63 protein-coding genes (2 of these 63 cut by a window edge) are annotated in these 57671 nt (G+C 46.9%); 28 read left to right on the top strand and 35 right to left on the bottom strand.

The annotated features are described in order from the left end of the window. Positions 1–281, top strand: partial view of a C40 family peptidase gene (locus ASG89_RS14175; protein ID WP_063867880.1) — the 3' portion only. Its footprint begins 268 nt before the window's first position; the window shows 281 of its 549 coding nt (coding positions 269–549); its start codon lies off the left edge, out of view; the stop codon is at positions 279–281. A gap of 333 nt (positions 282–614) precedes the next feature. Next, positions 615–758, top strand: a complete 144-nt coding sequence (locus ASG89_RS36405) for a hypothetical protein (RefSeq protein ID WP_157276659.1) — start codon at positions 615–617, stop codon at positions 756–758. A gap of 69 nt (positions 759–827) precedes the next feature. On the opposite strand, the gene ASG89_RS14180 is transcribed toward ASG89_RS36405, so the two are convergent. Beyond that, entirely contained in the window at positions 828–1286 is a 459-nt protein-coding gene (locus ASG89_RS14180; RefSeq protein WP_057311365.1) for a hypothetical protein, read from the bottom strand. 129 nt (positions 1287–1415) lie between these two features. Between ASG89_RS14180 and ASG89_RS14185 the strand changes: the two genes are divergently transcribed. From ASG89_RS14185 to ASG89_RS14205, 5 genes are all read left to right on the top strand, one after another. Next, entirely contained in the window at positions 1416–1640 is a 225-nt protein-coding gene (locus ASG89_RS14185; protein WP_056610720.1) for a spore germination protein, read from the top strand. A 35-nt stretch (positions 1641–1675) separates the two neighbouring features. Further along, on the top strand, positions 1676–1885 hold the full coding sequence (locus ASG89_RS14190; RefSeq protein ID WP_057311366.1) for a spore germination protein GerPB: 210 nt from the start codon (positions 1676–1678) through the stop codon (positions 1883–1885). Positions 1886–1987: 102 nt separating this feature from the next. After that, entirely contained in the window at positions 1988–2698 is a 711-nt protein-coding gene (gerPC, locus tag ASG89_RS14195) for a spore germination protein GerPC (protein ID WP_057311367.1), read from the top strand. 46 nt (positions 2699–2744) lie between these two features. Continuing rightward, positions 2745–2927: a hypothetical protein gene (locus ASG89_RS14200; protein ID WP_057311368.1), complete on the top strand. Its 183-nt coding sequence runs from the start codon at positions 2745–2747 to the stop codon at positions 2925–2927. Between the two features lie 2 nt (positions 2928–2929). Further along, positions 2930–3442 carry a spore germination protein GerPE gene (locus ASG89_RS14205; protein WP_057311369.1) on the top strand — a complete coding sequence of 171 codons (513 nt, stop codon included), beginning with the start codon at positions 2930–2932 and terminating at the stop codon, positions 3440–3442. Between the two features lie 130 nt (positions 3443–3572). Here ASG89_RS14205 and ASG89_RS14210 read toward each other — a convergent pair whose 3' ends face one another. From ASG89_RS14210 to ASG89_RS14220, 3 genes are all read right to left on the bottom strand, one after another. Further along, positions 3573–5201, bottom strand: coding sequence for an S-layer homology domain-containing protein (locus ASG89_RS14210; RefSeq protein WP_057311370.1), 1629 nt, complete (start codon positions 5199–5201; stop codon positions 3573–3575). Between the two features lie 180 nt (positions 5202–5381). Next, entirely contained in the window at positions 5382–12218 is a 6837-nt protein-coding gene (locus ASG89_RS14215) for an S-layer homology domain-containing protein (RefSeq protein WP_057311371.1), read from the bottom strand. A 237-nt stretch (positions 12219–12455) separates the two neighbouring features. Further along, positions 12456–12665, bottom strand: coding sequence for a hypothetical protein (locus ASG89_RS14220; protein ID WP_057311372.1), 210 nt, complete (start codon positions 12663–12665; stop codon positions 12456–12458). A gap of 124 nt (positions 12666–12789) precedes the next feature. On the opposite strand from ASG89_RS14220, the gene ASG89_RS14225 reads away from it, so the two are divergent. Then, positions 12790–14235 (top strand): alpha/beta fold hydrolase, encoded by a 1446-nt coding sequence (locus ASG89_RS14225; protein ID WP_057311373.1) that lies wholly within the window; start codon positions 12790–12792, stop codon positions 14233–14235. Between the two features lie 235 nt (positions 14236–14470). Beyond that, entirely contained in the window at positions 14471–15172 is a 702-nt protein-coding gene (locus ASG89_RS14230; protein ID WP_057311374.1) for a response regulator transcription factor, read from the top strand. A 2-nt stretch (positions 15173–15174) separates the two neighbouring features. On the opposite strand, the gene ASG89_RS14235 is transcribed toward ASG89_RS14230, so the two are convergent. Further along, the gene (locus ASG89_RS14235) at positions 15175–15912 is read right to left on the bottom strand and encodes a DUF554 domain-containing protein (protein WP_057311375.1); all 738 of its coding nucleotides are present in this window, start codon (positions 15910–15912) and stop codon (positions 15175–15177) included. Between the two features lie 120 nt (positions 15913–16032). Here ASG89_RS14235 and ASG89_RS14240 point away from each other — a divergent pair, with 120 nt between their 5' ends. The 3 genes from ASG89_RS14240 (at position 16033) to ASG89_RS14250 (ending at position 17567) form a co-directional block, all read left to right on the top strand. Further along, positions 16033–16269, top strand: coding sequence for a hypothetical protein (locus tag ASG89_RS14240; RefSeq protein ID WP_057311376.1), 237 nt, complete (start codon positions 16033–16035; stop codon positions 16267–16269). Between the two features lie 241 nt (positions 16270–16510). Further along, on the top strand, positions 16511–17146 hold the full coding sequence (locus ASG89_RS14245; protein WP_057311377.1) for a thiamine diphosphokinase: 636 nt from the start codon (positions 16511–16513) through the stop codon (positions 17144–17146). A 163-nt stretch (positions 17147–17309) separates the two neighbouring features. After that, positions 17310–17567, top strand: a complete 258-nt coding sequence (locus tag ASG89_RS14250) for a response regulator transcription factor (RefSeq protein WP_200963482.1) — start codon at positions 17310–17312, stop codon at positions 17565–17567. A gap of 84 nt (positions 17568–17651) precedes the next feature. Here the strand turns inward: ASG89_RS14250 and ASG89_RS14255 are convergent, their stop codons facing one another. The 3 genes from ASG89_RS14255 to ASG89_RS14265 form a co-directional block, all read right to left on the bottom strand. Then, positions 17652–18143: a GAF domain-containing protein gene (locus ASG89_RS14255; protein WP_057311379.1), complete on the bottom strand. Its 492-nt coding sequence runs from the start codon at positions 18141–18143 to the stop codon at positions 17652–17654. Positions 18144–18429: 286 nt separating this feature from the next. After that, positions 18430–19659 (bottom strand): S-layer homology domain-containing protein, encoded by a 1230-nt coding sequence (locus ASG89_RS14260; protein ID WP_157276660.1) that lies wholly within the window; start codon positions 19657–19659, stop codon positions 18430–18432. 216 nt (positions 19660–19875) lie between these two features. Beyond that, positions 19876–20322: a hypothetical protein gene (locus ASG89_RS14265; protein WP_057311381.1), complete on the bottom strand. Its 447-nt coding sequence runs from the start codon at positions 20320–20322 to the stop codon at positions 19876–19878. Between the two features lie 291 nt (positions 20323–20613). Between ASG89_RS14265 and ASG89_RS14270 the strand changes: the two genes are divergently transcribed. Both ASG89_RS14270 and ASG89_RS14275 read left to right on the top strand, forming a co-directional pair. After that, on the top strand, positions 20614–21180 hold the full coding sequence (locus tag ASG89_RS14270) for an RNA polymerase sigma factor (protein WP_057311382.1): 567 nt from the start codon (positions 20614–20616) through the stop codon (positions 21178–21180). Beyond that, positions 21167–22483 (top strand): hypothetical protein, encoded by a 1317-nt coding sequence (locus tag ASG89_RS14275; protein ID WP_057311383.1) that lies wholly within the window; start codon positions 21167–21169, stop codon positions 22481–22483. The genes ASG89_RS14270 and ASG89_RS14275 overlap by 14 nt, the downstream gene beginning before the upstream one ends. 552 nt (positions 22484–23035) lie before the next feature. Here ASG89_RS14275 and ASG89_RS14280 read toward each other — a convergent pair. From ASG89_RS14280 to ASG89_RS14290, 3 genes are all read right to left on the bottom strand, one after another. Beyond that, entirely contained in the window at positions 23036–24526 is a 1491-nt protein-coding gene (locus tag ASG89_RS14280) for an HD domain-containing phosphohydrolase (protein ID WP_057311384.1), read from the bottom strand. 475 nt (positions 24527–25001) lie between these two features. Then, positions 25002–26495 (bottom strand): flotillin family protein, encoded by a 1494-nt coding sequence (locus ASG89_RS14285; RefSeq protein WP_157276661.1) that lies wholly within the window; start codon positions 26493–26495, stop codon positions 25002–25004. Between the two features lie 3 nt (positions 26496–26498). Beyond that, a complete protein-coding gene (locus tag ASG89_RS14290) occupies positions 26499–27197 on the bottom strand; it encodes an NfeD family protein (protein WP_157276662.1) in 699 nt (232 codons plus the stop codon). Between the two features lie 48 nt (positions 27198–27245). Between ASG89_RS14290 and ASG89_RS14295 the strand changes: the two genes are divergently transcribed. From ASG89_RS14295 to ASG89_RS35625, 4 genes are all read left to right on the top strand, one after another. Continuing rightward, a complete protein-coding gene (locus ASG89_RS14295) occupies positions 27246–28760 on the top strand; it encodes a copper amine oxidase N-terminal domain-containing protein (protein WP_057311387.1) in 1515 nt (504 codons plus the stop codon). 113 nt (positions 28761–28873) lie between these two features. Beyond that, on the top strand, positions 28874–29230 hold the full coding sequence (locus ASG89_RS14300; protein ID WP_057311388.1) for a hypothetical protein: 357 nt from the start codon (positions 28874–28876) through the stop codon (positions 29228–29230). Between the two features lie 248 nt (positions 29231–29478). Continuing rightward, entirely contained in the window at positions 29479–29679 is a 201-nt protein-coding gene (locus ASG89_RS14305; protein ID WP_028555458.1) for a cold-shock protein, read from the top strand. Positions 29680–29744: 65 nt separating this feature from the next. Further along, positions 29745–29945, top strand: a complete 201-nt coding sequence (locus tag ASG89_RS35625) for a cold-shock protein (RefSeq protein ID WP_081787428.1) — start codon at positions 29745–29747, stop codon at positions 29943–29945. Positions 29946–30015: 70 nt separating this feature from the next. On the opposite strand, the gene ASG89_RS14310 is transcribed toward ASG89_RS35625, so the two are convergent. From ASG89_RS14310 to ASG89_RS14340, 8 genes are all read right to left on the bottom strand, one after another. Beyond that, a complete protein-coding gene (locus ASG89_RS14310) occupies positions 30016–30411 on the bottom strand; it encodes a general stress protein (protein WP_057311389.1) in 396 nt (131 codons plus the stop codon). A gap of 78 nt (positions 30412–30489) precedes the next feature. Continuing rightward, positions 30490–30654 carry a DUF1328 domain-containing protein gene (locus ASG89_RS35630; RefSeq protein WP_082593200.1) on the bottom strand — a complete coding sequence of 55 codons (165 nt, stop codon included), beginning with the start codon at positions 30652–30654 and terminating at the stop codon, positions 30490–30492. 563 nt (positions 30655–31217) lie between these two features. Continuing rightward, positions 31218–32081, bottom strand: a complete 864-nt coding sequence (locus tag ASG89_RS14315) for a CheR family methyltransferase (protein ID WP_414813265.1) — start codon at positions 32079–32081, stop codon at positions 31218–31220. After that, the gene (locus ASG89_RS14320) at positions 32078–34855 is read right to left on the bottom strand and encodes a CHASE3 domain-containing protein (RefSeq protein ID WP_057311390.1); all 2778 of its coding nucleotides are present in this window, start codon (positions 34853–34855) and stop codon (positions 32078–32080) included. The genes ASG89_RS14315 and ASG89_RS14320 overlap by 4 nt, the downstream gene beginning before the upstream one ends. Before the next feature lie 97 nt (positions 34856–34952). Continuing rightward, positions 34953–35726, bottom strand: a complete 774-nt coding sequence (locus ASG89_RS14325) for a sigma-70 family RNA polymerase sigma factor (RefSeq protein ID WP_057311391.1) — start codon at positions 35724–35726, stop codon at positions 34953–34955. Beyond that, on the bottom strand, positions 35723–36169 hold the full coding sequence (rsbW, locus tag ASG89_RS14330; protein ID WP_057311392.1) for an anti-sigma B factor RsbW: 447 nt from the start codon (positions 36167–36169) through the stop codon (positions 35723–35725). The genes ASG89_RS14325 and rsbW (ASG89_RS14330) overlap by 4 nt, the downstream gene beginning before the upstream one ends. Then, a complete protein-coding gene (locus ASG89_RS14335; RefSeq protein WP_235549760.1) occupies positions 36166–36537 on the bottom strand; it encodes an STAS domain-containing protein in 372 nt (123 codons plus the stop codon). The genes rsbW (ASG89_RS14330) and ASG89_RS14335 overlap by 4 nt, the downstream gene beginning before the upstream one ends. Before the next feature lie 14 nt (positions 36538–36551). After that, a complete protein-coding gene (locus tag ASG89_RS14340) occupies positions 36552–37010 on the bottom strand; it encodes a DUF948 domain-containing protein (RefSeq protein WP_057311393.1) in 459 nt (152 codons plus the stop codon). Positions 37011–37175: 165 nt separating this feature from the next. On the opposite strand from ASG89_RS14340, the gene ASG89_RS14345 reads away from it, so the two are divergent. Beyond that, on the top strand, positions 37176–37643 hold the full coding sequence (locus ASG89_RS14345; protein WP_057311394.1) for a Dps family protein: 468 nt from the start codon (positions 37176–37178) through the stop codon (positions 37641–37643). A gap of 29 nt (positions 37644–37672) precedes the next feature. Here ASG89_RS14345 and rsbW (ASG89_RS14350) read toward each other — a convergent pair whose 3' ends face one another. From rsbW (ASG89_RS14350) to ASG89_RS14360, 3 genes are all read right to left on the bottom strand, one after another. Further along, positions 37673–38116: an anti-sigma B factor RsbW gene (gene rsbW, locus ASG89_RS14350; protein ID WP_057311395.1), complete on the bottom strand. Its 444-nt coding sequence runs from the start codon at positions 38114–38116 to the stop codon at positions 37673–37675. Next, positions 38113–38445: an STAS domain-containing protein gene (locus ASG89_RS14355; RefSeq protein WP_057311396.1), complete on the bottom strand. Its 333-nt coding sequence runs from the start codon at positions 38443–38445 to the stop codon at positions 38113–38115. Before ASG89_RS14355 ends, rsbW (ASG89_RS14350) begins: the two co-directional genes overlap by 4 nt. Before the next feature lie 79 nt (positions 38446–38524). Further along, positions 38525–39661 (bottom strand): PP2C family protein-serine/threonine phosphatase, encoded by a 1137-nt coding sequence (locus ASG89_RS14360; protein WP_057311397.1) that lies wholly within the window; start codon positions 39659–39661, stop codon positions 38525–38527. A 260-nt stretch (positions 39662–39921) separates the two neighbouring features. Between ASG89_RS14360 and ASG89_RS14365 the strand changes: the two genes are divergently transcribed. Together ASG89_RS14365 and ASG89_RS14370 are read left to right on the top strand one after the other, a co-directional pair. Next, complete coding sequence (locus ASG89_RS14365; protein ID WP_057311398.1) at positions 39922–40233, top strand: YtxH domain-containing protein; 312 nt, start codon at positions 39922–39924, stop codon at positions 40231–40233. A 44-nt stretch (positions 40234–40277) separates the two neighbouring features. Then, positions 40278–40691, top strand: a complete 414-nt coding sequence (locus ASG89_RS14370) for a hypothetical protein (RefSeq protein ID WP_057311399.1) — start codon at positions 40278–40280, stop codon at positions 40689–40691. A gap of 244 nt (positions 40692–40935) precedes the next feature. Here ASG89_RS14370 and fumC read toward each other — a convergent pair whose 3' ends face one another. Then, the gene (gene fumC, locus ASG89_RS14375; RefSeq protein ID WP_057311400.1) at positions 40936–42324 is read right to left on the bottom strand and encodes a class II fumarate hydratase; all 1389 of its coding nucleotides are present in this window, start codon (positions 42322–42324) and stop codon (positions 40936–40938) included. Between the two features lie 285 nt (positions 42325–42609). On the opposite strand from fumC, the gene ASG89_RS14380 reads away from it, so the two are divergent. Next, positions 42610–43002, top strand: a complete 393-nt coding sequence (locus ASG89_RS14380) for an acyl-CoA thioesterase (RefSeq protein WP_057311401.1) — start codon at positions 42610–42612, stop codon at positions 43000–43002. Here the strand turns inward: ASG89_RS14380 and ASG89_RS14385 are convergent. The 6 genes from ASG89_RS14385 to ASG89_RS14410 all read right to left on the bottom strand — a co-directional run bounded on the left by ASG89_RS14385 (position 42999) and on the right by ASG89_RS14410 (position 48540). Beyond that, positions 42999–43835, bottom strand: coding sequence for a DUF2935 domain-containing protein (locus tag ASG89_RS14385; RefSeq protein WP_057311402.1), 837 nt, complete (start codon positions 43833–43835; stop codon positions 42999–43001). The genes ASG89_RS14380 and ASG89_RS14385 overlap by 4 nt on opposite strands. Before the next feature lie 90 nt (positions 43836–43925). Further along, positions 43926–45023, bottom strand: a complete 1098-nt coding sequence (locus tag ASG89_RS14390) for a GerAB/ArcD/ProY family transporter (protein ID WP_057311403.1) — start codon at positions 45021–45023, stop codon at positions 43926–43928. 21 nt (positions 45024–45044) lie between these two features. Beyond that, positions 45045–45266: a hypothetical protein gene (locus tag ASG89_RS14395; RefSeq protein ID WP_057311404.1), complete on the bottom strand. Its 222-nt coding sequence runs from the start codon at positions 45264–45266 to the stop codon at positions 45045–45047. A 22-nt stretch (positions 45267–45288) separates the two neighbouring features. Beyond that, on the bottom strand, positions 45289–46458 hold the full coding sequence (locus ASG89_RS14400) for a Ger(x)C family spore germination protein (RefSeq protein ID WP_057311405.1): 1170 nt from the start codon (positions 46456–46458) through the stop codon (positions 45289–45291). Positions 46459–46477: 19 nt separating this feature from the next. Continuing rightward, positions 46478–47878, bottom strand: coding sequence for a spore germination protein (locus tag ASG89_RS14405; protein ID WP_057311406.1), 1401 nt, complete (start codon positions 47876–47878; stop codon positions 46478–46480). Between the two features lie 92 nt (positions 47879–47970). Then, complete coding sequence (locus ASG89_RS14410; protein ID WP_057311407.1) at positions 47971–48540, bottom strand: pyridoxamine 5'-phosphate oxidase family protein; 570 nt, start codon at positions 48538–48540, stop codon at positions 47971–47973. A gap of 277 nt (positions 48541–48817) precedes the next feature. Between ASG89_RS14410 and ASG89_RS36410 the strand changes: the two genes are divergently transcribed. Further along, positions 48818–48982: a hypothetical protein gene (locus ASG89_RS36410; protein WP_157276663.1), complete on the top strand. Its 165-nt coding sequence runs from the start codon at positions 48818–48820 to the stop codon at positions 48980–48982. 167 nt (positions 48983–49149) lie between these two features. Beyond that, positions 49150–49758 (top strand): DUF3298 and DUF4163 domain-containing protein, encoded by a 609-nt coding sequence (locus ASG89_RS14415; RefSeq protein ID WP_321166506.1) that lies wholly within the window; start codon positions 49150–49152, stop codon positions 49756–49758. Between the two features lie 13 nt (positions 49759–49771). Here ASG89_RS14415 and ASG89_RS14420 read toward each other — a convergent pair whose 3' ends face one another. Together ASG89_RS14420 and ASG89_RS14425 are read right to left on the bottom strand one after the other, a co-directional pair. After that, on the bottom strand, positions 49772–50713 hold the full coding sequence (locus ASG89_RS14420; protein ID WP_057311408.1) for a TRM11 family SAM-dependent methyltransferase: 942 nt from the start codon (positions 50711–50713) through the stop codon (positions 49772–49774). Positions 50714–50747: 34 nt separating this feature from the next. Further along, on the bottom strand, positions 50748–51638 hold the full coding sequence (locus ASG89_RS14425) for a LysR family transcriptional regulator (RefSeq protein WP_057311409.1): 891 nt from the start codon (positions 51636–51638) through the stop codon (positions 50748–50750). 131 nt (positions 51639–51769) lie between these two features. Here ASG89_RS14425 and ASG89_RS14430 point away from each other — a divergent pair, with 131 nt between their 5' ends. Then, positions 51770–52840 carry a branched-chain amino acid aminotransferase gene (locus ASG89_RS14430; RefSeq protein ID WP_057311410.1) on the top strand — a complete coding sequence of 357 codons (1071 nt, stop codon included), beginning with the start codon at positions 51770–51772 and terminating at the stop codon, positions 52838–52840. A gap of 378 nt (positions 52841–53218) precedes the next feature. Here ASG89_RS14430 and ASG89_RS14435 read toward each other — a convergent pair whose 3' ends face one another. Both ASG89_RS14435 and ASG89_RS14440 read right to left on the bottom strand, forming a co-directional pair. Next, positions 53219–53653: a YkvA family protein gene (locus ASG89_RS14435; protein WP_057311411.1), complete on the bottom strand. Its 435-nt coding sequence runs from the start codon at positions 53651–53653 to the stop codon at positions 53219–53221. A gap of 118 nt (positions 53654–53771) precedes the next feature. Next, positions 53772–54488: a hypothetical protein gene (locus ASG89_RS14440; protein WP_057311412.1), complete on the bottom strand. Its 717-nt coding sequence runs from the start codon at positions 54486–54488 to the stop codon at positions 53772–53774. 228 nt (positions 54489–54716) lie between these two features. On the opposite strand from ASG89_RS14440, the gene ASG89_RS14445 reads away from it, so the two are divergent. After that, entirely contained in the window at positions 54717–55943 is a 1227-nt protein-coding gene (locus tag ASG89_RS14445) for an MFS transporter (RefSeq protein WP_057311413.1), read from the top strand. A gap of 25 nt (positions 55944–55968) precedes the next feature. On the opposite strand, the gene ASG89_RS14450 is transcribed toward ASG89_RS14445, so the two are convergent. Beyond that, the gene (locus ASG89_RS14450; RefSeq protein ID WP_057311414.1) at positions 55969–56307 is read right to left on the bottom strand and encodes an EthD family reductase; all 339 of its coding nucleotides are present in this window, start codon (positions 56305–56307) and stop codon (positions 55969–55971) included. A gap of 180 nt (positions 56308–56487) precedes the next feature. Between ASG89_RS14450 and ASG89_RS14455 the strand changes: the two genes are divergently transcribed. Further along, positions 56488–56814, top strand: a complete 327-nt coding sequence (locus ASG89_RS14455) for a PadR family transcriptional regulator (protein ID WP_057311415.1) — start codon at positions 56488–56490, stop codon at positions 56812–56814. Next, a complete protein-coding gene (locus ASG89_RS14460) occupies positions 56811–57329 on the top strand; it encodes a DUF2812 domain-containing protein (protein WP_057311416.1) in 519 nt (172 codons plus the stop codon). Before ASG89_RS14455 ends, ASG89_RS14460 begins: the two co-directional genes overlap by 4 nt. Before the next feature lie 47 nt (positions 57330–57376). Here the strand turns inward: ASG89_RS14460 and ASG89_RS14465 are convergent, their stop codons facing one another. Continuing rightward, positions 57377–57671 carry the 3' portion of an ankyrin repeat domain-containing protein gene (locus tag ASG89_RS14465; RefSeq protein ID WP_057311417.1) on the bottom strand. It continues 212 nt past the right edge of the window, so only the last 295 of its 507 coding nucleotides appear in the window; its start codon lies off the right edge, out of view — the gene reads right to left on this strand; its stop codon occupies positions 57377–57379.

Genomic DNA, 57671 nt, shown 5'->3' on the forward strand with positions numbered 1-57671 from the left:
CTTCCTTCACGCAATATGTATTTAAAAAGGTAGGCGTTAACCTGCCGCGTACATCGCAGCAACAAGCTCGTGTGGGTAAGTATGTATCCCGCAGCAACCTGCGTGTCGGAGATTTGGTGTTCTTCTCCATCCCGGGTAAGCCGGGTGTCATTCACCACGTAGGGATTTATGCAGGCAATAATAAAATCCTTCAAACCTACGGCGCAGGCGGCGTTCGCGTTACCGATCTGCACAGCGGTACTTGGTCATCCCGTTATATGACAGCACGTCGCGTGCTGTAAACGAGAGATTGAGGGATTAAGGGATTGAGGGATTGAAGGATTAAGAGATTGAAGGATTGAGAGTCGAATTAGATGGAAAACCTCCATCTATTTCGGCTCTTTTTGTGTATAAAATCCAAATAGCTGGATTTTCTCCCGTTAATATTGGCTATTTTCGCGAATAGGTGGAAAAACGCTGAAATTAGCTACATAAAATCCAGTTATTTTCATTTTCCGCTTGTTTTCTGCGGGAATAACTACAGGAAATACATCTAATTTGTGGCGGAGGAGCTCGTGGAGAGTTGGGCCTGATGCGTGTGGCGGGGGGTGAATATGGAGCAGGAGTAGCTGGATTTGTGGTGGAGCTCATGGGGAGTTGGACATGCTGTGTGCTGCGTGTGGCGGGAGTTGATGGGTGTTGGCCATGCTGCCTCTGGTGAGGAGAGTGTTGAACATGCTATGTGTGGCTGGGAGTGGAAATGGCGGCGGCAGCAGTAGTTAGATTAGAATCGAAAGACCCCCCTCAGCCATTTGGCGCGAGGGGGTCTTTCGGTTACAACGCGGTGACTAGTACCGGATATACGCCTCATGGTAGTTCTCCTTCAACCCGCGCTTGCGAATCTTGATCTCCAATACTCGCTGCTTATAAGTGACATTTGCTGTTCTAGGCAGTACCAGCGTTGGCACTTTTACAATTCGATTCTTACCATTCGTAAATCCAGTCAGTTTAATTTGATTCGATTTGACGAACACTTGGAGCGCTCTTGGATCTTCTTCCTTCGCAATTTTCACCTTTACAATGACGTGCTCATGCGTTTCAAAGATTTCTGTACCAATGGCACCAGAGGATGAAATACTGGCATCCATGCCTGGCATCGCTTTTTTCAGCATGTCCTGTACATATCCTTCAGCCCACGTCATATTATCTAGAAAGGTCTGCCCTTTTTCGGCGAACGGCAGCTTTTGTCCAAGAAACTTCTCAACCTGTTCCCACTTCAGCCAAGGATGGCGATTAAATCCGCTCAAGCCCATCACCTCATTTTGCTAACAGTATATGTGCCTACGCCCGGATATGACACCCTCCCGAAAATTCAGAGCACCTCTAGGCGGATACCTCATATACTGTAGGTGTGATAACGCAAGGGGGATCGGATTATGCCTGCTATCGTCGGGAATGTAAAAATCATTAGTGTCGGCTCCAGTTCTGTCGTTCATTTCGGCGATTCCTTTATTATTTCACCCACTAGCTCCTCCAAGACTTTTGCCGGGGCAGGTTCATTTAACACAGGGGATTTCCCGCGTGTCTATAATACGTACAGCACGACAGTCACCAATGATTCGGACTTTATTGATGCGAACGCGAGCGGCAATATCCTCTGACAATCGTCAGCCTAGAGCGAGGTGTTCCACGAATTATGAACTGGACCATCCATCAAACCATCATGATTCAGCAGCTAAAAGTAAACTCTGTCGCCAACTCATCCGTTCTCCAAATTGGCACAGCGGGATCGATTCGTTCCTTGTCTAACCTATACAATACGGGCGGCTTCGTAGAGCCTGCTCCTGAGCTCGGAACGAGCGAGGTTAACCCTGTATCGCTTGTTCCTTTACCACCTGCGACATGATACTAACGAGGCTTATTATGACGCGCCTCAAGATTAGCCAGACTAAGAAGCTGTCCTGTTCCCTTAGCCGATCTGAGCAATCCGAAAGGAGGGCTATGCCAAATGACTAACACGATCACGTGGCAGCAATGGGCCCAACAACTGTGCACCTATGTCGAAATGCAAAAACAGCGCATCGACAAGTTAGAACAAACTGTCAATAAGCTGCAGGCGGATCTGAAAACAATGAAGGATGAGAAGCGCATCCATATTGATAAAATAGAATATAATTTTGACCAGCTCAAGGTCGAAAAGTTAGACGGGACGCTCACCATCGGAATCAGTCCTAGCGCAATAGATCAAATTGAGGATCTCAGCGTGAACGGTAATTCCTTGAACAAAGAGAATACAGGCGGCGGCATGGGAGCTATGGATATGAATCCTTTTTACCAAGGCGGGCAATATCAGGGGACAGGGCCAAACGGCGGGATCGGAGCGGATCAAGAGGCAGTGCGTGGAGAAGCTGCAAAGCAAGGCAGGGACATTCAAGCAGATGTTGCTAGCGGCATTGAACAGTATTTACGGTTTGGCGTACAGGGCGATATTAACAACCTTGAACATAAATATCAGCATCCGCTCGATGAAGATTACAAAGATTTGATTATCGAAGATATTCGCAAGCAACTGGATACTCGGATTCAGCATTATGTAAATCAATACCGCGGCGTTGGGTTCAAAGAACCCTTGGAAGCTGTAACCAATAATATTATGGACAAAACAAAGCAAGACATCCTTACCGCGATTGAGACTTACATATCCAGTCTGCCGAAATAAATACTTGCACCTAGATCACCTATCTTAACGGAGAGAAGGGTTAAAGATGTTTAATTTACATGTACAAAACAAACAAATCTGCGTTGGCGATATCCGTATCGTTGGGGTATCCAGTGCGTCTGTTTTCCTGATTGGGGATACAGAGGTTATCTCCTTATCTTCGATGTTCGACACACCTCCGGAATCGGTCATCATAGCCCCTTTCGTTCCACTTCCTTCGGAGGAATAACGATGGTACGACTATCGATTGTTGGCAACATCTATATCAATAGCATAGCCTCATCAAGCACGATGCATGCGGGGGATAATGTGTATACAGCGCTGCAGAACCGAGTTTTTGCTGTCCAGCGTGAAGTGCCTATCTATTATGGGAATGAGGGCAGCTTTGCGGCTTACCCTTTCTACCAACGGCCTTTTCCGATCCCGCAGCCTCCCGAACCCTTCACAATGTGTGTGGATAACTTAGGGAGTTATATAACGGTTCGTAACATCCGCCTTCTCGGAGTCGCGGCATCTTCTCTTTTTCAAATTGGCAGCAATCGTGTTACGACCGCCGAAACCCGCATCAAAAACATTCGTCAATTCGTGACGAATAAACCCGGTCCTAAGGGACAAACGACGTACGTGCATACAGGGACAGATGATACGCTTGGCGATATCCCACCGATGCCGACAGAAAATGCTGAGAACAAACCGCCAAGTATGGTGTTCGTCACCCAACAGCAGCAATCTAAACCAACGTAACTCGGGAGCACTTTTGCATACTCACGACACGACACGACACGACACGACATGATGCGATCAAGCTGATTCGTCGTCCACTATTGCACAAAGAGGGTCCCTCGCCACACACATGGCTTGGGACCCTCTTCTACTACTGCGTGAGCAGCGGCTGCGCGCGGCTCAGCAGCGCAGCCATCTGCGCTCGCGTCAAGGACGCGAGCGGGCGGAACGTGCCGCCCTCGAAGCCATCGACAAGGCCCCTGCTGCTCATCGCAGCAATGGCCTCTGCCGACCAGCTGTCCGCTGGCACGTCCGTGAACTTCTTCACCACGCCGCTAGCGGTCGTGGTCAGCTTGAGAGCGCGGGAGAGCAGCACACTCATCTGCTCCCGCGTCATGCTCTGATCGGGCGCGAAGCGATTGTCGCTGATGCCTTGCATCAGCCCGTTCTGCTGCGCGATCCCGATCTCCTGCGACGCCCAGTGGGTCGCAGGTACATCCTTGAACGCGGCGCCAGCGGCCGCCGCGCGCTCTAATCCAAGCGCGCGCACGATAATCGTCGCGGCTTCTGCTCTTGTGAGCGCCGCGTCAGGCGCGAACTGGTCTGCGGCTACGCCGAGCATCCAGCCGCGATTCGCGGCGTTCAGAACATCGGCCTGCGCCCAGTGCTTTTGCACATCCGTGAAGTAAAAGCCATCCGCCCATAATTGATAATAGCTCCACGTATTATCAGCTTCTTGATTTAAGCTCCAGCTGCCAGTCCCTTTCAGCTGATATTTCCCTACTAGCTTCAGCTTAGCTTTCATAGATTGCTCGTTATCGAACCAAACCGTGTAAGTACCGGCTGCTAGTTCTTTACCGTTCACCGTTGCTTTCACATCCGTTGATTGAATCGTGAAGGTTGCTACAGGCGACTGGCTTGCTGCATCATAACGAATTGTCCCTTTATATTGATCTACCAACTTCTGAACGCTTCTGGCAGCGATTCCTGCCCCATTGGATGCAGGGTCTTGGTTCCAATAGCGGCCATATAACGGGAGGCCCAGTACGATTTTATTCGCAGGCGCTTGAGACAGCGCATATTGAATCGATTTTTCGACAAAGGGCAAACTAGCAACAGGACCCGGCGTAGGATCGCCAGGATAGCTCTCATCATAGGTCATAACCATCAGATAATCACTGACCGCTGCCAATGCTTTATAGTCATACAGACCAATCCAGTTCGTCGTAGAACCTGTTGGATTCGCGGCGACTGCAACAGAAACTTCCATTGTACCTGGCAGCTCCGCGCGAAGCCTTTTAACAAAATCGGTATACTTATCGCGGTATGCTGCACCGACATTCTCAATATCCAACTGGATGCCATCCAGCTGATTGGCCTTGATACTTGCAACAAGCTCTCTAACCAGCGTTTCTCGTTCATCAATCGCTTTTTCACCAATCGTCTTGTCGAAATCGTTACTTAGAAATGGGACAACTCTCTTCCCTTGCCTGTGCATCTCTGTTATGAAGGAAGCCTGCAGATCTGTGACTTCTAAACGACCATCTTCTTTTATATGATAATAACTCGGCGACACTACGTCTAAGGTATCTCCGCTCTTATTCACTTGTGACGTATAGGTGCTAGGAGCTCCACTGAATAAGTAGGACATATTGAACTTCCCCTGCGCCGCTGCAGACCCTGCATAAACCTCATTCTTGTACACGAAACTTACTTGACACATCGCACCGACGACGACTAGGGCCACAACAAGCCTTCGCCATCCACGTTTGGATTTCATCTTGTCTCATCCCCTATTCGATTCGTTTGGATCCATCTATCATCCTAGAAAACTACCAAAATCGCTACGAGTAAATACTGGGGATACGCCAAAAAACCTTTACAGCCGCGTGATTCCACGCTGCCGTAAAGGTCGATAAAACTGGTCTTCTAACGGTTACTCACCGCCAGTTCTTCCTATTTACTCTTTGTCTAAAGCTTGAATTAAACGATGAATCATAGCTGCTGCCTCTGCGCGGGTTGCATTAGCTTGCGGCAGGAACTTGCCTGCTTCATCCCCTTGGATAATACCCAACTTAACAGCAGCGTTCACTCCTGCGGTTGCCCAATCGGCAATCTGAGCTTGATCCGCGAATGATTTATTTACCGCCTGATCGGCCTGTTTCACCAAACGTGAAATCACAACAGCCAGCTCTTGTCGGCTGATTGCCGCATCAGGACGGAATTGTCCATCTGCGCCTTGGAAGATACCTGCTTTCTCTACAGCAGCTACGGCATCCGCGTACCAAGCATCTGCTGACACATCTGCGAAGGAAGACGCTGTATCTGAATTCTTTAATTGCAGCATTTGTGCAAACAATTTGGCAATTTGCCCACGTGTCGTTGTACCTGCAGGATCAAATTCCGTATCCGTGATACCATCTACGATGTGATGAGACACTAAATATCGAATATCTTGAATTGCCCAGTGACTAGCCACATCTGTAAATTTGCGTTCGAATGCAGCCAATCCAAATGTTCCAGATGCAGAGATGGATACATTGATTTCTCTACCAAGGTAATTTGGCGTACCATTAACAAATTCGTATGCGCCTAGTAACTCAGGTTCATTCGTAGGCGTTGCTGAAGGCCTCAAGATCAATGGCTCAGCAGCTGTAAGCTCTTCTTTTTTACCGTTCTTCTTCTTACCCACGCTAACTTGAAGCGTTTGGCTTGAAGCTGTATACCCGACAGGATACGTCACTTTGCTCGGTTGCAATACAAGTTCCAAAGTCTCGTCGTCTTTTAAAGCAAACGCATTGGCTGGAATCTTAACCTCAGCATCTTTATGCTGCAGCTTCACAATGTAGCCTTTGGATTGAATCGCTTTCCATACATTCCCTTTAACGAGAAGCGTGTCTTGTTTGTCAGTTAGAGTTACCTTCACTTCATTATTCGCCATGGATTTGGATAACGTAACGAAATCCAAGTCCAGTTCATTCGAAGCAGCAGAGCTGCCACCGCCGCCGCCACCACCGCTAGTTATAATCGGTGTTTTGGAAGTTTCTGTCTTAAAAATATAGCTTGTGTCAGCCACAAGTACGTTGCTGCCGCTATAGTCAAGCAAATTGCCTTTTATTATAACTTTATACGTCGAACCTGCTGCAAGAGCAGTCCGCGGTTTCAGCGTCAGCTTCTTGCTTAATTTCTTGGAGTCATCTTCGATAAACCAACCACTCTGGTTGTTGCCATCCAGCAGCTGGGCATCTCGCAATGATAGGTCTTCTTTGTACCCCTTCATGTGCTGGTACTCAAATGTAACATCAACCGCTGTCTCTTGCTCTCCCTCAACCTTCACAAGCTGAATAACATCCCCGTTCATGCTTGTTTCATCCATTGGGCGGTCAAAGACGATATCCACATTCGAGCTTACATTGACATCTTGCGCATTGTTCGCAGGTGTGATGGATGCAATCTCTGGCGTTGTTGTACGAACGAGCGGTACATTCAACTGTGTTTCCGCTGGAGGCACAACTACTGTACGGGAAGTATAGTCTTCGTAGCCTTCTTTGCTAAATAACACACGCCAATTGCCTTGCATGACATCCCAACCGTAGCGACCTTCCACATCCGTGGTTTGCGGGTTGATTTGACCATAATTGTCAGCATCCCAGCTGCTCCATTGCGTGTTATTTTGCTGTTGTACGACAGCTGTCACACCAGACACGCGGTTATCCATACTGCCTTCAAATACATAACCAGATGGATCGATGAGAACGATAACTTCCATCAGTGGTACAGTAACACTTATCCCATCCTTTTCATAAGTGAGCGTAAGCATTTGCTCACCATATGAGCTCCATCCATAAGGTACTTCGCCTGTAAAGGTTTTCCCGTCACTGGCTTTAGTCAACGGATACGTGCTTCCAATAAAGGAAATGGACGCCTCTTTGACAGCTTCTTTAAATACAACTTTTGTTGAAATCGGCGTTTTCTCCGTAATTGCAAATGTAGCTACCGAAACTTTCGGATTCAACTTCACATCTACGTTCCAACCAGCTGTAATTCTAGCTTCATCAATCCCCGGTACGCCAGACTTATACTTCACGTTCACAGCTTCCGAAGATTGGCTTTGATTATTTTCTACAACTTGCGCAGTCAGTCGAAGCTCAGCTTCATCCGCACCAGCGGCTACTGGCAATACTACATCCGCATACCACCAGCGACCTTCTGCAGTCACACGTCCCAAACTTATGGAACCTGCAAAAATTTCCACTGTGGAACCTGGCTTCGTCGACCCATAGACTTTGATCTTCTTATCCCCGGTTACTGCCGGTGCATTCAAAGTCACATACAAGACATTCGAAGTAGCGATCTGTGTTGGCGCTTCTTTGTTCCCGTTAACGACTGGGTAAGCAGTTGTCCGAATCGCAGCTTCATCCGCTTGCTCGACGAGAGCCTTAAATTTAATTTCACCGCTTCCTCCTGCAACAACATCTCCCACTGGAACTTGAAGGAGGTCGTTTACAGCCGTTGCATTTACTGTTTTGCCATTCAATTCAACAGAACCATTGACCAACTTCACTTTGGATGGCAGTTCAATATGCCATACTGTGCTGTTGGATGGAGTCGTACTATTATTTTTATATTTCAAACTGTAGCTAAAATCTTTCCCTAAAACAACGGTAGCCACAGAGGGAGCGAAGCTATTCCCTTCTCCGAAGAAGTGTCCACCTTGAGACTGTAGAACGATGGTTCGTTGATCTGCGCTAGTTGTGAGACTATTCTCATAGCTTGGATAACCATACAAAGACGCATTAAAGTTATAGGTTCCTGCAGACAATCCACGGATTTTGAAATAACCATCGGCATCTGTTCTTGCCCATCCGCTGTTCTTGCTGTTGCTTGCATATACACTCACATATTTCAACGGATGATTGTCTTTATCAACAACTTTGCCGTGTATGAATTGATCATTTTCCAGCGTAATCACCGGAATTTGATGATCAGTAACCTGTTGCATTGCCATATTATCCGTAAAACCAACAGCATGCACCGTGATCTGAATTTGATTCGTTTCACCCAATCGATCTAATCTGTAGGCGCCATCTGCATCCGTACGCGCATACGCGTAGGAAGATCCTGCATACGCAGAGACATCTGCCCCTCCTACTGGACGGCCAGCTTCATCTACGATCCGGCCGGTATACACAACCGAAGGCTGAAGCGCGACTTCTAACGTCGAATTCCCTGTAGTAACAGTTACTTGCGACTTGTTCACAGGTTGCAGACCAGGTACGGATACGTTAAGTGTGTAGTCATTTGCAGCCGCAATCCCTGGAAGCGTTAGCGTGCCATAATATCCGTATACTTTTTGAGTAACCGTTGGATCTGCACCACCCAGCACAAGCACCGGATTCGGTATATAGACACGTTCGGATACAGTCATCGATTGATTGTAGCCGTAGAGATAGCCTGACTCCCAACCGAATGACTGCGCTGCTGTGTAACTGGACAGATAATAAGATTCCAACTGACTCGTTTCAGCTCCCTCTGGCATGAAGAGCTTTAACGTCACATTGGCTATTTCTTTAATTTTTTTGGCAACTGAGATCGTTACCGGATTCGTCATGTAATTGGAAACATCATCTACGTTAAATGTTGTTTCCTTTTTTTCATATAAACTATCGCCTGTAATGGAAATGTTGTAGCTACCTGGCTTTAATCGCTTAAGCTCCGACTCACCAGAGTAGGTCACGAAATAACCATCTTGTCCGATATACCCTTCTTTGTTAACAGAACCTGTGATCGAAACGTGCAGCGCTCTCGCTACAGGCACCTGCGTTCCTTGTTCTACCAAACGAAGCTTCACGTTCTGCAGCACTGGTAATTTAACAATAAGACCTGTCTGTTTAACACCAAGCTCTGTTGTAATTCCCTGAACCACATCTAAGTAGCGATCTTGATCTATGCCAATCACATTGATTTTAACAGAACCACCCGGCACACCCTCTGCCGTAAAGTTCCCGCTATCATCCGCTTTTACTCTCAAGTACTGGCCACCAATGATAAATTCTATGGCTGGTTTGTTTGTGACGGCTACATCGCGCTGCTTAATGGTACCTGCCAGCGTTGCGCCAACTTTCTTGTTTAACTCTACTTTCTTCTCATCCGAGTTCGTTCCGTCTCTCGTCAAATAAGCTTTAACCGAAACAACCTCGGTTACACCCTCTTTAATCTCAAATGTTCCTATATACTTGCCTTGCCCAGGAGTCAGAACGACCTCCTCCGTGTAAGTTTCCGTACCGGTTTTCTTGAACGAAACCACCGCTTTCGCGCTAATTCCTTCTCCGATAGATCCGGTCAGTTCGATAGGCAATTGGCTGCCAATTTTGAGAAGTCCTGCTGAACTTTGAACTGTGGATGCTTTCACATCCAGCTGTGACACAGCAAATGCTGGAACAGTGAAATGAATAATGCTGGATTCCGTGCTGATGCCCTTACCATTTACTGCAACAACCTTAAGATCATAGATCTTGCCAGGTTGAGCCTCTGCATACGTGAAGGTTGTGCCCGTAACATTGCCTTTTATTTTGATCAAAGCTTGCCCTTGCTCTGCCGCATAAATATCGTAATACGATGCTCCAGAAACAGCTTCCCAAGTCAACTTAAGTCCTTGACCCGCGAAAGTTGCTTTCGGTTCCGGCTTGCCTGGAGGAGCATTCGGATCTCCTGTCGTGTAAGACTGAGAAAATGAAATTTCTTGCCCAGGTCCAATTGGTAATTGGTAGGTTAATAGATAATTGCCGTTTTTGTCAGGAACTTCTGCATAAACCGAATCTGAATTAGAAGAATCCGATTTCATCACAACATTGCCGCTCTCATCTTTGACGGTAAGCGTCCCAGGGACGGAATTATAGTAAGCGTACCCTCCATCATCATAAGGACCTTTCCCCACAATTGCGTTGCTAAACGTTTGATCTTTCTTGCCTTGCTTCACGAATACTTGATTAAGACTCAAGTCGCCACCTTTGATGATGGCCGATGTGTAAAGCAACGTCCGATCAGGATTCGTATAGTCATACGCCTGGATTGGACCGAAAACGCCTTGAATATCATCATTAAAGCTCAAGCTAGTAGCTTGTGAATAAACTTTCCGTTCCGCACTCCATATATAGCGCCACGGCGTTTCATAGTCCGCTTTTTTAATCTGGGAAAACTGAAAGCGAAATTCCCCTGGTGTCGTATACAATTTCGTTAACTTGTTCTCTTCCGTTATACTGCTGGATGGCACGCTAGATGTATAAGAATAATTGGATTTCAACACACTGACCATTTCGAAAGGGACAGTTGTTTGACCATTCTTCAATTCCACTGGAATGAGGCTGTTTGCCAACTCTGCAAAACTTACGACATTCTCCACTTGTGCCGGAATGGTAACCGACTTATTGTAGTGATACGCATTTGTTGAACCATCTGTACCAACAAGCGATACATCCAACGTAATTGGCGGACTTAACAATGTACCTGGAACTGAGAAGGATACTTCGTCATTCGAGGTTGGTATAGGTAGAGATACTACCACATTTGCATTTGCCATTTTAGTAATCGATGTTCCGTCCAGAGGGAATACCGTCCGAACAAGTCCGCTTTGCAGCGGCAGCGTTTGTAGACTCTGCATTTGTTCGCCTGAGAAAGTTTGGTCTACCAGATAACTGGCAGTTGGACTCCCTGTCGTACTCGAAATTAGAAATGCAGCCATTATTCGGTATTGACGTGTAGGAGTAAATTCTTTGTAAAATTCAAGACTGCCGCCAGACATTGTGTTAGTAGCTGTCACACGAGTACCGTCGAGTTCAAAAATTGCCGCTCTACTTAAAATACTGCTTGAATAACCAGAAGGTAATTGAACACCAATCGACTTTGCGCTGACGTTTTGTCCAATCTGAATGGTCTGATCCAAGGATAAAGACACGACATTGACAGGAAACACCTGCCTATTCAACTTAAGACGATATGCGCCTTGTGAAACATTATTGATTTGAATCTGATTAAAGTTTTGACTTATCGCTGAGATGGTTTTCACAATTGTGTTATTCTGAAATAGCTGATACTCCAATACGGGGTCATTCCAAGCAAGCGCTTGTACGCCGCCATTTGGATCGATACCAGTCCCTGCGCTGTTGAGCGAAGACCTGACTGGTGTTCCGTTCGCACCTAACGTCTCATTCCATAGTCCGTTATCTTGCAGAGATATGCTGGAAGCACCTGTTGATACGGTATCTACGAATTGCAATTGGTTATTGTATTTGTCCAAGTAATAAGCATATGTATAGTAATTGTTATTTCCATTGCTGTTTACATAGGATACCGTCCCTTTAAATGTTCTATCTAGTTGTAGCGTCATGTCTTCAGTAAAAGACATCTCGCCTCTTGAAAAAATATATCTCGTATTATCTTTTACTACACTGAAATTTACGCTGCCTAACATGCCTTTGCTAACATAGCCTACTTGAGCCTGAAAGTTTGATCCAATGTTTTGCAATCCAAGTGATACCCCTGAGTTATCATAACCTGTCGGTGGTGTAACCTTGGCCGTCTCACCGCCGAAAGAGAAGGATTGCCCGCTTTGCACATCGGCAGGAATGCTTGTCTCTAACAAATACGTTTCTGCATAACCTTGTGTCACAAGAGAAGCATATGCCTTAAATGCTACGTTGGAAGCTACCCATGCTGTCGCTTTACCTTCCCCATTGAATGAACTGTTGTACATCGGGTAGGATACTTTATCTGACTTGCCATAAATATCTGTAGGCATCAGTATCAAATTACCTGTTGCTACCTTACTATGTGTAAATGTTAGTTTCTTTAATTGGTCTTTGCCGAAAGTGAGGTTGCTTATATCTCCACCTATAAAGCTATAGTGGTAAACAATACTTTCACCAGTGGAAGATGTTCCTCTTACTTGAAGATCATATTGCTTCCCTTGTAAAATGAACGTATTGGGAATGAAGAACTCCCCGTTACGAACCTTGGTTGTAAACGCCTCTTTCGTTTAATACTGCTGTTCCCCATTTGAAGAATAGTGCACGTATGCATAGAGATTCACCTCTCCAGCTTGCATAGGTGCTCCCGTGTCAGTCTCGACCTGGGCAATCACACCATTGACTTCCTGAACCTCTGCGAACGCTGGTATACTTGCGCCAAACAACAATATAATGGCAAGTGCAAGCTGTAACCAACGCAATGACGCCTTTTTACTCATTTCCCGCCAACCCTTCCCTATACATAATTTAACAAAATTTCTAGTATTTCGACTTCCATCTTACTAAACAAGGAATTACAATAACATTACACGTTAGCACTTTAGACACATTAAGGAGTTTGTCATGCGTCTTATTCATGATTTTTTCGATCCCGATTCCACTTCTAATAGACTAGAAAGACCTAAACAAACTATCATACTTATTCATGGATTAGGGCTGAATAGCGCACTATGGGCGACATTAACGCCTTATTTGTATGATTCATATTACGTCATTACCTACGACTTGCCGGGCCACAGGGATGAGCATGAACTTCCACTCCCATTCACTTGGCCTGTTGTATGCGACCACTTTGTCGCTTTTATGGATAAAAACCACTTAGACAACGTTCATCTCATCGGTCATGGTCTTGGGGCTAATCTCGCTGTTAAAGTAGCATTACACATCCCATTACGCATACAATCGCTCAGTTTACTCTCCTTGCCGGGATTTATCCCCTCCGAGTATTTGAGACAAGGGCTTGAAGACAGAATTAAGCTTATGCTAAGCAGTGACCGTACGGGTTTTATTACGCATATCTTGCCTTCATTGACGGTTCAGCACGAATCCGATGAGATCAGTTCGCGCATTTCTCATGCCTATCAAGGTATCACTACAGCTAACTACCTCAAACTTTTGCAGTTGTTCGGTGATAACGATACGATTGCTGATTTAAAGAGGTTGAGTACACCCACTATCCTTTTGGGAGGAGAACAGGACCCCGTTTATACGCCTGTGCTTTCTGCTATAAGTGCCAGTTATATTCCACAAGGACGTTTCCAGGTCATTCCTGGCGCTGCGAACCTCATTTTCTTAGATCAACCCAAGTGGACAGCTTATTGGGTTTCTAAACATATCGACACATCGTCATCCATCGTGATTAATACTGCAAACACAATACCAGATACCACTATTTCCTTGCATAAAGTCATTCAATCAGGACAACACCTCTTACAGAACAGACAAGAATTGGACATCCAATTTCTGCATTCGTTCCGGATTTGTGTGAATGGCATTGAGCTTCCTACAGGCTGGAACAAACGGTTTGCCAAACAACTGCTGCTCTATTTGCTGCTCTTCCCCAATGCAACTCGGCAGCAAATGTACGACGATTTATGGCCCAATTACGAACTGAAGAAAGCACAAAATTATTTGCGTGTCTGCTTGAGTCATTTGAAATCCTTGCTTGAGCAGCATTCCGAAGGGAGTGAGTTTCTGCGTATTGACCGGGAACATGTCACTCTTCAAGGAAATATACGCTGCGATTTGCTCGATTTGATTCATAACTTGAAAGAAGCCATGGGTGAACAGCATGAGGAAGTGAAGGCTGCTCGTATCCTTCAGGTGTGGGAGAACCTCCCACGTAATCTTCTATCAGGCTACGTTGACGACTGGATCTTGGGGACAAGAGACAAAATAGAATGGCAACTCACCACTTTGGCACACTGGATGAATGAATATGGAGATGACTCTAGCATCCCTATTCATTTCAATCATGCACTACGAAATTTCTTGCTTGAGAATGATTAAGATCAAAGTCGAAAAATAGCGATTGTTGTCGACTTTCTCCCCATTTTCGAAGACCCGAAGCCTACTTTGTACCTAAAAGTTATCTTTTTGTATGCGAGAACCCTCTCATTGGCAATAAAAGGATAGAATTTATTAGGAGAATCGTTCTATAATGTAGGTAATATATGTAACATTCGAGAGAGGGAAACACCCTTCTTACATTAGGAGTTGTTTCATCACTGAGGGGGATTCAAGCATGGCAGGAGAAACCATTTTAATCGTTGATGACGAGCAAGAAATTGTCCAGTTAATTCAACTTTACTTGGTGCGTGAAGGCTACAAAGTCATCAGTGCCAATAACGGACATGATGTGTTTGACATTGTTAAGGAACATAGGCCTGATCTCATTATTCTGGATATTTTGCTGCCGGGACTTGATGGTATAGAGGTGTGTCGTCAGCTCCGCAAAACAATTCATACGCCAATCCTATTTATTTCATGCAAAAGTGAGGATATCGACATCATTCTCGGTCTAAGCATGGGTGGTGACGATTATATGACGAAGCCGTTCAGCCCAAGTCAACTTGTGGCCCGGGTCAAAGCACATCTTCGCCGGAACTCGATTCGCGAGCAGCATCAGGATGATCCCCAATTGGTTAAATTCCCTGGATTAGAAATCGATCTCGTGAGTCACCTCGTGCGTGCCAATGGGCGGACGATCTCACTTTCAGCCAAAGAATTTGACCTGCTCTCCCTCATGGCCAAGACACCTAACCGTGTGTATAAAATCGAACACCTCTTCGAACTCATCTGGAGCTTGGACAGCATGGGCGATCCACGCACACTCATTGTACATATTAGCAATTTACGCAAAAAAATTGAACTTAATCCAGCTGAGCCCCGCTACATCATTACGGTGCGTGGCGTAGGCTACAAATTTAACGGCTCCGCCTTATAATTCTAGTGATGCAACCACTCCGTTATGAACTGCTGAAGAGGCACCGCTATCGCGGCAATGACAAGTGCAGGTAACATGTTGGCCACGTTGATTTTCCTTATTTGCAAAATATTCATTCCCACACCAATCACCAACACACCACCCACCGCGGTAATCTGAACAATCATGGCATCCAGCGACGCTTGGCTGAACGCCATGGCGATCACGGTTGCCAACAGCGCAATGGTTCCTTGCATCACAAACACGGAAGCAGCAGAGAAAATAACGCCAATCCCCAAAGTTGACGCGAAAATGATGGATAAGAACCCGTCCAGCAGCGACTTGGTGTATAGGATATCGTGATTATGCCGCAGCCCGCCATCCAAAGGGCCTAATATTGCCATAGCGCCGATACAATAGACGAGTGTACAGGTGACGAAGCCTTCCGATATGCTGGTTGGCGCTGCTGGATGAGAGGTCGGTTGCTTGCTCATCTTGGTCTGCAGCCAATCGCCAAGCTTAGTGAGATTCGCTTCTATCCCCATGAGCTCTCCGAGAATACCACCAATGACAATGCTCATGATGACAATCACAATTTGATCTGATTTAAGTGCCATTGTAATACCTAACACAGTAATTGCGAGTCCTAGGCCCTGTAGAACTGTGCTTTTTATACTTTCTGAGATGCGGGGCAGCAGCATGCCTAATAATCCGCCGATAATAATGGCAACTGCATTCACGATCGTCCCCCATAAAACCATGCCTTTCATTCCTCTCTACGTGCAAACTATGATGACCTTCTCATTCTACATGATTCTCCTCATAATTTCCTGCTACCTTGGAAATGGTAAGGATAAGCAACAGGAAAGGAGGCATGTTGAATGTCGAAGAAGAACAAATCCATGGATCCCATGACTGGTGATACGGTCGAAACCGACGGTATTTATGCCAATGAGGCTGGGCAAGAGGTCACACTTAAACGAGGTGATGAGTTCCCCGCCGATCTTGTACTTGGCCGCAGTACGTATGAGCTGCAGGGCTTTGCCGATGAGGCTGAGATTGATCATGATCAGTCGGAGCTTAACCCCATGCGTAAGCGTGTAGATGCAAGAACCTAAGCTTCACTAAGCGTTGCGTCCTGCATGAGAAAAACTTCTATCGAAGTCCTTCGAGGATGCGCGACCGCGTTTTACATGTAGTTTTTATCGCCAATTAGAATTTGTTCTTCCGTGAATCGGAAACTTATAAATTCTTATGTGGTAAAGAAACCGAGCGGCCTCTAGGGCTTCTCGGTTTTTTACTCTTCTGTGCTATACTAAAGGGAAAACATTGGTTTATTTTTCCCTGGGGGATTCCTATATGACACGCATAATGATAATTACTGGCGGCACACTTGGCGATTGGGTGCTAGAAGAGATTCGCGCGGATGATATCCTGGTTGGTTCCGATCGTGGGGCCCTCTTTCTCATTCAAAATGGCCACCTCCCTCATATTTCGATGGGAGATTTCGACTCTGTCACAACCGAGGAGCTTGACCTTATTCGAGCTTCTAGCCAAGAATTCATAGACTGTGATCCGATTTATAAGGATCTAACAGATACCGAGATGGCCTTTAATTGGGCGCTAGATCAAAATCCGAGCCAAATTCTGCTCGTCGGTGCATTAGGCACACGGTTCGATCATTCCCTGGCCAATGTGCACTTGCTTCGCAAAGGCATCGCGAATGGCATTCCTTGCGCAATTATGGATGCCAATAATCTCATTATGGTGATCGATCAACCTACTCGCGTGAGGAAGGGTCCGTACACGCACATTTCCCTGCTTCCACTAAGTCTAGAAGTTAAGGGAATCACGCTGCATGGCTTCCAATATCCCCTTCATCAAGCAACACTTGAAATTGGGATGTCCCTTGGCATCAGTAATATTCTCCTTGAGCCAGAAGGTCTCATCGAACTTTCGTCAGGCTTATTGCTTGTGATTCAGAGCAAGGATTAGGGAGCGCACCGCTTTGCAATCCGGCATAGTGACACAAAAATTTGGAAATTCGACACGCCCTTTCATGCTATTGCCTAGCTGACTCTGTTACAATAAAAGATACGCTAGACATTTATTGAGATATTGAGGTCGTTTAAGCATGCCCCCTGTTCAAGAGAATCTTGTGAGAAATCTACTTCCTACCAAACTTCCAACTGTTATTACACATTTTGCATCTCGACATGTCCTTACAACCCGTGAAGCCGAAATTATTAGCCTTATCGCTTTGCGAGGGTATAGCAACAAAGAAATCGCAGATTATTGCTTTATTAGTGAGAAAACAGTCAAAGTACACATCGAGAAAATCATGGATAAAGTCGGAACGCGATCAATGCGCAAGCTTCTATCGGCTATTATCAGCACCGACGCCTACCCTTCATAATGATCGAAAAGAACCGCCAGTTGCTTGAGCAGCTGGCGGTTCTTTCTTCGTCGTTCATGCTCTATGCCGACATTGAACTATTTGCTACATCGCAGCGGCGAGTTTGAGCACAAACTGCTCCAGATAGCGCTGGTCGATGTCATCGAACCGATTGAGGCTCGGGCTGTCGATATCCAGCACCCCGACCAGTTCAGCACCCACCATGATCGGAATCACGATCTCCGATTGCGAAGCCGCATCACAAGCGATATGCCCTGGGAAAGCGTGGACATCAGGAACAAGCACAGTTTCCATGCGCTCAGCAGACGTGCCGCACACCCCTTTACCGAAAGGAATCCGCACGCAAGCCGGCAATCCCTGGAAAGGTCCGAGCACAAGCTCCTTCTTCTCAAGCTGTTCATCTACCAAGTAGAATCCTACCCAGTTAATATCCTCAAGGAACTGCCCCAGTAACGCAGATGCATTGGCCAGATTAGCAATGCGGTTCGGTTCATCCTGTATCAATGCATGGACTTGCCCAATCAGCAAGGTATATTGTTCTTCTCTTGTTCCACTGTAAGTTGATTTCGCAAACATCTGTTATCATCCTCTTCTACCTAGTCTACTTGTCATCATACCAAATGAACGGCCTCTCGCCAAAAGGTGTGAGAGCGCAACTTCGACTTGCAAGACTGTAGTGAGAAAAACTTCTATCGAAGTCCTTCGAGGATGCGCGACTGCGTTTTAAATGTAGTTTTTATCGCCAATAAGAATTTGTTCTTCCGTGAATCGGAAACTTATAAATTCTTGGTAAAAAAGAACAATCAGCTGATTCAGCCGATTGCCCTAAGGTTACTATGCAGATTTACAACAACGAAGTCTTTTATGAATGGATAATAGAGAAAACAATCGTCTTCCCATCTGACTCCAGTCGTGTTTCCACCGAATAGTTACCGATTTGCGTTGTCGTTGTTTCAAGTACACCTTTCGCTGCAGCACGTGTGCATGCATCCGTAAATTGGCGGTTGAAAATATCTGCATCATATCCGAATAGGAAATCCGTAAACGTGCGGATGCTTTCCGTATTACGAGCCAGCACTCCATCCTCCAATCGTACCGTGACCCCGTAGGTCGCAAACTGTGGATCCAGCCAGAGAGAAGCCTCATTGCTGCCCCGTACTTCTGCCGTAGCTCCGCTCAGGGATTGCGCTTTGGCCTCTGCATTCCGAAATAGACGCAGTGTCGTCTCTTGCAAATCGTAATTCGTCCCACGCAGCTTACCTGCCCCTTCCATCACTTCGTATGCTTGCAGCATGCGCTCATCTGGAAAAACGAGCTTCTTGTAGCTGCCATCCTTGGTTGGCACGACTTTGATGAAAGCTTCGTTATCGGTTTTCACGCTGACGCGCTTCGATTTCGTCTGCAACCGCGTAATAATTTGCAACGCTTCGGCACGTGTCACATATTGCCCTACCCCGAAGTAGCCATTCGGATAGCCTTCCATGATCCCTTTCGTCATCGACTCTCCAATAAACTTCTGCTGCCTGCTCGTTGCGCTCTGTAAATCTCCGAAATGAGCTGCCGCGCTAAGACTATACGTTTCGTCCTCCAAATACTCCGTTTCCTTCAGCAAATAGTACAAAATCTCCGCGACATCTTCCCGCTTGAGCGAAGCCTTATAATCACTGAATTGCCCTTTACTAATAAAATGAAGGTCACTTGCCAGATCCAAGTATGGTTTCGCCCAGTATCCGACCGTGTTCGGCTTAAACGTGAAATCTCGGTAGTCCTGCCCTAATATATTTTGATTACTCGCACTCAGCGTTTGCAAAAAGCTTGTCTTCCACTTCCGCTCCCCATTCGGGAACTTATCTGTAAAAGCTAGCAGTACAATTTTCACAAATTGATCTGCAGTAACGGTCTCATTCGGTCGGAAAGTCCCGTCTGGAAAGCCGTCCAATAAGCCCTGCTGTACCATTTGATCGATCGTCTGCTCTGCCCAATGTCCCCCAATATCCTTAAACCCCGCTGCCTCGCTTCTACCTTGCAGACCACCTATTGTTAATAGGCAACCGATCGTCGCGATTGTCAGCCATTTATTCCATCGTATCATCGCCAATTTCTCCGCTTCTCTCCTAATTTTCGGCACCAACTTCTGCCATTCTCTAGAATAAGCCTTCTACTAGCCTTTGAGAACATGCTAAAAAGCCCATTCATTAAGACAGGGTAAGCCCCACCCTAACTGGGTCTATAGCCATATAAAAGGCCAAAAAGACCCTGCCGTCTACTAGGTAGAAAGCAAGATCCGCTATCATGAACATCATTATACTTACTTTTTCGCCCCTGCTACTACCGCTTTGGCAGAATTGTAATAGCGCATCCAGTCGACAATGTACATCATTTTTGCGAGGTAATCAGGTGCACTCCCCTGTAAATGGCTGTACTGCTCTTCTTGCAGCAATTGGTGCAGCTCGTGCCCCTTCGTGTAGAGAGTCTTAGTGAACGCTTCTTCCGTCTGCGGCTTGTAGAGATCCGTTCCTCGGGAAAGCTCAATTTCCTCGATAATTGTACCCCGATAGTACGGGTAAACATTCACCTGCAGGCCCATATCGATGTAAGCCAAACCTGTATATTCATAAGGAAGCCAAATTAAATTCGTCTTCTTATCTTCAAGCTTCACGGTGTATACTAAACCTAAGTTCAGGGCAATCGGCTGCGGATAATTGCTTATTAGTCCGGATCGCAAATGATCTGCTATATGCTCAACGAAATTCATGTTGCTCTTCCTCTCCGAAGGATCTAGTCCTTCCTTCATATTGCGTGCTAAAGCGCTCCGCTGTCAAGCAAGTCCGCATACATTCCAGTTTCTACCCATATATTGTTCTCTTTTCTAGGCACACTTTCCTGCCGATCACGATCTAGCAATTTGACATGAACAGATTCACACAAGAATACGCTCTGATGAGGCACAAAGGGGCAGCAGCTTACGAATGATGTAACTAAAGTTTTTGTTTCGAATGATGAACTTTTTAGGATTATATGCGTCTATATAGGAGAGGTGAGAGAATTGGAAACGACCGGTGTCCATGTATTTGATTATTTGAAGTACATTGCAGAAACAACAGATCAGAAGGTGATCCTTCGTAATTTGATGGAAACCTACGGGAATGATGTGTGGAATTATGCCTTCAGTATTTGTCGTAATAAAGATGCAGCCGACGATATTGCACAGGATGCTTTCTTAAAAGTATATCGCAATCTGACGACTTTCCGTGGCGAAGCTGCGGTTAAAACCTGGTTGCTTACGATAACCCGCAATACCGCTTATGATTATATGCGCAAGGCATTCTGGCGCAAGGTGACTCTGGTTGGCTTCGTGCAATCGGGAGGTACGGCAAACTCGGCAGAAACAGAAGCGGTTGAGAATTTATATGCAAGTGAAATATGGCAGAAGGTCATGTCTTTATCCGCAAAATATAGAGAAATTTTAATTCTTCACGCGCATTATCAGATGACCACCAAGGAAATGGCAGCTATTCTGGATATTTCGGAAGGAACGGTTAAATCCAGGCTTCACCACGCCAGACTTAAGGTTCTTAGTCTGAAGGAGCGTGAAGCGCTTGAACACTCCTGAGCCGGATGACTTCCAGAAGCAATTGGAAGAAGGCCCCCTCGCGCAGAAGGGGTTTACCTCCAAGCTTCAACATGACATCGAGCAAACGATTCGACAGAAGGAGCGCAGCAAGTCCAAGGTAAAGCTTCTTCTCTGCGTCGCTGGTTTAGGTACTGTCTTGGGTGTTGTATTTCTTTTCCCATGGCATACGATGCACACGCAGAGTGAGGCTGCTGCTCTCGAAGGGAAAATGATGCCGGCGGCAGTCACTGTCTCCACACCCCCTCCTGCTCCCATCAATACAGCTTTGCTTATTGGATTACGGACAGAGCATGAGTCTGCCTCAAGCGGCGGTCAAGGGCGTACATTGTCTCCACTTCGTTACAGCACCTATCGGACGATGCTCATTGCGCCCGTTCGCGGGCAATTAGAGAAAACCTCCGAAGGCACTGGCATTTTGATGCCGTATAAGCAAAATTTCTGGAAAATTGACTCCTTTACACATATCACGAACAAAGGTGAGTCTCACTATTTATCTGCTCATTTGGCTGATCAGCCCGTCAAGATAGAACGCTTCACAGAGCCAGAGGATCAAGAATTCAATCGCGTAGAAACACTGTTGTTTGCAGGCAACCAGTACGTCTCCATTGCCGAGTCGGAGGCAGCCTGGAATGGCAATGCACCTTATAATGCGGAACGTATCTGGGTACGCACACTCCCGCAATTGAAGGAAGCGCACACCATGCAGTTCTACAAAAAGCCAGTGGACAAGAATCATGTGTCCTTAATGGATCTCTTTGGCACAAGTATAAGTACGGATCTTGCGAGGATATCGAGCATGGGAGACAATGCGATGAGCGAGGTCTCGGGGCAGAGCTGGACCGTGCAGCGTGAGCCAGGACAGTGGGTTGGCAAAGTCGCTGAAACGCTGAAAGCTAGTTCATCGAGACCTGATTCTTACGTACTGCGTGATTTCCCACGTCAACTGCCCGATAAAGTCGTCAATCACGACGATATCTGTTGCTCGTGGAGTAATATCAAGTCCTCGTGGCCGAAAGCTACGGATGCGCTAACCTCCCCCTTAGACGATATGCTCGTCATCTTCGAGGGAGATACGCTCAAATTCTACTCCTATGGGCAAGCACCCGGCAGCATTCCCCAGCTTACATTGGACTTAGAGCCTGGTGAACAGCTCGTCATGGCGCAATGGGCTACAGATCACTACGTCCAAGAGTGGATCGACAAAGTCGGGCGCTACCTGTCCGATGAGACGGAGTCTCGTTCCGTTGGTTTGCAAATGGAAGCACATCCGAAACCTCACTAGATCACAAAACCCGCTGGTCCTCTTGGACGGAGCGGGTTTATTATAGTTTCTGCTGCGCTGGTGCGCACCAAGTGATCGTTACTTCTACCTCTACCTCTACTTCTACTTCTACTTCTACTTCTACTTCTACTTCTACTTCTACTTCTACTTCTACTTCTACTTCTACTTCTACTTCTACTTCTACTTCTACTACTTCTACTTCTACTTCTACTTCTACTTCTACCTCTACCTCTACCTCTACCTCTACCTCTACCTCTACGCCACAAACGTCTACCCCGTCGCTCCCGTCGCTGCCATTTAATTTAACTGGATTTTATGTAGCTATATTTGCTGATATTCACTCAAACGTGAGAATAGCTGGATTTTCTACAGTTAATTTCCGCGTAAATCGCAGTTATCACCTGTTATCGTTATATTAGCTGTACTTTTTCCATCTATTCGTCTGATTCCAATACATACAGCTGAATTAACTGTATGTTTTCCATTTAGTGAAGACGCAGGCCACTTAGTTACGTTCTACCCTGTGGACCTCTTAACAACCACTCTCAGCAATTAGGCTTTATACGTGTCCATAAACCCCTGAACAAAACGGGGATCCCACTGGCTCCCCTTCCCGTCCGCGAGAATGTCCATCGCCTTCTGGGCAGGCATTCCCTTCCGATACGGACGATCGGACGTCATCGCATCGAACGCATCAGCCACCGCAATGATGCGGCCAAACACCGGGATATCCTGGCCCTTCAGGCCATCCGGATATCCCGCCCCATCGTAGCGCTCGTGATGCGAGCGCACACCTGGAAGCAAGGGAGCCATCGCCTCAGCGGGCTCAATCTGCTTCAAGATCGATTCACCTAGATCCGGGTGACGCTTGATTTGCTCGAACTCCTCATCGGTTAATCGGCCATCCTTTAACAGCACAGCATCGCGCACACCGATTTTGCCGATATCGTGCAGCAACGCTGTTTTGTACAACCAGTCGAGCTCCTGGTCACTCAGGTTCACCGCTTGTCCGATCAATAAGGAGTACTTGGCGACGCGCGTTGAATGCCCTGCCGTGTACGCATCTCGCGCATCGAGAGCTGCCGCAAGCGTAGCGTAATAGCTCTGCAGGAGCTGATTATTCATTTTTTCACGGGCATCGAGGCCCTTCACCATATGGTTAAAACCCGCAATCAACCGCGAGAACTCATCCGAGTATAAGTCAGAGGCTCTTACTTTGAGATCACCGGACTGCACCTGCTTCATCACCCGATGCAAATCCTCAATCGGCTGTTGAATATCATTGGCCAACAGACGTGCTCCCAAAGACGAGAAGCCGACGCCCAGCAAAAGAATAATCGCCGCCCATTTCCAATAATCCGCGATCAGCTGGGAGGAATCCACGCTTGTGCTCAACCGGATTTGCGTAGCTAAGCTAAAAAGAAATAGCGGCATCGTACCGATGAGAAACGCACTCAACTGGAACTTCCGCTGAATCGATACGATGACGCGACCATCCAATGAAACGTCTTCACCATGTATTCGCTGCCCTAACTCACGTATATGTATCAGCATGGGCCGAATGGCTTGCGCCGTCATGAAAAACTCAAGCAACGCATGCATACTGGCAATTAGTATGGCGCCGATTCCGGCAAGGCCGATGTAAAAAGCAGGCATCGTCAACCACCCCCACATGATCCCTAAGCTTGCCATTGTCATTGCTGGAATCGATAGCCCCAAAAAGTGCGGCCCCATGATCCGCATCACCGATAAAGCAGGAAAGCGATGTGTCTGTAGGTAGGCTGCACGAATAGTGTCCAGCGAAGGTTCTTCTTGGCCCATCATTTCGCGAATAGGACTAATGTGCCTCCGAAATACTAGAAACTCTGCAAACATCATGACACATAACGATGAAATCATAATAATAAACACACGGAGCATTTCGACCCCCGAAATCGTAAGTGTTGTCGAAATAATAACCCCGCCAACAACAAGAACAGCAATACCCGAACCCATCATATAATTTCGTAATAAATCACGTAGGAATTTCCTATATATCCCCATACGTCTCCCCGCCTCTATCCAAACTATGCAAACTGCGAAGTAGACTCGCATCCCCTCTATTGTAGCGTAATCTAGCGAAATCCGCTCATTATCTCTAATAGAACCAACTAGTTGGCTAGCCGTTCTGGCAAAAGGAAAAAGCCACACTCTATTGCTAAGAGTCTGGCTTTGTTGTTTGGTCCGGGTGCGCGGCTTTAGCGCCCTTTTCGGGCCTTATTCAGGCGAAAAGCACGCCGGGGCCTCGTCCGCCAAGACTTTAAGGCCCTTTCCGGGCCTTATTGGCAGTCGCGGGGCAGCACCACGCGGCTTTAGCGCCCTTTTCGGGCCTTATTCAGGCGAAAAGCACGCCTGGGGCCTCGTCCGCCAAGGTTTTAAGGCCCTTTCCGGGCCTTATTGGCAGTCGCGGGCAACTCCACGCGGCTTTAGCGCCCTTTTTGGGCCTTATCGGGCCTTACCGCACCCGCGCGCACCCTCCCTAGCCCTCCTGCTTCAACGTCGGGTCAGCATCCGTGCCTAAGAACGCGCGTGCCAAGTCGGTCACGCTTTTGCCTGTGAGCGTCTGGGTGATCTCCGGCACCTGGGCGATCATTTTGGCAATATCACCGGTGATCCGGTTCACCCCAGACGCCGAGCCGTCCTGCGAGATCACGGTGATCTTATCCACGTTGCTCAGCGGTGCCGCAATTTTCTCCGCCAGCTCCGGCAGGATGCGGAGAATTTCCACCGTCACAGCCGCCTGCGTGTACTGCTTGTAGGCCTCGGCCTTCTTCTCCAGCGCCTCCGCTTCCGCAAGCCCCGCTAGGCGCACGACCTCCGCGTTCGCCTTCCCTTTGGCGAGCTCGGCTTCGGCCGTGGCTTCGCCGCGCTTTCTCGTCGACTCTGCATCTGCCTCGGCTTCAAGGATTTGCCGCTGCTTGCTCACCTCGGCGCGCATGATAGCCGCCAGCTTCTCCGCTTCAGCTGGCTTAATAACAGAAGCCTCGAGCTCCTTCTGCTTCAGCTCGACCTCAATCTGGCGAACTGTTTTGTTCGCCTCTGCCTCCATCTGACGAATCCGTACCTGTTCCGTCACGAGTTGCTGTTGAATTTGCTTTTGCTTCAATTCATAAGCCAAATCCGCTTCAGCCTGACGACTCGTCGTCTCCTGCTTGAACTCCGCTTCCTTCATGCTGAGCTCCTTGCGGTACTGGGCTTCCTTCGCCGATGCGGCACTCTCCGCTTCAATCATTAATTGATGAGCTTCCGCTTTGCGAATGGCCGACTCCTTCTCCGTATCTGCTTGCCGGATTTGAATATCTCGCTCGACTTCCGCTTTGGCAATGCTCGCGCTTTTACGAATCCGCTCCACCTCAGGTACACCCAGGTTCTCGATGTAACCTTGATCGTCCGCTACTCGTTTCAGCACGAAGGAAATGAGGTTGAGCCCCATTTTATCCAAATCCTCGGAACACGTTTCCCTCATCTTGCTATTGAGCTCATCTGGGTTCTTGAGAATCGATTCTACCGTCAATTGCCCGACTAACCCCCGCAGATGCCCTTCTACAGAGTGCAAAATCATCGCTTCCCGCTCCGCCATCGAATGATCGAGGAACTGCTCGGAAGCCGTTGCGATCGCGATGGGATCACTTTGGATTTTGATTTGAGCGACAGCTTCGATTTTGAGACGAATACCTTGTAGAGAAAACATCGGTTGGTCCGGTTTCACATCAAAGCTGGTGAGCATCATCGAGATCGTTTTATAGCTCTGAAAGCCGGGAATGACGAAGGTCCCGCCGCCTTGCACCACCCTTTTGCCACCTAAACCAAATACGATCATCGCTTCATTCGGCGGTACTTTCTTATACGCTTTCACAATCGAGGCCAGTAAAATAAAAACAACAACCACAATGGCAACTACCATAATAAGCACTGAATACATCATATCTGCCCTACCTCCCTGTCGTACCTCACTATTGGTTGAAGCAAGCACTGATTATTCAAAGTCACTGAATTCCGTCACCGTAGCAACACCTTTGCCCATGTTCAAAATAACAACTTTCGTCCCTTTCGCCAGGGACTCACCGTTCTCGGAACGCACACTAATAGTACGTGTGGTTCCATGGAGCACATACACCATTTCACCCATGCCCTTCCCATTAATCGGGACCGTAAGCTTTCCTAACTGACCACTTAGCTCAAAATCGCTCTCTTTCATACTGTCATCATGCTTATAAATAACCTTAGCGTACAAAAGGAAGAAGAGCCACGCCATCACAAGGCCAGCAGCAACGGCAAAGAGAAGAATGAATAAGCCGTTTGTCATGCCAACTTTGTTAAGGATGTACCCCACGCCGCCGAATACCGTCAACCCCGCGAGTAATGAGGACATATTGAACCAAGAGGGCCCGCTATGCCCGTGTCCATGACCATGTGCACCATGTGCACCGCCTGCATCGCCATGCAATTCAAAACTGTCCACACCGAAAATTGTGATGAGCAGCGTAAGTGCGAGACCTACAAAAAAACAAACAATAAACAACGTCATCATCAGCTTTACCTCCCACATAAAATTAGACGAAACTGGGAATAAAAGGTTTCGCCGCAACCCAATTTTGTTGCTTCGTTCATTTAATTGCTGAGCAATTACTTGCACATACAGCGCATCCTTCTCGTAGTACTTGCGTATAATCATTCGATGACTTATCGTTAATTCTATTAAAACAAAGGAGTAGATTATCCCATGCAAACAAAAAAATGGACTTGGTTAATTTCGGCAGCACTGGTAATCATGATGTTGACACTAACGGGTTGTCAATCAATACAAGGACTGGAACTGGCGAAAGCCGTTCAGAATGATGCGAATGTGAAGTCTTCTGAGTCCAAAGGTACTTTGCAGCTCGAGCTCATCCCTGGCGATACGTCGAAGCTAACCGCAGAGGAGAAAGCCGCACTTACAGCTTTGCAGGATGTGAAGGTTGAGCTTGCCGTCAAAACGCAGGATAGCCAACATCTGTCTGCTGAAGGCAAGATTATTTACAGTAAAGGTACTATTCCTTTCAACGTTGCCCTGGAGGGAACGAAGATCAACCTTAACATTGAAGGTTCCAAACAACCGATTGTACTTGATCTGTTAGGCGGCGCTAACATTTCATTCTTAAGTTTCTTGCCTAAAGCCATTCAAGAGCAATTCGGTAATAAAATACTTGAAATTAAACCAGCACTTATCGGACTTATTTTAGGAAATAGCCCTGATCCTAGTAATCTAGCGATTACTTCAGTAACGGATAAAGTTAATGGTGAATCTCTTTCACTACGTAAAGCCCATGTAGAACTTAGTGGCGCTGAACTAGCTTCCCTTCTGCAAGAGATGCTTGCTAACGTTCTTGCCGACGAGGATGGCCTCAAAGAAGTTCTTAGCCAGTTGTATGATGCACTTGCTCCTGTGATTCAAGAACAAATTGATGCTGGAGATAAAAGCATTACACTGAGTCTTCTAACGAATAAAGATCTGACACTTGGCTTTGTGTACTCACCGATCCACGATTACCTTGCGGGATTGGCAGATTCCATTGATCCAACGAAAGATATGTTTAGCAGCAAGGCATCACTTCAAGCAGATGTTTACATCGATAGTGACAAACAAATTCGTAAGCAGAACATCGCAATTCATATGCCACTTACAGAATCCAACAATGGCGCTTCCGCGATTAAGATTTCCTATGTGAGCGAATCTTGGAATTTGAATAAACCAGTTACGGCTAGCACGATTAATACATCTGGTGCTCTTCAACTTAATCCAGATGCTACGGCAATCTTCAAGGTGCTTGCTGCCTTAGATAAGCAATCCACACTTTATAAGATGCTTAAAAACGATCTGCAAGTAACGAAAAAAGATATCAATATGGTTACTGACGGGTCTGGAGCTAAGGACGACGCACCTCAACCATTTATTAATGCAAATGGCACGACGATGGTACCGGTTCGCTTTGTTTCCGAGCAGCTAGGTGCTGAGGTTGGCTGGAATGGTGAGCTCAAACAAGTTACCATTACCGATTTCATTCATGGTAAGAAGCTCCTCTTGACGTTGAATAGCACAAACGCGACTGTCAACGGCGCAGCTGCTCCTGAGCTGGAAAGTGCTGCTACATTGTCCGACAACTCAACTTTTGTTCCTATTCGCTTCATTGCTGAGCAGCTTGGCTGCGTAGTTTCGTTTAACAATGAGACGCGTGTCGTCACGATCCACCGCGACTAAGTAAAAATTCTAGATAGGCGATCACCCTTTTCGCACGGCTGAATAGTCTAGTAATGAACCTAGGCAGAAAGCCTACTGCGAAAGCGCAGTTGTACGAGAAGGAGTGAACGTTTATGTATACGAACCCGATGCATCCGCAAGGGCCGCAAGGTCATCATGGGCACCAAGGACCTCATGTGGTGTACCAATCTGAGCCCAACTGGCAGCACATGATGAAGCACAAAAGAGATGCCGTGATGCATGCACTGCATCCGCACATGGGCCGTAAGATTCGTGTAACGACAATTGATGGGCACACCCATGAAGGTGTTCTTATTAATGCGGATGGTCATCATGTGTATCTAAATATGGACCCCCATCATGGACATCATCAAGGTCAGCATCACAGACCCATCTATACACCAGCACAATATAATCAAATTATCACGCTTGTGCTTTTTGAACTTTTGGTTATTCTCCTGCTCGCCTAAAACAGAAAGCTCGCTCCTTAAGTCCGTAGGCTAAGGGAGCGAGCTTTTTGCTGTTCAATCGAACGCAATCTTCAAGAAATGATGCTGTCTGAAAATAACTTTGATGTTTTTTCAGAAAAGTGGAATAAGCTTCCTGATTAATGGATATATTATCAAAGCTGCGTTAATAACTTACAAGCTCTTCGGAACGAGTTGATTCCGCCGATGAGAATCGCAGGCACAAATTATTGTTGGAGGTTTATGAACACATGGAAACTGGTACAGTAAAATGGTTTAACGCAGAAAAAGGATTTGGTTTTATCGAAATGGAAGGCGGCAATGACGTATTCGTTCATTTCAGCGCCATTACAGGTGAAGGTTTTAAAAGCTTGGATGAAGGCCAACGAGTTCAATTCGAAGTTGTTCAAGGTAACCGCGGACCGCAAGCTGAAAATGTAGTCAAGCTGTAGTCCTTCATCACATATTGCTTTAACTGCTTGCGCGTCAGAGTCAATTATGACAAGGAGGAGTTCGATTGTACTTTTCAAAAAAATCATTGGAACCAGTACCGGAGGAACAAACCAGCATCTGGACCTGCAGCACTGATCAGTGCTCTTGCTGGATGAGAGATAACTTTTCATTCGCGGATAGTCCCGCATGTCCGATTTGCAATTCATCCATGGTCAAGGATTTAAAGATGCTCCCAACCTTATCGAACACAAGCAGCAGGCGATGAATCCGGCATAAAAGCCCCTGTCTCCCATGGAGACAAGGGCTTTTTCTTATTACGATCAGCGTGATCCTTCTTATAAGAACGGTGGCTGATATCCATTGCTTTGGTACATCAATAGTGTTTCGTCCTCTTCCAAGGCAGGTGTGGCTAACACGAGGATTTTCCCCCACTCCAGTTCCGTTATGAGCCTGTCCGCCTCCGCTTCTGGCACGCCGAGTGCCATAATCTTCGCTTTCAGCTCTTCACCACGTGATCGGAAAAGATTGGCGATCGCCGTGAACAATCCTTCTTCGGCCATCGAAATCTGCTCTGCACCCGTAAACTCCGCGACGTAATCTGTACCTTCAGCACTGTGTGTCAGAACATAAATATGATCTTTTTTGAAGCCTTCGTTATGCAGTTGATGCACTTTGTTCTGCGTATCTTCAAGACTTGATGTCACACTTACTCTGGTATACGAAGTACTCATGGTAATTCCTCCTCGTCAATGGGTTTTATAGGGTTTATTCGTGTTACCTCGAGTTAGCTGCTTCCAGTTACATGCTTCCTAGAGGCGTTGACGTCTGCCGAAAATCAGCGATACGACGAACATAATAAGGAAGACGAAGAACAAGATTTTGGCGATACCTACTGCTGTTGAGACAATCCCAAAGAATCCAAAAACACCTGCAACTAGCGCAATTATGAGAAACATTATAGCCCATCCTAGCATATCCAACACCTCTCTTTTCCTTTGCAATAGTGTTCATCTTGCTATGCTTTCTATTACCCATACCACCTAGGGTTGAAACAGGTTTTAAACGAATCTGGGCAAAACCCGATAATCCCGTCCTCTAAGGGAGCTTACGTTTATCTGACATATTAGCATTTATCTATTTCCGGTCTTGGGAAAAGCGAAGCTTACACCTTATTCAATAAGGCCTGATTTGTGACGTGCTGGTTAAAGAAGGATTGGGGTGCGGAGGCGGGGGCGGAAGTAGCTGTAGAGTAGTTACAGTTATATGGGGTGCTGAGTCAAAAAGGTGAATATGTCGGATGGAAGCTTCGTATAATCTCCTGTGTGACAAGTGAATAGATGGATATTGTACAGCTAAATCGAATTTCCGAGGAAATATCGCGTAAATAGCTGTACTTTTTCCAGTTAATACAAGTTATGTAGTGTATTTCACCTCGATTGGATGCACCTGCAAAAACCAGTTATTATCGACCGCTCATCCTCGAAGAACAAAAAAGGCGCCCCCGCCACATACATCGGGGACACCCTCTCCAATAACACTATTTCTTACGGTATATACGCTCATGAGGCACAAAATCATCATAGTGCACACCATCGGGTACGTGGAGAATGTACTCTTTCTTCCCAAGACCCAAGTAACCTTGCGGGGTTAAGCTGCTGTAGAACAAACTGTGCACCTGCTGCTGCAGCTTCGCATCGAAGTAGATCATTACATTCCTGCAAAGGATAACGTGGAACTCGTTAAAAGAGCCGTCTGTCACCAGATTATGTTGGGCAAACATCATGTTCTCCTTCAGCTGCGGTTTAAAATAGGCATACTGATGATCTGTCATGTAATATTCTGAGAACGCTTTGGTGCCGCCAGACTCCAAATAATTGGTGGTGTACAGCTGCATCTGCTTCAGTGGGAAAGCCCCTCTTTGCGCCGACTCAATGGCGTGTTCATTCATGTCAGTGGCATAGATGCGTGTCTTCTCCGCCAGGCCCTCTTCCTGCATGAGAATCGCCATGGCATAGGCTTCTTCGCCTGTAGCGCAACCTGCGTGCCAGATACGAATCTCCGGATGGTCCCGAAGCTCTGGCACGACTTGGGTGCGGAAGGCGCTGAAGAAGCTTGGATCACGGAACATTTCCGTTACGCGAATCGACATGTCGGCTAGCAGTTTATCTACGAATAACGGCTCATGTAGTACTTTTTCCAGAAGTGCTGAAATCGTTCGCAGCTTTTCCATTTTCATTCGGTTCAGAATACGCCTGCGTAAAGAGGATCGCACGTAATGGCGGAAATCAAATCCATACATCTGGTATAAGCCCTCTAGGAGCAGATTGATCTCAATATTTTCCCTCTCGCTGTCAGGCGGCTCCTCGGGCTCATTCCATCCATCCTGAGGTTCACGTGTCAATGCTTCTTCACCTGCTTCGTAAGCCACACACGCATCAGCGAGAAGAGTTGCTCCATCTGCAGCGGCTTCGTAATATAGTCCGATGCTCCCGCTTCAAGACATTTCTCTTTCTCACTCTTCATCGCCTTCGCTGTCAATGCAATGATCGGTAAATGGCGCAATTCCAGCCCTTCCCGTATCTCCTTCATGGCGTCGTAACCACCCATAACTGGCATCATGATATCCATTAATACCAAATCGTAATCTGGCTTCACAGTTAAAAGATCAATTGCTTCCTTGCCATTCTCAGCGACAACGACCGTTACACCTTTTAATTCCAAGGCGCTAACGAGCGCGAATACGTTACGGGCGTCATCATCGACAAGCAGCACCATCTTTCCTTCGAACAGTTGCGCATCCGTGTGGATAGGCTCATTCAGAGATAGCTCAGCTTCCCTAAAGAAGCTCTTCGGATAAGCAGCTCCCCCCCTATGCGAAATCTCTTGCTCACTTGAAGCCGCAATCTGCTCTTGTCCGTAGGTAATGTCAGGACGTGCAAGCCCTTCTTGTCCGTTAGGAATATACAGGGTGAACGTAGAACCCACCTGAAGCTCACTCTTCACAACGATCGTGCCCCCAAGCAATCGAGTAAACTCGCGGCAAATAGATAATCCCAGTCCAGTCCCGCCATACTGACGATTCGTTGTACCATCCACTTGTTGGAATGCCTCGAAAATAATATGCTGCTTATCGATTGGAATCCCAATACCCGTATCCTTAATTGAGATCGCAAGAATCGTTTCTTCTGGATCTCGATGGAGAAGTTCTTTAATCCGCGCCGATTCGGCCAGCGCTATTCGCATGGAGACTGAGCCTGTTTCGGTAAATTTAAACGCATTCGATAACAGATTCTTCAGAATTTGCTGCAGTCGTTGACCATCCGTCACAATGACAGACGGCACATCAGGCTCAAGTATAATATGGAAATCAAGCGCCTTCTTAGCAGCCACTGGTGCGAACATAAGCTCCATAGACTGCGGTAACTCCGTCACATTAACTTCTTCCTGCATAATCTCTATTTTCCCAGCTTCGACTTTGGATAAATCCAGAATATCGTCGATAAGCGATAGCAAGTCATGACCAGCCGCATTCACAACACGCGAATACTCCACGACCTCTGACATTGGCATGTCTTCCTTACTCTCCGCTAGCATTTGCGAAAGTATCATGATGCTATTCAGCGGTGTTCGCAATTCATGGGACATGTTCGCCAAGAAGTCGGATTTATACTGTGAACTTGTCTTTAACTTCAATGCATAGTCTTCGAGTTCGTCTTTGGCCTTCTCGAGCTCCATCGCTTTCTGCTCGGCAAAATTGTTCTGCTCCTCCAGAAACTCATTCGTCATTCGCAGCTGCTCCTGTTGCATCTGCAACTCTTCTGACTGTGTCTGAAGCTCCTCGGATTGCGCTTGCAGCTCCTCCGTCAGCATTTGCGACTCGGAAAGGAGACGCTCTACTTCCATACGGCTGCGTACACTTGTAATCGCCGTACCGAACTTCTCTTGCAGTGAGTCAATCAACGTCAGATGCTTCGACTCAAACTGATGAAGAGAAGCTAACTCAATAACAGCTTCTGTATTGCCATCTACAAGAATTGGTGCGACTAGCAAGCTCCTCGGCGTTGAAATTCCAAGACCTGACGTTATTTTCACATGATTATCAGGCAAGTTATCCATGAGGAAAATTCGCTTATCGACGGCGCACTGTCCAACTAAGCCTTCACCTAATTGAAAGGTTGAAATCGCATGATTTTGTCCAAAAGCGGCGTATCCTGCTATTTTGACATAAGAAAGCTGCCCCCCCTCATGCTGCTTCAGGTAGATAACGCCATAACTGGCCTCTAACATAGGAGCAAGCTTCTGAATAAAAGCTTCACTCAGCACAGTTATATCGCGTATACCTTGATACAGGGTGGACACCTCAGTAATACTGGATTGAATCCAGCTGTTTTTCTCCAAACTCGCCAATAGCTCATTCGTGGCTTCAGCCAGTTCACGGATTTCATCATTCGATCTCACTTCAATCCGTGAGGCCAGATTGCCCTCCATCGAGGTAATCTCACGAATTTTTCGCGTAACTTGTCTAATTGTGTTCGTTATCAAATTCGATAGAATCATAGCTACAACTACGGCAACAATCGAAATTAGGCCTAAAATAGTAAAAAGAACAACTTTAAGATTATAGTTGCTTTTAGCGATTTGCTCGACTCGTTTGGAAGTAAGCACCTTCTCTGTGACGAGAAAGGTATCCATTTGCGTCCGCAGCTGATCCATCAATTTCTTACCCGAATTCTGCTTATAAAATTCATTGATCGCCGCCGTATTGTTTTCCTTTTTCATACGAATGACGTAATCCCCGCCGGTTTTCAACCAAGTCTCAATCGTCTCTTCGATCGCTTCCAAGCTCTGCACTTGGGGGGGATTATCACTGATAAGTTGATGAATATGATTATACGTCTCCTGCCAGTTGCGACTGCCTTCATTGTAAGGTTCCAGATACTGCTCATTACCTGTTATGACATAGCCGCGCATGCCTGTTTCCATATCAAGAATATTTTTCAGCAAGCTGTGCAACTGATCGTGCACATCCATGTCATGTGACGAAACATAGCTAACTTCTTTCTGCAGATCGGTCACGCGACTGCTTACGACCAAGAGTGCTAGTCCAAGGCAAATAAGAATTAATACATAGCCCAACATTATTTTCGGTTTAATTTTGAGAAGGGAAGTAAACATATGAAAGTGCCTCCTGGTACAATTGGTAGCAAATGCAAGATCACATTATACTAATCTACTATACCACATTTCTAGCTTCTAACAGGTAGCTGTGCTTCTATACGTTCGGCGTTAAGGCTGTTTTCAGCTTCGACATCGCCCTCTTCTGAATACGAGATACACTCATCTGAGAGATGCCCAGCTGATCGGCGATATGACGTTGGGACTGCCCTTCTTGGTAGATCATTCCAATGACAATACGCTCTTCTTCCTTCAAGCAATCCATGGCTTCTGCAAGATCCATACGCCGCTCTATCGCTTGATAGTCATCGGACGTACCTGCGATCATATCCCCAATCGTGGCCCCATCCCCCTCACTGGTGAGCGGGGTATCTAGGGAGGTGTAGTGATAATAATCACGACCGGCTAAGATTTCAATGGTTTCTTCAGCACTCAGTTCTAGATGAGCTGCAATTTCCTCCACATTCGGCGAGCGCTCTAGCCGAGCCGTCAGTTCGTCCAACGCACGCTGAATCTGCGCCCCCTTTTCCTTAATGCGTCTAGGAACTTGTATGTACCATGATTTGTCACGCAAATAGTTTTTGAGATGACCGATGAGGCTTTTCATCGCATAGCCTTCGAAAGGAACTTCCATCGCATGGTCATAGTGCGTAAATAACTTGAGCATCGACATCTGACCAACTTGAAAGAGATCCTCATAAAGGTCAGGGCGGCTTCGAGACATTTTACCTACGGCCATTCGCACGATCGGTTCATAGTGCAGGAGCAAAGCGGTAGCTGCCTCTTGGCAACCGGTTTCCTTATAAATCTTTTTCTTTTCATAGATATCATATAAAGGATCGGAGGAAGAGACAGTTCCCTTCGCATTCATACAATCTCCTCTTTTCTATACACCTGCTTGGTCAGAATGACTTCAGTTCCTTGGCCTCCGCGCGCAAACACCTGGACATCATCCATTAATGCTTGCATGAGAAAGAGACCTAGTCCCCCGACCGTAGCTTCTTGAATCGATTTATGGTGCAGCGTTACCTCTTCTGGGGCCGTTTGAACATAATGAAAGCTATCGCCTTCATCCTTCACCATTATTTTCATATAGCCCTCGCTAGGCTCAAATTGAATCTCTACGATGCCTGGCTCCCCCTCTGCATAAGCATGAAGAATGGCATTGTTGCAAGCTTCCGCAACAGCGACTTTCATATCTTCAATATCTTCAAAGGAGAAGCCAGCTTTGGTTGCAACGCCGTATAAGGTGAGTCGAACAATATCCAAATATTCCGCTTGGGCAGGTATGGTCAGACCGATGTATGGGCTCATATGATTTCTTCTTTCCTTTCAGTTACACCTTGATTTTCTCTTAAGCTGCCATTGTTATGCAAATAGTTGGAAACGCCTGTAATATCGAATAATCGCCTAACTTTAGCCGGAATATGGTCGATCTGGAACACTGCCTGCATTGCAGCCCTTACTTTAATGGCGGAGACGATGAGCCCGATGCCCGTGCTATCTATATATTTCAATTCCTTCAAATCTAGGATAAGCGTTTCTTCCGCTTTCCTAACTACGGAGTCAAGTACGTTAGCTAGTGAAGACGCCGCTGAGAGATCTAGCTCCCCACTTAGATAAATCCTATTTTCTTTCCCATTCGACTGTTTATAAACCATAAATTTACGTATAGCGTTCACGTGATGACCCCTCTCTATTTCATCGTACCGGCTTGCGGTGATGACTTTTTCACTTTGATTTTATCCCAAATCTCGAGCGTCATGGTCGCTCCTTGCAGAATTGCCTTTAACTTCCCACTAAGCGGGGATGTTTTCCCGGACAGTTCTGTTGGTTTGACAGAAGCGAGCAGGCTTGAAGCTGATTGTTTAACGGAAGAAGATAGCTCATGAAGTACTTGACCAACATCCTGCACGGAGCTGAATAGATGATTAAGTTTGGAAAGTTTCATTCGCATATCGATCGCAACCTCATTCGTATTGAGAATGACATCCTTCACATCGGAACTGATCTCCGTCACTTCATTTTTCATCTGTCCCATCGTTGACGTTATCTCATCCAGGGAATGTTTCAGTGATTTTAAGGTTTGAATCAAATAAAAAACCAGAAACACAAACGCAATTGCTACAACACTTACGCTAATTTGAAGCAACATGGGAATCCCTCCTATTGTGCCTTGTTATTACGTAGTTACCCAAGTTAGAGAAAGTTGAAACACATGAGGTACACATAGTTTTATCTTAACTTAATGTTTCACTTAGTCCCCGTAAGGGTACTTATCTTGTAGACACAACTAAATCAATGAAGTGGAGGAATGATCATGGTTAATACGACTACTATTACGAAGGCTAGCCCGCTAACAGACATGCTTGATAAACAGGTCGCCAACTTCTCGGTACTCTATATGAAACTGCATAATTATCATTGGTATGTGAAAGGTGAGAACTTCTTCACCCTACATATCAAATTCGAGGAATTGTATACGGAAGCTACCCTCCATTTGGATACAATAGCAGAGCGAATGCTTTCCCTGCGTGCGATTCCAACTGCCACTCTGAAAGAGCATCTGCAAATGGCTTCAATTAAAGAAGCCAAGAAGACTGAAAGTGATGCGAATCTCATGGTTGAACAGCTCGTTGATGACTTCACTTTGATATGCTCCGAACTAACCGAGGGCATCGAGCTGGCTGAGGACCAAAAGGATCAGCCTACAGCAGATATGCTGATTGCCATTCGTTCCTCCTTGGAGAAACACAGCTGGATGCTGGCCGCCTATCTCGGCAAATAGAGCATGAAAGAAAAACCACGGTTTGGCGGTTATTCCGTCATTCCGTGGTTTTTGCTGTGAATATATTTAACTAAAGTAACCTCAGTCCCATCCGTTGTATCGACCAGGACTTCATCCATCAACGCTTCCATTAGATAAATACCCAGACCTCCAGTGGTAAGCTCGCTCGGCGTCATTCCTACGAGAGGAGTCGTTTGCCGACTTTCGCTAGACGCCTCGTAACCAGTACCGTTATCCTTCACTTTCACCCGAAGTGCATCTTCACTAAGTTCATAGCTAATGTCGATGTGGCCGCTGCCGTCTACGGGCTTCGCATGCAGAATGGCATTATTACAAGCTTCAGATACAGCTACCTTCATATCTTCAATATCTTCATACGAGAAGCCCAGTTTCGTGGCTACCCCATATAAGCTAAGTCTCACGATCTCCAAATGCTCCGCTGCTGCTGGAATATGTAAGCGAATGACCTTCATACGCTATCTTCGATCCCTTCATTCAGAAATCCGGTAATCCCCGTCAGATCAAACAGCTTCCGTATTCCTGGCGGAATATCATGAACGGCGAACGGCGCTTTGATTTCATCGCGAATTTTCAAAGTAGATACCACGATGCCAATCCCCGTACTATCGATATAGCGTAAATGCTTCAAATTAAGAATTAATGCTTTATCTTCACGATGAACAACGTCCTCCAGTGCCTGGCGGAAGGCTTGGGCTGCTGCCAAATCAAGCTCGCCATGGATAATGAGCTGAATTGACTTCTCCGATTCTTCAAGATCAATTTGAAATCTTTCTGAGGACATAAGCCACACTCCCTAGTCATTATTGTCTAAATCGTACCAAGACCATTGCACGAATTCAAGTTTCATTGACTTACTCAAGCTAGGAGGCAGAGATCATCACTAAGCACATGTCATCCTGCGAAGAGCTATTCATCGTTGTAGGCGTAAGGTTGTCGACTAGTCCCTCCGGATCGTGCCCGTTCATGTTCTTGAGGCTGCCCTTGATTTGAGCCAAACCATCCTTCTCCTCATCTGCGATCCATTCCGTCAACCCATCCGTATATAAGACAATCTGAGCTTGTTTCTCGTAAGTCGCGTACCCTTTGGTAATCTCAATCCCTTCAAAAAAGCCAATTGCACAGCACCCTTCGGCGAGCAGCTGCACATCGCCATCGAGCACAGCAACGCCAGCTGGATGGCCTGCATTCACATATTCAATGGTGCGCTGCTCGGTATCAAGAACTAGATAAATCGCGGTAAAGTAATAATTAATAAGACTATCCGTAACATGGAGCTGATTCATTCGCCGATTAAGCTCCTGCATCACCAGCTCTGGATCGCCGATCCCCGTAATGGTATCCTTCAAAGCCGAGTAGATGTACATACATACTAAGGATGAAGAAATACCATGCCCCATCATGTCGAGCAAAATTATACCATACCGATGCGGTCCAATCGGATACCACGCATAAAAGTCACCAGCCAGTTCTGACGAAGGCCGGTACACAGCTGAAATCTCGATGTGTTCATTCTTCAGCGGATGGCTAAGTACACTAAGTTGGACTTGTTTAGCTAAATTAAGCTCATACTTAATCCTCTTATCGCGCTCTTTATGCCAATCCTTCTCATATTTCAAGCGAAGTGTTGAACGAATCCGCGCCAGAAGCTCCACCTTGTTAATCGGTTTCATCACATAATCCAGCGCTCCTGCATCCAGTGCCTCCGCCAACTTATTGGAATCCCCCATCGCCGTTACGAAAATGATCGGAATATCCCTAAGCCGCTCATCAGCTTGTACCGTACGACATGCTTCTACCCCATCGATTTCTGGCATCATCATATCCATCAGGATCAAATCAACCGTTACCTCCACATGATCCGGTGTATCCATACCAAGCAAGTGATAGAGCTCTTTAGCCGAAGATAGCGCTATTAAATCGGTGTAGCCCGCTTTCTCCAGAATTTTTTCAATAATTAATAAATTCGTCTTATTATCATCCACAATAGCAATACTCATCGCGCTAACCCCTTTCGGGTAAATAGGAACAGAGTCCCATATGTATAATCTATCATATATCCTATAACCCTATCGCAGACATTTCAATCAGGTAATGAAGAAACTTCATGAATTTAACCAAGTACTCCTATTGCTCAAGGTATAAATAAACTCTGCAGCTTATTATTTATTGTCCTCCTCTGTTTCAATATGCCTCTACACGGGTACATCTTAGTATGGACGTGTAACAACTAAACCCCAAACTGAAGGAGAGATGACGTATGAGTGAAGCAGTCGAGACGAACAAAGGTGGATTATTCTTAGGACTAGTAATTGGTGGTGCTGTCGGAGCGATAACCTCATTGTTAATTGCCCCTAAAGCGGGGTCGAAGCTGCGCAAAGATCTCTGGAACACCTACCGGACTTGGCAGGATAAAACGAAAGCGATCGCCTCCTCCGTAAGCGAAAGCTCAAAAGCACTTGCGGACACCGTTAGCCAAAAAACGGAGGAACTTGTAGATACGGCTAAAGAAAGTCAGCATCGTGTCACAGACTCCATCCAGGCAGCTAAAACAACCTTTCAAAATAATTAACACGAGTAGTAACGGGGTCACCCCCGCTAAAGGAGCGATTTCCGATGGACAAACATACCTTGCATCAACAATTAACTGACCTAGGACTAGAACGTTTGGAATACATTGAAAAGTCCGTTTACCGCTTTGAGATCTATAACGATGCCACTTCAGCAGCTTATCCGTTGACATTAACCACCGTAACCTCAGAGCTCGGGAACACAACCGTGCATTTCCAAGAGGCCGATTTCACAGAGAATCAATTCGTTCCTCTGCAGGTTCGCCGGGCTGCGCTGGATAAATTAATTGAGCTGGAGCAGATCTGTAACGGATCGGCTGGTAAATCCATTGCAGAAGCCAATAACGGCTCTATGGCACAAGATATGGATGAAATGAAGAAGCTCGGGAATGAAATGAAGCATATGAAAACCAATAGTGAGCTCATTGAGAAAGATATGGTTCCGGATCCGATGCCGTAAGGGATTGGTGAGGAACAGACCCGCATGGAAGATGCAGAATTGTTGCGCGTACGCACAACTAGGCAAAGATGCAAAAGATCACCTATTCGAGGAAAACGACGTACCTACGGTAAATACGTGCAAAAGTGCAATCTTTCGGACCGAAAAGGCTCCAAATGGACGCATGTTGCTGAAACAGTTACATCTACCAAGAAGAGGGTATCCCGCCACATACATGGCTTTGGGATACCCTCTTCTTCTGGCCTTAGGCCTTCGGATGTACCATATCCTCCGGCTTCACGTAACTATCGAATTGCTCCGCTGTTAAGTATCCGCTGCGCACCGCTGACTCCTTCAGCGTCAGCCCCTCCTTGTGCGCTTGCTTCGCAATGCTGGCCGCCTTCTCATACCCGATATACGGGCCCAGCGCCGTGACCAGCATAAGCGACTGCTCGAGATTGCGCTGAATCACCGAGCGATTCGGTTCCATGCCTGCGAGGCAGTGCTCGTTAAACGAGCGCATGCTATCCGCCAGCAGTCGCACAGACTGCAAGAAGCCGTGGATGATGACGGGCTTGAACACGTTCAGCTCGAAATTGCCCTGACTGGCGGCGAAGCCGATGGCCGCATCGTTGCCCATCACCTGGCACACGACCATCGTCATCGCTTCGCTCTGCGTAGGGTTGACCTTGCCTGGCATAATCGAGCTGCCGGGCTCGTTCTCTGGAATCGTGATTTCACCGATTCCGCAGCGGGGGCCGCTCGATAGCCAGCGAACATCGTTGGCTATCTTCATTAAGTTCGCCGCCAGCGCCTTGAGCGCGCCGTGGGCGTAAACAATCTGATCATGGCTGGTCAGCGCATGATACTTGTTCTCAGCCGAGACGAAGCGCGTGCCCGTCTCGCGAGTCAGGGCTTCGGCGACACGGGCGCCGAATTCTGGATGCGCGTTCAGCCCCGTGCCGACGGCGGTACCGCCGATCGCGAGCTCGCGCATCGTATCCACGGCGCTGCGCACCATGCGCGCCGTCATGTCCAGCATCGCCCACCACCCGCTGATCTCCTGACCCAGCGTCAGCGGGGTGGCGTCCTGCAGGTGGGTGCGGCCGATCTTAACGATGTCGGCGAAGGCCGACATCTTGGTGTGCAGCGTCGCCTGCAGCCCCTCCAGCGCAGGCAGCAGCTCTTGCTCTACCGCGATGACTCCGGCAACGTGCATCGCGGTGGGGAACGTGTCGTTCGAGCTCTGCGAACGATTCACATCATCATTGGGATGGATGCGCGAAGCGCCATCCCCGAGCAGTTCGCTGCCGCGGTGGGCGATCACCTCGTTGACGTTCATGTTCGACTGGGTTCCGCTGCCAGTCTGCCAGACGACAAGCGGGAACTCGTCGTCCCAACGGCCTTGTACGATTTCATCCGCCGCTTGCGAGATCGCTTCTGCTTTATCTGTCGGCAATCCGCCGAGATCGCGGTTAACGTGGGCTGCTGCTTTTTTGAGCAGCGCGAAGGCGCTTATTAAGCGAGGCGGCATTCGCTCCGTGCCGATTTTGAAATTCTCGAAGCTGCGCTGCGTCTGTGCCCCCCACAACTTATCCACAGGCACTCTGATTTCGCCCATGGTATCACGTTCTATGCGATAGTCTTGCGTCATAATTTCCCTCCTTGGTCCTGCCAATCTACTTCAATGTTACTTAGTACCGTACCCACTACTACCCACACTTGGATACATATAAACACGCATCGCATAGTTTCCCCAAATGTTGGAGCCTTATGAGTCGCTACTGGTTATCCCACCAGCGGGAAAGCTATAATAGTTAATACCAACGTACTCATTCCTCCGTTTTTCATCGATTTTCCTACGATAATGTTGCATGGCATGCAACATGTGTGGAAATAGGAGGATGGAGCAACATTCAAAACTAAGGAGATCACACATATGGAAACGAAGTTAGCCATCATCGTCCGCTCCACAGAAATCGATGTGAATGGGCATGTGAATAATGCCAAATATTTGGAATACCTCGAATGGGGACGTGAAGAGTGGTACGAAGCCTGCTCGCTATCTTACGAAGTTTTTGGTGATCTGGGTATTCAAACGGTGACCGTGAATATCAACATTAACTACCGAAAAGAATGCAAGCAGGGGGAGCATCTGACAGTGAGCTGTCGCCCCGAGAGGATGGGTAATACCAGCTATGTGCTGCACCAAGAGATCCGCAATGGGCAAGGTGACCTATGCGCTGATGCCCTTGTAACCAGCGTGACGATGGACAGCCTAACGCGCAAAAGCCGGGAAGCCCCGGCGGCATTAAGGAAGTATTTTGCTTAATCAGCTTGCCGCAGCGATGGACGTGTGAGCGGACAATTCCCCAAAGGCGGCGCATTCGGTATAAATGCAGTCAGTTTCCGCATGAAATAGCACGACTCTGGAAAATGATGTTCCAGAAATCGCAGCGTTGCTTTCGATAGCAGTTGGTCGTTGCAGTACTGAACGACGATTCGCTGCACGAAATCATAGAAGGCTTTCACAGTTCCTAATACTTCCTTAGCAAATTGAATCTCCGCCGGGAAGCCTGGCTGTGTGAAACGTAAATAACCTTGCATCGCACGATTTTTCGTCATATAGGACGAGAAAACCGATGCGAATTTATCTGTCTCTAGGCCTAGTATGCGCTCGACAGGATCCAGCAGTCCATTGAGGAGCACGGCATGCCCCAATTGATCTTCCAGCCATAGATCCAACAATTGCGTCAGTGTTAGAGGCGCAGCGGGAACCCCTTGCATCCAGTAGGAGAGCTGTCGTAAGTACTCTTTATTTTCGTTAATGGTCCCATTAAAGTACGATGGAGTTAGATTCAGATTGACGCGATTCCACAGCCGTAAATGCTGCATGTGCCCTTCTAACCTGCAATAGGCATCCGCTAGGGGGTACACATATCTTGCGAAGGCTTGCATGCTTGGAGAATCCGCTGTATCTGTTGGTGATAGCCCTTTTGCCTGTCGAATAGCCTCTCGAAATGGCGGGATGAACTTCTCCGCTTCCTGCCACCACTGGGTCTCCACGGGAGATAAATAATCCCTTAGAAAATGCGCGTGGTCTTCCAACACTTCGAGCCAAAATAAATGCTCCTCTTGCAATGATATTCGCGCTTCTTGTGTCATGCAGGTCCGCCCCTCCTCCGCACGCCTTTCTTTCATAGAAATGTATGAGAGGAATTGGACCCATAGACCGCATTCCGATTTAGAAAGCAGTTAATTACTGCGGGTTCTTCGGCTTTTGACCCAGGAGACGATTGGATAGATGAAGAAAAGACTCTCTACGAATAGGGCAAAGGTCGCCCAGCTGCTATTAAAATATTCCGCCAGCTCTACGGGATTCTTAGCTATAATAAGTGAAAGAATGACAACAATAGCCGCCAGCGAGAATGTAATTGGTTTGTAATTGCTTAGCGACAGGGCTTGCGAGAATAGCAGCGTTCCTATTGTAAAAATAATACTTAGCTTAATGAAATAGCCCGTGAACCAGACCGAGACGATGAGCGCATCTGTGTTGCGTAGAAAGTCACCTAAATGCAGGAATCCCGTAAGTTCTAACGCCGGATATATTAACGTAGCCGCAAGCTTCGGCCCGAAGAAAAACATGATCAACAGAAATTCTACAAGGAGTATGTACGTGCCCGCCATGGATGCTATCCAAATGATTTTGCGGGTTTTTTGCTTCGGACTTAGCTCCGGGACGATATACGAGAACATAATTAATTCGCCATACCATGGGATAATCGCATACGTTTGAGCCCATAGTGCCTTCCAATCATGAATACGCGTAAACTCAAGCCACATGGGTGTATTCATAGCCGTAAGAAAAAATAATGGTTTGAACACGAACAGCACGCCTATAAATAAAAAGCAGCCCTGTGCGAATCTGAACACAGTTGAAACACCGGATTGTGTCAAAGACGCAACGGTAGCCATAACCAGCACAGCAACAGCGGCGGGCGGGGTTTCCCTTAGATAAGTCGGTATGAAGAAGTCGGTAAATTCTCGCAAAATATAAGAGGCTAGGTGCAGAAAAAAAAATGACATCACAAACATAATTCCTTTATGAAGGTACTTGTTTATGAGGGTACCACCATACTCACCAAGAAAGTTCGAGGGTTGGCGCAGAGCAAACCGAAGGCTGAGAGTCGCAATCCCTGTACCACAGATCGAGGCAAGTACTATGCATAATCCGCCATCAAAGGAAGCCGCACCCGCAAGAGGACTGATGAGAAAGGCTATCGTGGTAGAAAATATGAACACGAAGGTCACGGCTCCTAACTGCAGTCCTGTCACTGTTCCTTCCTTCTTCACCCTTGCCGCCTCCCTGCATGCTTATCCTTGAGTTATGAAGCTTTGAATGGGCTCAAATAGCAAACGAATCGCATGACTGGGATTCACCCACTCCGGCCAGAAAATACTGATGGTGCCAAAAACAAACGCGACACCAGTAACCGACAGCGCAAGCCTCCTTTCTTTCGGGCTTGCCGATTGTCGGCGCAGCAACGATATTTGATAGAACAGGATACAAGCAATACCCATGGTTAAATACAACAAGGACTGTAATCTCCTTTCAAATTCAAAGTTTAGCTGAGCGGCTTATGCCCGTGCTTCGCAAGGCCACTTGAATATGAAATTCGGGATTTGTATGTGTAAACATCATCTCGCGAGGACTTTCCGCCCATTCCTGCCATATCCTGGGGTATTTATATTTCACTAACTCACTCCACTGAAATACATCGGCCTGATGCTCTTGCGCTTTATCGGCAGCAGATTGAACCATTTGTTTAACACGATCATTCACTGCGGCCTCCACCAATTTAATATTTACTGTGGAGCTTAAGTTCATATTGGATTCAATGGAAATGAGATCTGCCCTCGCCTGAATAGATACCTGAATCGTGACCTTGCTCCCATTGCGAATCGCGTGCGTCCGATGCTTCACATCAATGAGCCTGGCACTGAAAATACCCTTCTTATCTGGGAGTTTCCCCGTAATGATCATTTCAGGAATCCGGTTCTTCATGATTAGAATGCCCATCGCTTCATCGTTTGTAAATCTACCTGTAACAGCGCCATTTTTCATGATGGCTGCGCCTCCAACCCCCGACCACTTCACATTCTTGGCTTCTGTCAGCAGTTTAAGGTCACGTAACGTTAACTCAGGAATATAGGAGTCCCCTAAGTTATTCCATTGGGCATATAATAATTCTCGGATTCTGATTGGAGGAACTCGCTTTGTATGCGCTGATTCTCGCCAAATTTCAGTTGGGAAACGTTCAAACACCGATTCTAACTTCGCTAGATTCCTGGCGAGACCATTGAAATAAAACATGTAGATCGGCAACCTGAAGTCCGTTGCACGAACCAAATGATCAAACAGGGGGGTCAACCCTGCACGTGCGAAACGATCACCAATCACGATGACTTGCATCTGTCCCCACGTAACCGATCTAGGCAACTCCGCCTGAATATGTTGGAGAGCCTCAGCGACATCCGAGCCTTTGCCCGAAATCGATACGAACGGTTTTTGATTAACACTATTCGAATTTAATCCATTCGATATGCGATTGGGCAACATGAACAGCGTAGAAACTTCCGTCTGCCCATCTTCATTCAAATCAACGAGCATGGTCGATACGAAGGTACGGTCGTTAAGCTCTTGTTTGGACCAGCATCCAGTTAATCCTGTGGGGACTGCCGTGATAAGCCCCAGCATAACAACGAAACGCTTTATATTTCGCAACATTGTAGCCCTCCCTGATTGATCAAGGTCGTTTCTTGCTAATCCAATTCGTCCAAGGAAATCGGCCAGCAGCATCCCTCATCTGCTCAGACTTATAAGGAATGAACGGAGAAAGATAGGGTGTGCCATAAGACTCCAAGGATAACAAATGAATATAAATAAAAAAGACCCCAATCAATAATCCGAGAAGCCCAAATATAGCCGAGATGATTAATAGTGCGAATCTTAGCATTCGAATCGTTAAGGTAAGTGAAAAATGCGGTACAACAAAGGAAGAAATTCCAGTGAGGGCAACAATAATGACCATCGGCGCACTCACGATGCCAGCCTGAACAGCTGCCTCCCCTATGACGATGGCTCCGACAATGGAGATCGTCTGTCCCATCGTTGTGGGGATGCGCTGCCCGGCTTCTCGCATTACTTCAAAGGTTACCTCCATAATTAAGGCCTCCAAAATCGCTGGGAACGGTACAATATCCCTGCTTGCGGCTAATGAAATTAGCATATTGTAGGGGAGCATTTCTGGATGATAGGTCGTAATAGCCACATATGCGGATGGGAGAATAAGACTCACAAAGAAAAATACATAGCGAAGGACTCGAATCCAACTACTATAGAAATACCGCTGATAATAATCCTCTGCCGACTGCATAAACGACAATAAGGTCGCGGGGGCTACCAAATTACTTGCCGTTCCATCTGTCAGCAGCGTCAATCTTCCTTCAAATAAAGACGAAACCACAACGTCAGGTCTCTCTGTATTCAGCATTTTCGGAAATGGAGATATCAGACGTTCGTCGAGCAGCTCTTCCAGAAAGCTGCTGCCTGGAACACGGTCCGTGCGAATCTCCCGAAGCTTGGATGAGAATTTCTGCGCCAGTTCTGAATCACATCGTCCATTCATATAGAGCAGAAGGACAACTGTACGGGATTCACTCCCGATAATAAATTGCTCAACGACAAGATTTTCGCTTTTGATTCGCTGACGGATGAGTGACAAGTTCGTCCATACATCTTCAACGAAGGATTCCTTCGGACCTCGAATCGTCTTCTCATTCTCAGAAATACTAATTGCTCGCTTCGCTTTTTGAGAAAATGGAAATAAGACGCCCGCTGTCTCACCAGAAATGCATAGTAAGACATACCCGTCCAACAAGCCTTCTAACGCTTTCTCTGGCGTATGTGCAACGGAATAAGTAGTCGGAAAAAACGTGTAACTCTGAAATATGCTTTGGAGACGCTCGTCACTACGTCCCGAATATGGCTGCAGCAGCTTACCCAGTACATGCGTTTGCAGCATCTCCAATTCGATCGCATCCATCATATAGTAAATTGTGCAGATGAAGTCATCCTGCTCAATCCTTTGCGAGACCATATCTAGGCGATCTTGCAGCCTCTCTCGGATCCATTGCGTTAAATCCATATGCGGGACTTCCTTTTTGGCAGTAGTTTCCTCCAGAATGGATATAATTATGCATCCCACGGCGAAACAATTGGTTATATATGCATAAGTAATTACACACTATCTGTGGATAACTTTTGCCCGATCGGTGTAGGTAGTCCGTCCATGCTCGTCATATTTTTCTTCTGCCAATAAGCGTGCAAGCCTTCGTCCCCTTGCTTCGTTGCCCAATTTTGCAGTGTATTCCGCTCACCCTCATAGGTGTAAAATGGAACGCTGAAGCCGCAGGATGACTTCACTTCGTGAATGTCCACGACCATAATTTGCCGAGCCCCCGGCAGTAACTCGAACTTCGGCGCCAACTGCTCCCACTCCTCCGAGCCAAGCAGAATCACGCGTCCTTTGCCATATAGTCTTACGATTTGTGGAGGTCCTCCGACCGCCATGAACATGATCGTGATGCGGCCATTTTCTGTTAGATGCGCGCTGGTTTCATTGCCACTCCCTGTTAAATCCAGATAGGCCACTTGATTGGCAGATAGAATCCTCAGCACATCGTGCCCCTTCGGCGAAATATTGACATGCCCTTCCGCTGATAGCGGAGCTGACCCCACGAAAAAGATGTGTTGCTTGGCTATGAACGCCTCGTGTTCCGGCAGTAGTGCCTCGAATGATTTCCCCATTTTGCACTCACTCACTTCCCATTTTCTTCTATTATGTGCTCCCTAACTCTATTTGTGAAATACATAAATTATACACACTTTATAGGAAATACCTATAGTCTTGAGATGAATAAGGGGAATTGATGATCGTCGCTCTTCCCGTCTTTCTGTTCATCCTAAAATTTTGTATGGTGTTTGCATATTTTTCCTCCATCCGAAGAATACTTAGTTGGTTGAATCTAAGCTTATGCTTACGATGCCAGTTTTCTGGCGAAAACTTGAAGGAGGTGATCTTACCATGTCAACGACGAACAGCAATGACGACGTAGTCAGTCACGCGATTAATGCTGCTGAGGCTAATGCCCAAGACAGCCAATCGAAGCAACAGGTAGAGGAATTGTCTTCTCTGCTGCAAAGTGCAACAACCAATGCTAGTGATGAGGAAAACACCTCACAGGAATAATTCGCTTCAGTTCTGCACCAAATAAAGAGCTTTCCCTCTCGCCTAACGCGACGAAGGGAAAGCTCTTTGTCTTTGCAATGGCATGAATTCCTCTCCTGCATTGAACCAAACGCCCAGTTTTTGAATATAGTGTAGCAAAAACGTTGGGATGATGAAATTTGAACGACTTGGAATTGGAACACCAGCCTGTCAGTATACAAACCTATAAGGTGCTGAAAAGCAAATTAAATCTGCTGTATCCCGCTGTGATTCATTTGAATCCGCCTAAGGTGCAACATACCATCAACACAACGATCGTCGATGCCGTGAACAAACAGTTGCATGACCAGGGGTATCCGCACAACCCGTCAACCGATGTGACGGCCTACTACGAAATTAAAACAAACGAACGACGCGTACTTAGTTTATCTTTGATCAATTATGCTTTCTCAGGCGGAGCCCACGGGATGACCATCCAACATTCGTTAACCTTCAGCACGGAAACTGGAAAAAGCTATAAGTTGAGCGAGTTATTTAAACCTGGAAGCGATTATGTTGCCGTACTTAGTGCAATGATTGCTGCCGAAATTAAGCAACGTGAGATTCCTTTATTAGTGGAATTTAAGAGCATTCGCCCTGATCAAGATTTCTATATTGCCGATAAATCACTTGTGATCTATTTCCAACTTTACGAACTGGCTGCTTATGTGTATGGATTTCTGTACTTCCCGATCTCGGTTTATGCGCTCCAGGATATCATTGCTGAAGACGGCCCGCTCGGGAAAATGATGTACTGATTACTGATTACATCTAGACGCAGACGATAATCTGTCGGCTGAAATTACCTTTGTGCACGGTGCAGCGCGAGTCGATATGGAAGCCAGCTTCGGTCAAAAGCGGATCGATCTCCTCGGTTGTAATAATAACCGCGCGCCGCGCTAATCGGCGGGCGGTTTGCAGCATGTCCAGCTTCTCTGCCTCGGGCAGAACAGAGCACAGATTGTAGGGCATGTCCAGAATCAGCGCATCATAGCTGGGCTGATTCTGCCCATGCGGAACGAGCGTCCGCATGTCAGCGATCTGAACCACATCCGGCATGCCGAAGTGGTCCAGGTTCACCCGCGCGCCGCGCACGGCCAGCGGGTTGATGTCGCAGCCCACGATGTCGATCCCCATCGACATCGCCTCCACCAGCACCGTGCCGATGCCGCAGCACGGGTCAATGAGCCGCGTGCCCGCCACCTCGGGCACGGCGATGTTCACCACCGCCCGCGCGAGGCGCGTTCCGAGGGCGGTGGAGTAGTTCTGTGGCTTCTGCTGATGCTGAAGCCACACGGCTTCGCCGTAGCTGCCCTCGCCGAACAACCACCGGCCTCCCAGCTCCGTCACGGCGAAATATTGCTCCGGCCTGCGCATCTCGGCCTTGCCGCGCAGCCCCAGCCCTAGTTCGCGCTCGACGCTTCGTTGGCGGTCATAAGTGACCGCCGTGTCCGTCTCCGCGAACACGACTTTGAACGTTGACCCGCGTACGGTCAACGTCTCCAGTTCAGAGGCCAGCTCCGCCAAGCTCTCGGCCTCATAGGCAACATCCATCCGCAGCTTCAGAAACGGGCTGCGGCTCGGCTCCACTCTGCGCGCGCTGACCGCGTAGCGCGCACCTATCACTGCGTCTGCGCCCAGCAATGTGCGCAGCTCTAATTGACACAACGCCTGCTCATCCTCATGGCAGGCGAATACATAAACATACTTCATACCCGCTATTCCTCGCTCTCATTCCTGCTGTGCACTAAGCAAATTCCTGAATAACCTGCTTCACGAACGTATCCATCGTTTTACACAAAAACATATCCTTCCGATACACGATACCCACTTCCTTCTGTGGAACGGGATCAATAATCGGGATTGCGCACAGCTTCTGCTCACGCATCTGATCAACCATGCCCTCCACATAGGATTGAGGCAGAATCGCCCCACACACATGATTTTTCGCCATTTGCAGCAAGGATTCGAGCGTGGAGAGCTCCACAATTGGCTTCCAAGAGAGTCCGTTCTGCGCACAGCAATCATCCATCATTTGTCGAACGTAGAACTTCTGCTGCAACATCGCAACCGGAATCTCGGTCAACTCCGCCAACCTGATCACCCTTATCTGATCTCGGGCAAATCCATGTTTGGCTGACACAACAAGCTGTAGCTTCTCTTGATACAACGGTAAACACCACAGCTGCTCGTCCTCCTCAGGCAAAAAAACAACGCCGACATCCAACTCGTTGCTCAGCAGTTTCTCTTTCGTCTCTTCCGTTGCCAGCTCCATCACCGATAGCTCGATTTTGGGATATTTGGCATGAAATGTCATGATCGTCGCCGTCAGCAAATGATTGCCCGAACAGCCGATTCGCAATCGTCCGCGCTGCATGCCTTGGAGCTCATTCATCGCCGTCTGCGCTTGCTCCAGCTCATGAAAAATATTTCGGCTATGCTTGCGCAAAATCTCGCCAGCTTCGGTTATATACACTTTTTTGCCCATGCGCTGAAAAAGTGGAGAGCCCACTCGATCCTCCAGCAATCTGATCTGTTGACTAAGTGTAGGCTGGCTAATGCCCAGCTTCTCTGCTGCTTTGGTGAAGTGCAGTTCCTCACACACCGCCAAAAAATACACCAATAACCGATAATCCACCTGACGCCCCCCGATCATAGTTATTAACTATGATAGTAATTGATAAATCGCAATTGATCAATGATAGCGAATATTCTACAGTTAAGAGTAAAAGATTGTGAGAACCCTCAATGGGAAAGGTGGCACAACGTATGTACGGAAGCATTCGCATCGAACAAAATATTAACAACAAGCCCATGCCCAATTTAGATCAGAATCTGGGGTTTGGAAAGCATTTCACATCTCATATGTTTATGATGGATTACGAAGAAGGGCAAGGCTGGCATGATCCGCGCATCATTCCCTACGGCCCGATCTCCCATGATCCCGCAGCGATGGTTTTTCACTATGGGCAAGCGGTTTTCGAAGGTATGAAGGCGTTTCGCACCGAGAACGATGAGATTATGTTGTTCCGACCTGATCAAAACGCGAAGCGCTTAAACCGCTCCAGTGAACGTCTCAGCATCCCTCAAATGGATGAGGCATTCGTTGTCAGCGCGATTCAGGAGCTGGTTCGTATTGATGCTGCTTGGGTGCCGAAGAAGAAAGGCTCATCCTTGTACATCCGTCCTTTCGTCATTGCAACAGAAGCCGCTTTAGGCGTACGTCCAGCTACGCATTATTCCTTCCTCATCATTATGTCGCCGGTGGATGCGTACTATGAAGAAGGCTTGCAGCCGGTTAACATCTTGGTGGAGAGTTACTATGCGCGATCTGTTCAAGGTGGAACGGGTGTTGCCAAAGCGGCCGGGAATTACGCGGGCAGTCTGAAGGCGCAAACGCTAGCCAAGGAGCATAACTGTGCGCAGGTGCTTTGGCTGGATGCGATCGAGAAGAAGTATTTAGAAGAAGTCGGCAGTATGAATGTTTTTTTCAAAATAGGCGGAGAAGTCGTCACGCCTAGCCTTAGCGGCAGCATTCTGGAGGGTATCACGCGTGGAAGCATCATCCACCTGCTGAAAGAATGGGGTATTCCCGTATCTGAGCGGAAGATTTCAATCGATGATATCGTTCGGGCTCACGCGGATGGGACGCTGGAAGAGGCTTTCGGCACTGGCACCGCTGCGGTTGTATCGCCAATTGGCAGCCTGCTGTGGAACGGTACACCGATGGTCGTAAACCATGGAGAGATCGGCGAGCTTGTGGAGCGACTGTATACAACGATCACAGGTATTCAAAGCGGTAAGCTGCCGGACACGTTCGGTTGGTTGGTAAAAGTTTAACTCAATTGGTTCGTGAACATACCTTGCTTTATTGTTGACCATTTTACCTCGGCCACGATTACCCGATTAGACGAATAGTCGATTAGACGATTAGATGGAAAAAGTACAGTTAAATCCGCCCTATTCCTCGACTTTATTCAAATAACTGGAAAATATGTAGTTAATTCCGCTTGTTTTCAGCGAAACTGGCGGATATGCGGAAAATAACTACATATTTTCCATTTAATCGTGATTTTCACCCTTGGATCGTGAAAATAGCTGTAGATTTTCCAGTTAAACGAGGGGCAAAGCCTTACAAATCGCTACATCTAGCTACAAATCGCTAGAACCACTACGGCCTGCTACAACAGCGCTCTACATATGCCGCGGTACCCGCAACTACTTCTCCACACGCACGTCATCGTCCTTCGCCTTCCCCTGCTCCTCCACCACGTGACCGTCAATATCGATAATATCCTTGCTGCTCACAACATCGTCGCCTAGGAAATCCCTCAGCTTGCTCTTCGCTTTCCGCCTAACCTCGTCATCGATGCTCTTCGACACAGCTGCCAAAGCAAATCCCAGCGCACTTAAATCATCCACATATCCCACAATCGGCAGTAAATCTGGCATGAGATCTAACGGCAAGATGAGATACCCTAGCGCACCATAGATTTGAACCTTTGCGCGGAGCGGTGTTTTCGGGCTATCCAATGCGTAAAAAAGCAGCAATCCACTATAAATCACTTTACTGCCGGCTTGCTTAGCACCTTTCTTCAACTTGGACCAGAAGCCATCAATAGAGAAGTATTTTTCATATTTGGAAGGATTCATTTCGCGTTCACTCCATTCATTGGCATTTACCCTGTATATACCACTATTCTACACTTATCTAACGCAGGAGTCTCGGGTTCGGGGTCGGGGTCGTTGTGAATTCCCATCCGCAGCTTTGTCAGTTGCTTTGTCGCCCAATCGAACCATTTTCCCGCTCCGTTGTTATTGTCAGCATGGCACGTAATTCATTCTGATCGGTGTACGCTTGCAAGTCGAATGGCACACTGACTGAAGCAGGCAAAACCATATACCAAACGACATAACCTTCGTCCGTTTTTACAATTTCCGCCTCATATTCCCTCGTTCCTCTTTCATCACCCTTAACAACGATATGTGTGATAGACGTATCTCCTATTTCTCCGAATATGAGGAAGTCACCCTTAGGCTTTTCCAAACGCATTGGCATCATCATATAGGACAGGGCAGAATCTGATGAAGCATCCATTTTATCCCCACCAATAGAATACCCACCGCCAGAAGTCCACTTCCACCCTAGCCATAATTTCTTTGCGATATCTACTCTCAAATCTGTCCCGCTATGATTTTGCAGCCGTTTGCTGAATTGTAGAATACCTCCGTGAAGAGGCTCTTGAAGAATGGTCTTAAATATTTGCTCAAAGGAAGAACCCCTAAATTGTCGTATGGCCTCCTCAGGTGTGTCTCCAAGCGGAACGCGTAAGGTCTCTGTTAATCCCATCCCTTTGGAGATCCGCCAATCTGCTATACCCCCAGGCTTTTCTATCACATAAATCGTGGAGTAGGCTAGGATAATCACGACTACGAGCATCCCTGCCATCAAAGCGGATCTGGGCATTCGCCGAACTAGGTTTAGCATGTGCATTCTACCTCCGTTCGATGATAGTCAGGCACTGTGAGCCGAACACACCACTCGCTCATTTTACCATTCGTTGGAAGTTTCTGTCACGGTGTTAGCCTCATCTTAGGTACAAGGAGCCTCATCTAACTTTTACCCAAGTCCATCCAAAGAAAGCCCTATACAACGCAATGCTTATCCTGTATGGTGTTGAAATCGACATCTTACAGCATGAAAGGAGGCCATCCTGTGATTTCTGCCCTACGTAAACTTACTTCCATTCGGCTGCCCTTCTGGGTCATGTTTATGAATACGTTCAGCATGGCTGTCGGATTTTATATGATGATCCCCTTGCTAGCTTCTTATTTATTAAATGACATCTTCCTGACCGTCACCATGGTTGGTATCATTTCCGCTATTCGCAGCTTCAGCCAACAAGGACTTTCCGTCCTTTGCGGGACACTGGCAGACAAGCTTGGCTATAAGCGCACAATTCTGATCGGTTTGCTCATCCGTACCTTTGGGTTTGGCATGTTCGGCTTTGTTGACAGCGTCCCAGGATTTATCATCGCTTGTTTCTTCTCTGGTTTAGGCGGATCTCTCTTCAATCCCGCTAGTTATGCGTATTATGCAGCGCTATCTACTTCGAGCAATCGGATCACCATCTATGCCCTTCGAGAAATGTTAAGCAATATGGGATTCGTCGTCGGTCCCGTCCTTGGTGCCTTGCTGATGGGCTTTCATTTCAAATACGTTAGCTTGGCCGCTACTCTTATTTTCGCGTTTTCCTTTTTCTTTAGTCTCTTCTTTTTGCCGGCTATCCAAAGTGAACAATCTCGCAAAGCATATACTGGCATCTGGTCTCAGATGCAAACCGTGTGGAGCAATCGTCCTTTCCGACGCTTCATGCTCTTCACGATGATCTCGTGGTCCCTCGTCACTCAGTTATACATTGCCGTTCCGTTTCGTGTCCATCAACTCGATTCAGATGCGAATATCGGACTCATTTATAGCTCTGGGGCCATCGTAATGGTCCTGCTGCAGGTTCCACTTTCCAAATTAGGCAACAATAGATTACAACCTTTTGGCGTGATGTCACTAGGTACGCTGCTGCTCGCTGGCGGCTTATTTACAATGGGAATGGTTGGGGCTATGTGGGGGATTTATGCAGGGGTTATCGCTTTCATGATTGGACAAGTATTTCTACAGCCCATGATGAACACCATGGTTTCCGACTATGCCGGAGATGGGCAAATTGCCAGCTACTTTGGCTTTAACAGCTTTGCTCTCTCCATCGGGGCCATCATCGGAAACGTAGGCGGCGGCTTTTTGTATGATCTAGGTAATTCCCTTGGATGGCAAGGCCTTCCTTGGGTTTGCTTCTTGGTGTTTGGGCTTATGAATATCAGACTTATGCTAAAAGATTTGCGCAAAAAGCAGACTGCACTGATGTCTACGGATCACACGGCAGTCTAAAATGCTTGATACGCTTTTTATTTCACTAGCTCTTAGCTAGTAAATCACGGCTGCAAGCCACAACTTCCTCAATATAGATATCCTGCTCCCCGCTATAATAGTTTGCGACATCATCCTTCAACTCCTGAACTCTAGGATCGCTGATGAACGCCTCCAAGGCTTCTTTCGTTTCAAAATACAAGCTGAATATAAACGAATACCTCGGAGTCGTTCCATCTGCTGAGGATAGGACTTTTTTGACCTCATACTTGGCTGCCCCCATTTCAAGCACCGTCTTCTGGGAAAGTAAAGCAACATGTGTATTCAGATAATAAGCTTCATCGAACGGGATACCTTGTTTGTAGTGAAACGTTAATACTAGCATGCAATCAGCTCCTTATACGATTAATACATGCATCATAAACGATGACACTAGTGGTAGTGTCAATTTCTAAATGCCTATTGCACTCTATATCACGCGGTGATATACTCATCTCATGATATATCACGACGTGATACAACGAGACATGATACAACATAGCCTGATATAATTAAAGGAGAATATATGGATAGCGAGAAGCTCTACCGTCAATACTTGCCGATGTCTGAAACGGCTTATTACATTTTGCTTTCCCTGACGGAAGTTCGCCATGGTTATGGCATTATTCAGTTCGTTGAAGAGCTCACGCAAGGTCGCATTCACCTCGGTCCTGGGACGATATATGGCAGCTTATCACGGATGGAGAAGGATCGATTAATTCAAGCAGTAGCCGAAGAAGAACGCCGAAAGCTATATCGCATCACCCCATCGGGTAAAGAACTGCTCAAGCTGGAGATCGCCAGAATTACGGAGTTATACGAAAATGCGAAGAAAGTAGAGGGATCTTTATGAATGAAATCAAAAAAGTGTTTAAATGGTGGGATAGTTCACAATCGGAGAAGATTACGGCATGGTTGGAGGAGATGGAGGCGCAAGGCTGGCATTTACTTCGTGTAAATTGGAATGGCCTGCGATTTCATTTTCAGAAAGGCGCTCCTCGCAAGATGAGCTATTGTGTAGATTACCAAATGAAAGTCGATGCTAATTATGCAGGTATTTTCGAGGATACAGGCTGGGACAAAATTTATAGCGGCGCAGGTTGGTATATCTGGAGACAAACGTATCAACATACAAAGCCTGAAATTTTCACGGACATTGACTCCATGATCGAGCGGAATAAACGACTCATCGGCGTATTTACGGCGGTTACTGCTGCACAAATCCCTATGATCGTAATGAATATCGACAAGGCAATCTTCTATCCATTGCTGATCCTATATATCCCTCTCATCGGCCTGCTTGGGGCTAGTTTATACCGTTTAGTTGCTGCCAATAAAAAACTCCAAGCCAAAAAGGACATTCTATAATCCGCTAGCCCACTAGCTGAATGTCCTCTTTCACTCTCCACTATCCATTACCCAATAGCCCCGAGCTCTCTCAACAACCCAATCACCGCAGTATGACCTTGCTCTTTGGCTAGATCAATTGCATAGATGCCGTCCTCTGACTTCGCATGCACATCCGCACCATGATGAATTAGAAGTTCAATGATCTGAGTACTATCCTTATGGAAGGCCGCGACATGCAGACTCGTATGCCCATTGCTATCCATAATTGTCGGCTTCGCCCGGTGAGCGAGCAATAATTGTATAACCTCTAAGCTCCGCTCGCCGGCAATAGCCGCATGCAGTGCTGTATTCGAAGGAATG

The sequence above is a fragment of the Paenibacillus sp. Soil766 genome, assembly GCF_001428105.1.
Taxonomy (GTDB): domain Bacteria; phylum Bacillota; class Bacilli; order Paenibacillales; family NBRC-103111; genus Paenibacillus_E.

Bases quoted from the DNA above. Each gene is read 5' to 3' on its own strand.
- ASG89_RS14185 (WP_056610720.1), top strand. From the start codon at position 1,416: ATGCCTGCTATCGTCGGGAATGTAAAAATCATTAGTGTCGGCTCCAGT.
- ASG89_RS14190 (WP_057311366.1), top strand. From the start codon at position 1,676: ATGAACTGGACCATCCATCAAACCATCATGATTCAGCAGCTAAAAGTA.
- gerPC (WP_057311367.1), top strand. From the start codon at position 1,988: ATGACTAACACGATCACGTGGCAGCAATGGGCCCAACAACTGTGCACC.
- ASG89_RS14200 (WP_057311368.1), top strand. From the start codon at position 2,745: ATGTTTAATTTACATGTACAAAACAAACAAATCTGCGTTGGCGATATC.
- ASG89_RS14205 (WP_057311369.1), top strand. From the start codon at position 2,930: ATGGTACGACTATCGATTGTTGGCAACATCTATATCAATAGCATAGCC.
- ASG89_RS14210 (WP_057311370.1), bottom strand. From the start codon at position 5,201: ATGAAATCCAAACGTGGATGGCGAAGGCTTGTTGTGGCCCTAGTCGTC.
- ASG89_RS14215 (WP_057311371.1), bottom strand. From the start codon at position 12,218: ATGCCTACAGATATTTATGGCAAGTCAGATAAAGTATCCTACCCGATG.
- ASG89_RS14220 (WP_057311372.1), bottom strand. From the start codon at position 12,665: ATGAGTAAAAAGGCGTCATTGCGTTGGTTACAGCTTGCACTTGCCATT.
- ASG89_RS14225 (WP_057311373.1), top strand. From the start codon at position 12,790: ATGCGTCTTATTCATGATTTTTTCGATCCCGATTCCACTTCTAATAGA.
- ASG89_RS14230 (WP_057311374.1), top strand. From the start codon at position 14,471: ATGGCAGGAGAAACCATTTTAATCGTTGATGACGAGCAAGAAATTGTC.
- ASG89_RS14235 (WP_057311375.1), bottom strand. From the start codon at position 15,912: ATGGTTTTATGGGGGACGATCGTGAATGCAGTTGCCATTATTATCGGC.
- ASG89_RS14240 (WP_057311376.1), top strand. From the start codon at position 16,033: ATGTCGAAGAAGAACAAATCCATGGATCCCATGACTGGTGATACGGTC.
- ASG89_RS14245 (WP_057311377.1), top strand. From the start codon at position 16,511: ATGACACGCATAATGATAATTACTGGCGGCACACTTGGCGATTGGGTG.
- ASG89_RS14255 (WP_057311379.1), bottom strand. From the start codon at position 18,143: ATGTTTGCGAAATCAACTTACAGTGGAACAAGAGAAGAACAATATACC.
- ASG89_RS14260 (WP_157276660.1), bottom strand. From the start codon at position 19,659: ATGATACGATGGAATAAATGGCTGACAATCGCGACGATCGGTTGCCTA.
- ASG89_RS14265 (WP_057311381.1), bottom strand. From the start codon at position 20,322: ATGAATTTCGTTGAGCATATAGCAGATCATTTGCGATCCGGACTAATA.
- ASG89_RS14280 (WP_057311384.1), bottom strand. From the start codon at position 24,526: ATGGGGATATATAGGAAATTCCTACGTGATTTATTACGAAATTATATG.
- ASG89_RS14290 (WP_157276662.1), bottom strand. From the start codon at position 27,197: ATGATTATACGCAAGTACTACGAGAAGGATGCGCTGTATGTGCAAGTA.
- ASG89_RS14295 (WP_057311387.1), top strand. From the start codon at position 27,246: ATGCAAACAAAAAAATGGACTTGGTTAATTTCGGCAGCACTGGTAATC.
- ASG89_RS14300 (WP_057311388.1), top strand. From the start codon at position 28,874: ATGTATACGAACCCGATGCATCCGCAAGGGCCGCAAGGTCATCATGGG.
- ASG89_RS14305 (WP_028555458.1), top strand. From the start codon at position 29,479: ATGGAAACTGGTACAGTAAAATGGTTTAACGCAGAAAAAGGATTTGGT.
- ASG89_RS14310 (WP_057311389.1), bottom strand. From the start codon at position 30,411: ATGAGTACTTCGTATACCAGAGTAAGTGTGACATCAAGTCTTGAAGAT.
- ASG89_RS35630 (WP_082593200.1), bottom strand. From the start codon at position 30,654: ATGCTAGGATGGGCTATAATGTTTCTCATAATTGCGCTAGTTGCAGGT.
- ASG89_RS14320 (WP_057311390.1), bottom strand. From the start codon at position 34,855: ATGTTTACTTCCCTTCTCAAAATTAAACCGAAAATAATGTTGGGCTAT.
- ASG89_RS14325 (WP_057311391.1), bottom strand. From the start codon at position 35,726: ATGAATGCGAAGGGAACTGTCTCTTCCTCCGATCCTTTATATGATATC.
- rsbW (WP_057311392.1), bottom strand. From the start codon at position 36,169: ATGAGCCCATACATCGGTCTGACCATACCTGCCCAAGCGGAATATTTG.
- ASG89_RS14340 (WP_057311393.1), bottom strand. From the start codon at position 37,010: ATGTTGCTTCAAATTAGCGTAAGTGTTGTAGCAATTGCGTTTGTGTTT.
- ASG89_RS14345 (WP_057311394.1), top strand. From the start codon at position 37,176: ATGGTTAATACGACTACTATTACGAAGGCTAGCCCGCTAACAGACATG.
- rsbW (WP_057311395.1), bottom strand. From the start codon at position 38,116: ATGAAGGTCATTCGCTTACATATTCCAGCAGCAGCGGAGCATTTGGAG.
- ASG89_RS14355 (WP_057311396.1), bottom strand. From the start codon at position 38,445: ATGTCCTCAGAAAGATTTCAAATTGATCTTGAAGAATCGGAGAAGTCA.
- ASG89_RS14360 (WP_057311397.1), bottom strand. From the start codon at position 39,661: ATGAGTATTGCTATTGTGGATGATAATAAGACGAATTTATTAATTATT.
- ASG89_RS14365 (WP_057311398.1), top strand. From the start codon at position 39,922: ATGAGTGAAGCAGTCGAGACGAACAAAGGTGGATTATTCTTAGGACTA.
- ASG89_RS14370 (WP_057311399.1), top strand. From the start codon at position 40,278: ATGGACAAACATACCTTGCATCAACAATTAACTGACCTAGGACTAGAA.
- fumC (WP_057311400.1), bottom strand. From the start codon at position 42,324: ATGACGCAAGACTATCGCATAGAACGTGATACCATGGGCGAAATCAGA.
- ASG89_RS14380 (WP_057311401.1), top strand. From the start codon at position 42,610: ATGGAAACGAAGTTAGCCATCATCGTCCGCTCCACAGAAATCGATGTG.
- ASG89_RS14385 (WP_057311402.1), bottom strand. From the start codon at position 43,835: ATGACACAAGAAGCGCGAATATCATTGCAAGAGGAGCATTTATTTTGG.
- ASG89_RS14400 (WP_057311405.1), bottom strand. From the start codon at position 46,458: ATGTTGCGAAATATAAAGCGTTTCGTTGTTATGCTGGGGCTTATCACG.
- ASG89_RS14405 (WP_057311406.1), bottom strand. From the start codon at position 47,878: ATGGATTTAACGCAATGGATCCGAGAGAGGCTGCAAGATCGCCTAGAT.
- ASG89_RS14410 (WP_057311407.1), bottom strand. From the start codon at position 48,540: ATGGGGAAATCATTCGAGGCACTACTGCCGGAACACGAGGCGTTCATA.
- ASG89_RS36410 (WP_157276663.1), top strand. From the start codon at position 48,818: ATGTCAACGACGAACAGCAATGACGACGTAGTCAGTCACGCGATTAAT.
- ASG89_RS14420 (WP_057311408.1), bottom strand. From the start codon at position 50,713: ATGAAGTATGTTTATGTATTCGCCTGCCATGAGGATGAGCAGGCGTTG.
- ASG89_RS14430 (WP_057311410.1), top strand. From the start codon at position 51,770: ATGTACGGAAGCATTCGCATCGAACAAAATATTAACAACAAGCCCATG.
- ASG89_RS14435 (WP_057311411.1), bottom strand. From the start codon at position 53,653: ATGAATCCTTCCAAATATGAAAAATACTTCTCTATTGATGGCTTCTGG.
- ASG89_RS14440 (WP_057311412.1), bottom strand. From the start codon at position 54,488: ATGCTAAACCTAGTTCGGCGAATGCCCAGATCCGCTTTGATGGCAGGG.
- ASG89_RS14450 (WP_057311414.1), bottom strand. From the start codon at position 56,307: ATGCTAGTATTAACGTTTCACTACAAACAAGGTATCCCGTTCGATGAA.
- ASG89_RS14455 (WP_057311415.1), top strand. From the start codon at position 56,488: ATGGATAGCGAGAAGCTCTACCGTCAATACTTGCCGATGTCTGAAACG.
- ASG89_RS14460 (WP_057311416.1), top strand. From the start codon at position 56,811: ATGAATGAAATCAAAAAAGTGTTTAAATGGTGGGATAGTTCACAATCG.